This window comes from Vibrio splendidus 12E03 (genome assembly GCF_000272105.2).
In the GTDB taxonomy this organism is placed as follows: Bacteria; Pseudomonadota; Gammaproteobacteria; order Enterobacterales; family Vibrionaceae; genus Vibrio; species Vibrio splendidus_I.
In genome coordinates this window covers 1-48,600 of sequence record NZ_AJZD02000165.1, presented here as the reverse complement: position 1 = coordinate 48,600, position 48,600 = coordinate 1, and the positions used below count along the sequence as shown (strand labels likewise).

The 48,600-nt window shown below is 44.3% G+C and carries 40 protein-coding genes, 1 pseudogene and 1 riboswitch; of the genes and pseudogenes, 28 read left to right on the top strand and 13 right to left on the bottom strand.

Going from position 1 to position 48,600, the window contains the following annotated elements:
* The first annotated feature begins 539 nt into the window (after positions 1-539).
* From uvrB to luxU, 3 genes are all read left to right on the top strand, one after another.
* A complete protein-coding gene (gene uvrB / locus A142_RS11670; RefSeq protein ID WP_017062180.1) occupies positions 540-2,570 on the top strand; it encodes an excinuclease ABC subunit UvrB in 2,031 nt (676 codons plus the stop codon).
* A gap of 302 nt (positions 2,571-2,872) precedes the next feature.
* Positions 2,873-4,261 (top strand): quorum-sensing sigma-54 dependent transcriptional regulator LuxO, encoded by a 1,389-nt coding sequence (gene luxO, locus A142_RS11665; protein WP_004734031.1) that lies wholly within the window; start codon positions 2,873-2,875, stop codon positions 4,259-4,261.
* Positions 4,262-4,285: 24 nt separating this feature from the next.
* Positions 4,286-4,630 (top strand): quorum-sensing phosphorelay protein LuxU, encoded by a 345-nt coding sequence (gene luxU, locus A142_RS11660; RefSeq protein ID WP_017062179.1) that lies wholly within the window; start codon positions 4,286-4,288, stop codon positions 4,628-4,630.
* 75 nt (positions 4,631-4,705) lie between these two features.
* On the opposite strand, the gene A142_RS11655 is transcribed toward luxU, so the two are convergent.
* Positions 4,706-5,593, bottom strand: a complete 888-nt coding sequence (locus tag A142_RS11655) for a YvcK family protein (RefSeq protein WP_019823613.1) — start codon at positions 5,591-5,593, stop codon at positions 4,706-4,708.
* 194 nt (positions 5,594-5,787) lie between these two features.
* Positions 5,788-5,940, top strand: a riboswitch (molybdenum cofactor riboswitch).
* Between A142_RS11655 and moaA the strand changes: the two genes are divergently transcribed.
* From moaA to A142_RS11600, 11 genes are all read left to right on the top strand, one after another.
* Entirely contained in the window at positions 5,929-6,918 is a 990-nt protein-coding gene (gene moaA / locus A142_RS11650; protein WP_009848642.1) for a GTP 3',8-cyclase MoaA, read from the top strand. It overlaps the preceding riboswitch by 12 nt.
* A gap of 86 nt (positions 6,919-7,004) precedes the next feature.
* Complete coding sequence (gene moaB / locus A142_RS11645; RefSeq protein ID WP_010437177.1) at positions 7,005-7,517, top strand: molybdenum cofactor biosynthesis protein B; 513 nt, start codon at positions 7,005-7,007, stop codon at positions 7,515-7,517.
* Positions 7,518-7,529: 12 nt separating this feature from the next.
* Positions 7,530-8,009, top strand: a complete 480-nt coding sequence (gene moaC / locus A142_RS11640) for a cyclic pyranopterin monophosphate synthase MoaC (RefSeq protein ID WP_004734026.1) — start codon at positions 7,530-7,532, stop codon at positions 8,007-8,009.
* On the top strand, positions 8,006-8,251 hold the full coding sequence (gene moaD / locus A142_RS11635; RefSeq protein ID WP_019823606.1) for a molybdopterin synthase sulfur carrier subunit: 246 nt from the start codon (positions 8,006-8,008) through the stop codon (positions 8,249-8,251). The genes moaC and moaD overlap by 4 nt, the downstream gene beginning before the upstream one ends.
* 2 nt (positions 8,252-8,253) lie before the next feature.
* Complete coding sequence (gene moaE / locus A142_RS11630; RefSeq protein WP_019823604.1) at positions 8,254-8,709, top strand: molybdopterin synthase catalytic subunit MoaE; 456 nt, start codon at positions 8,254-8,256, stop codon at positions 8,707-8,709.
* A 632-nt stretch (positions 8,710-9,341) separates the two neighbouring features.
* A complete protein-coding gene (locus A142_RS11625) occupies positions 9,342-10,973 on the top strand; it encodes an ABC transporter substrate-binding protein (protein WP_019823602.1) in 1,632 nt (543 codons plus the stop codon).
* Positions 10,974-11,076: 103 nt separating this feature from the next.
* Positions 11,077-11,997: an oligopeptide ABC transporter permease OppB gene (gene oppB / locus A142_RS11620; protein ID WP_019823600.1), complete on the top strand. Its 921-nt coding sequence runs from the start codon at positions 11,077-11,079 to the stop codon at positions 11,995-11,997.
* A 15-nt stretch (positions 11,998-12,012) separates the two neighbouring features.
* Positions 12,013-12,915, top strand: coding sequence for an oligopeptide ABC transporter permease OppC (gene oppC / locus A142_RS11615; protein WP_019823598.1), 903 nt, complete (start codon positions 12,013-12,015; stop codon positions 12,913-12,915).
* A 42-nt stretch (positions 12,916-12,957) separates the two neighbouring features.
* Positions 12,958-13,929: an ABC transporter ATP-binding protein gene (locus A142_RS11610; protein WP_012603544.1), complete on the top strand. Its 972-nt coding sequence runs from the start codon at positions 12,958-12,960 to the stop codon at positions 13,927-13,929.
* Complete coding sequence (gene oppF / locus A142_RS11605) at positions 13,926-14,912, top strand: murein tripeptide/oligopeptide ABC transporter ATP binding protein OppF (protein ID WP_009848634.1); 987 nt, start codon at positions 13,926-13,928, stop codon at positions 14,910-14,912. Before A142_RS11610 ends, oppF begins: the two co-directional genes overlap by 4 nt.
* Before the next feature lie 206 nt (positions 14,913-15,118).
* Positions 15,119-16,057 carry a glutathione S-transferase family protein gene (locus A142_RS11600; RefSeq protein ID WP_019823593.1) on the top strand — a complete coding sequence of 313 codons (939 nt, stop codon included), beginning with the start codon at positions 15,119-15,121 and terminating at the stop codon, positions 16,055-16,057.
* Positions 16,058-16,140: 83 nt separating this feature from the next.
* Here the strand turns inward: A142_RS11600 and pta are convergent, their stop codons facing one another.
* Both pta and A142_RS11590 read right to left on the bottom strand, forming a co-directional pair.
* Positions 16,141-18,306, bottom strand: a complete 2,166-nt coding sequence (gene pta, locus A142_RS11595) for a phosphate acetyltransferase (protein ID WP_017632510.1) — start codon at positions 18,304-18,306, stop codon at positions 16,141-16,143.
* A gap of 147 nt (positions 18,307-18,453) precedes the next feature.
* On the bottom strand, positions 18,454-19,650 hold the full coding sequence (locus A142_RS11590) for an acetate kinase (protein WP_010437209.1): 1,197 nt from the start codon (positions 19,648-19,650) through the stop codon (positions 18,454-18,456).
* A gap of 341 nt (positions 19,651-19,991) precedes the next feature.
* Between A142_RS11590 and yfbV the strand changes: the two genes are divergently transcribed.
* The 3 genes from yfbV to A142_RS11575 all read left to right on the top strand — a co-directional run bounded on the left by yfbV (position 19,992) and on the right by A142_RS11575 (position 23,431).
* Positions 19,992-20,444 (top strand): terminus macrodomain insulation protein YfbV, encoded by a 453-nt coding sequence (gene yfbV / locus A142_RS11585; RefSeq protein ID WP_017099049.1) that lies wholly within the window; start codon positions 19,992-19,994, stop codon positions 20,442-20,444.
* 302 nt (positions 20,445-20,746) lie between these two features.
* Positions 20,747-21,712, top strand: a complete 966-nt coding sequence (locus A142_RS11580; protein ID WP_019823585.1) for an ABC transporter substrate-binding protein — start codon at positions 20,747-20,749, stop codon at positions 21,710-21,712.
* 252 nt (positions 21,713-21,964) lie between these two features.
* The gene (locus A142_RS11575; RefSeq protein ID WP_019823583.1) at positions 21,965-23,431 is read left to right on the top strand and encodes a GGDEF domain-containing protein; all 1,467 of its coding nucleotides are present in this window, start codon (positions 21,965-21,967) and stop codon (positions 23,429-23,431) included.
* 58 nt (positions 23,432-23,489) lie between these two features.
* On the opposite strand, the gene dusC is transcribed toward A142_RS11575, so the two are convergent.
* Together dusC and A142_RS11565 are read right to left on the bottom strand one after the other, a co-directional pair.
* Positions 23,490-24,446 (bottom strand): tRNA dihydrouridine(16) synthase DusC, encoded by a 957-nt coding sequence (gene dusC, locus A142_RS11570; RefSeq protein WP_019823581.1) that lies wholly within the window; start codon positions 24,444-24,446, stop codon positions 23,490-23,492.
* A gap of 71 nt (positions 24,447-24,517) precedes the next feature.
* A complete protein-coding gene (locus A142_RS11565; RefSeq protein ID WP_019823579.1) occupies positions 24,518-25,069 on the bottom strand; it encodes a prepilin-type N-terminal cleavage/methylation domain-containing protein in 552 nt (183 codons plus the stop codon).
* Between the two features lie 211 nt (positions 25,070-25,280).
* On the opposite strand from A142_RS11565, the gene A142_RS11560 reads away from it, so the two are divergent.
* Entirely contained in the window at positions 25,281-25,901 is a 621-nt protein-coding gene (locus A142_RS11560) for an SEC-C metal-binding domain-containing protein (protein ID WP_019823577.1), read from the top strand.
* A 127-nt stretch (positions 25,902-26,028) separates the two neighbouring features.
* Here the strand turns inward: A142_RS11560 and dsbB are convergent, their stop codons facing one another.
* Positions 26,029-26,538 (bottom strand): disulfide bond formation protein DsbB, encoded by a 510-nt coding sequence (dsbB, locus tag A142_RS11555; RefSeq protein ID WP_026084412.1) that lies wholly within the window; start codon positions 26,536-26,538, stop codon positions 26,029-26,031.
* A gap of 146 nt (positions 26,539-26,684) precedes the next feature.
* Positions 26,685-28,277, bottom strand: a complete 1,593-nt coding sequence (gene nhaB, locus A142_RS11550) for a Na(+)/H(+) antiporter NhaB (protein WP_019823574.1) — start codon at positions 28,275-28,277, stop codon at positions 26,685-26,687.
* Between the two features lie 640 nt (positions 28,278-28,917).
* Between nhaB and fadR the strand changes: the two genes are divergently transcribed.
* Positions 28,918-29,757 carry a fatty acid metabolism transcriptional regulator FadR gene (gene fadR / locus A142_RS11545; RefSeq protein ID WP_019823572.1) on the top strand — a complete coding sequence of 280 codons (840 nt, stop codon included), beginning with the start codon at positions 28,918-28,920 and terminating at the stop codon, positions 29,755-29,757.
* Between the two features lie 115 nt (positions 29,758-29,872).
* Here fadR and A142_RS11540 read toward each other — a convergent pair whose 3' ends face one another.
* Both A142_RS11540 and metG read right to left on the bottom strand, forming a co-directional pair.
* Positions 29,873-30,352 (bottom strand): DUF1456 family protein, encoded by a 480-nt coding sequence (locus A142_RS11540; RefSeq protein WP_010437231.1) that lies wholly within the window; start codon positions 30,350-30,352, stop codon positions 29,873-29,875.
* 220 nt (positions 30,353-30,572) lie between these two features.
* Positions 30,573-32,633: a methionine--tRNA ligase gene (gene metG, locus A142_RS11535; protein ID WP_017062160.1), complete on the bottom strand. Its 2,061-nt coding sequence runs from the start codon at positions 32,631-32,633 to the stop codon at positions 30,573-30,575.
* A gap of 156 nt (positions 32,634-32,789) precedes the next feature.
* On the opposite strand from metG, the gene apbC reads away from it, so the two are divergent.
* From apbC to A142_RS11520, 3 genes are all read left to right on the top strand, one after another.
* Complete coding sequence (gene apbC, locus A142_RS11530; protein ID WP_019823568.1) at positions 32,790-33,866, top strand: iron-sulfur cluster carrier protein ApbC; 1,077 nt, start codon at positions 32,790-32,792, stop codon at positions 33,864-33,866.
* Between the two features lie 258 nt (positions 33,867-34,124).
* Complete coding sequence (gene udk / locus A142_RS11525) at positions 34,125-34,766, top strand: uridine kinase (protein WP_004734002.1); 642 nt, start codon at positions 34,125-34,127, stop codon at positions 34,764-34,766.
* A gap of 106 nt (positions 34,767-34,872) precedes the next feature.
* Positions 34,873-36,999, top strand: coding sequence for an AsmA family protein (locus A142_RS11520; RefSeq protein ID WP_019823567.1), 2,127 nt, complete (start codon positions 34,873-34,875; stop codon positions 36,997-36,999).
* Between the two features lie 220 nt (positions 37,000-37,219).
* On the opposite strand, the gene cobO is transcribed toward A142_RS11520, so the two are convergent.
* Positions 37,220-37,825, bottom strand: a complete 606-nt coding sequence (cobO, locus tag A142_RS11515) for a cob(I)yrinic acid a,c-diamide adenosyltransferase (protein ID WP_029405544.1) — start codon at positions 37,823-37,825, stop codon at positions 37,220-37,222.
* Positions 37,826-37,909: 84 nt separating this feature from the next.
* Between cobO and A142_RS11510 the strand changes: the two are divergent.
* Positions 37,910-38,359, top strand: a pseudogene (locus A142_RS11510) (low molecular weight protein-tyrosine-phosphatase).
* Positions 38,360-38,472: 113 nt separating this feature from the next.
* Here A142_RS11510 and A142_RS11505 read toward each other — a convergent pair.
* Together A142_RS11505 and rne are read right to left on the bottom strand one after the other, a co-directional pair.
* The gene (locus A142_RS11505; protein WP_019823563.1) at positions 38,473-40,020 is read right to left on the bottom strand and encodes a SulP family inorganic anion transporter; all 1,548 of its coding nucleotides are present in this window, start codon (positions 40,018-40,020) and stop codon (positions 38,473-38,475) included.
* Between the two features lie 258 nt (positions 40,021-40,278).
* Positions 40,279-43,410: a ribonuclease E gene (gene rne / locus A142_RS11500; protein WP_019823561.1), complete on the bottom strand. Its 3,132-nt coding sequence runs from the start codon at positions 43,408-43,410 to the stop codon at positions 40,279-40,281.
* Between the two features lie 617 nt (positions 43,411-44,027).
* On the opposite strand from rne, the gene rluC reads away from it, so the two are divergent.
* Positions 44,028-44,972: a 23S rRNA pseudouridine(955/2504/2580) synthase RluC gene (gene rluC, locus A142_RS11495; RefSeq protein ID WP_017054981.1), complete on the top strand. Its 945-nt coding sequence runs from the start codon at positions 44,028-44,030 to the stop codon at positions 44,970-44,972.
* Between the two features lie 272 nt (positions 44,973-45,244).
* Here rluC and A142_RS11490 read toward each other — a convergent pair whose 3' ends face one another.
* Entirely contained in the window at positions 45,245-45,826 is a 582-nt protein-coding gene (locus A142_RS11490; protein WP_017062154.1) for a Maf family protein, read from the bottom strand.
* A 149-nt stretch (positions 45,827-45,975) separates the two neighbouring features.
* On the opposite strand from A142_RS11490, the gene yceD reads away from it, so the two are divergent.
* The 4 genes from yceD to A142_RS11470 form a co-directional block, all read left to right on the top strand.
* A complete protein-coding gene (gene yceD, locus A142_RS11485; RefSeq protein WP_017062153.1) occupies positions 45,976-46,503 on the top strand; it encodes a 23S rRNA accumulation protein YceD in 528 nt (175 codons plus the stop codon).
* A 35-nt stretch (positions 46,504-46,538) separates the two neighbouring features.
* Complete coding sequence (gene rpmF, locus A142_RS11480) at positions 46,539-46,709, top strand: 50S ribosomal protein L32 (protein WP_004737376.1); 171 nt, start codon at positions 46,539-46,541, stop codon at positions 46,707-46,709.
* Positions 46,710-46,718: 9 nt separating this feature from the next.
* Positions 46,719-47,744 carry a phosphate acyltransferase PlsX gene (gene plsX / locus A142_RS11475; protein WP_019823556.1) on the top strand — a complete coding sequence of 342 codons (1,026 nt, stop codon included), beginning with the start codon at positions 46,719-46,721 and terminating at the stop codon, positions 47,742-47,744.
* A 5-nt stretch (positions 47,745-47,749) separates the two neighbouring features.
* Positions 47,750-48,600: beta-ketoacyl-ACP synthase III (locus tag A142_RS11470; RefSeq protein ID WP_019823554.1), on the top strand; the 851-nt coding region annotated here is incomplete at its 3' end.

The window sequence follows — 48,600 nt, the reverse complement described above, 5'->3', positions numbered from 1 at the left end:
CCGCCGTTCTACCAACTGAACTAAAGGGGAGTTGCTTGTTAGCGACGCGAATTCTAATAATTGTCCGGATTTCTGTCAATAAAAAATATCAGAAAAAAGTAAGATAAAAAACTTTACTTTCTTGAACGCCTTATAGAATTTAGCTTTGCTTTAGTTATCCACCAAAATTGTGGATAAGTTTGTGTGTGAAACTTTAACAACAATAATTGGGATAAATCGAAAAATGTAAAAATCTTATCTAACGTAATGTATTTAAAAGATTTATAGCAAAAAATCGCAATTGTATAACTTTTGTAGATTATAAAGCGAACAGTAAAACAAGCGGTATTTTTAGGTTTTTTGGGGAAAAGTGGTGGATTAAAATTCGAGTAATTTAGCTGGGGAAACTTTGCAGGGGCACGGATAATACCAAGTTCTAAAAATAAAAGCTATAACTGATCTCTGATCTTAAGATGCATTTCTCTAGATAATTGTTGCAACGACACTCCTCCTAGAGTGACAATGACCTGATTAAAAAAACAGTATGGAAATGGCGACCTATGAGTAAACTCTTTGACTTGGTATCGGACTACAGCCCGTCCGGTGACCAGCCGACAGCGATAACCAAATTACTAGACGGATTAGATTCTGGTTTGGCACATCAAACTCTACTAGGGGTAACGGGCTCAGGTAAAACCTTTACACTTGCCAACGTTATTTCCCAATCTCAAAGACCAGCGATTCTGTTAGCGCCTAACAAGACACTGGCGGCTCAACTTTACGGTGAGATGAAATCTTTCTTTCCAAACAATGCCGTTGAGTATTTCGTTTCTTACTACGATTACTACCAACCTGAAGCCTACGTTCCAACCACGGACACGTTCATCGAGAAAGATGCGTCTGTGAACGCTCATATCGAACAAATGAGGCTTTCGGCAACCAAAGCCTTATTAGAACGAAAAGACGCCATCATTGTGGCTTCTGTGTCGGCTATCTACGGTCTGGGTGATCCTAAGTCTTATTTGAAGATGATGCTTCATTTGAGTCGTGGCGAGGTGATGGATCAGCGTGATATTTTGCGCCGCTTGGCTGAGCTGCAATATTCAAGAAACGATGTCGCCTTTGAACGTGGTCAGTTCCGTGTTCGTGGTGAGGTGATTGATATCTTTCCCGCTGAATCTGACCAAGATGCGGTTCGAATTGAAATGTTCGATGACGAAGTGGACTGCATTAGTATTTTTGATCCTCTGACTGGTGCGGTGAAACAAAGAGACTTACCGCGTTTTACAGTTTATCCAAAAACTCACTATGTAACGCCAAGAGAAAAAATCCTTGAGGCGATTGAGAATATCAAGGACGAACTGCGCGATCGTGCTCAATACTTAAAAGACAACAATAAGCTTTTGGAAGAGCAGCGTATCTCTCAAAGAACTCAGTTTGATATTGAGATGATGACTGAGCTTGGCTTCTGTTCCGGTATCGAAAACTATTCACGATACTTGAGCGGCCGTGCGGAAGGGGAAGCGCCGCCAACGTTATTTGACTACCTGCCTGATGATGGTTTGCTGATCATCGATGAGTCACACGTGACTGTGCCGCAAATTGGTGCGATGTATAAAGGTGACCGTTCTCGTAAAGAAACCTTGGTCGAGTTTGGTTTTAGACTGCCTTCTGCATTGGATAACCGCCCAATGAAGTTTGAAGAATTTGAGTCTATAGCCCCACAAACGATTTTTGTGTCGGCAACACCAGGTAATTACGAGATTGAAAAATCAGATGGCGAGATTGCTGATCAAGTGGTACGTCCTACTGGTCTGTTAGACCCAATCATCGAAGTAAGACCTGTCGCGACGCAGGTGGATGACTTGCTGTCTGAAATCAGAATCCGTTCAGTGAAAGAAGAGCGTGTTTTGGTTACCACGTTGACCAAGAGAATGGCAGAAGACTTAACCGAGTACCTAAGTGAGCACGGCGTTAAAGTGCGTTACTTGCACTCGGATATCGATACCGTTGAGCGTGTAGAGATCATCCGAGACCTACGTTTGGGCGAGTTCGACGTGTTAGTGGGCATTAACTTACTTCGTGAAGGTTTGGATATGCCTGAAGTGTCGCTGGTGGCGATTCTTGATGCAGACAAAGAGGGCTTCTTACGTTCTGAGCGTTCTCTGATCCAAACCATTGGTCGTGCTGCTCGTAACTTGGAAGGTCGAGCAATCCTTTATGGTGATTCGATTACTAAGTCGATGAGAAAAGCGATTGATGAAACCGATCGTCGTCGTGAGAAACAGCAAGCCTACAACGAAGAGCAAGGTATCACGCCGCAAGCGTTGAAACGCAATATTAAAGACATTATGGAACTGGGTGATCTAACCAAGTCGAAGCAGCAGCGCCAATCGAAGCAAGTTCCTTTATCTAAGGTAGCTGAGCCTTCTGAAAGCTATGCCGTACTTACGCCGCAACAGCTTGATAAAGAGATCAGTAAGCTAGAAGCTGCGATGTATCAGCATGCTCAGAATCTGGAATTTGAATTGGCGGCACAGAAGCGTGATGAAATTGAGCAGCTAAGAAAGCAGTTTATTACCAACAGCTAATCTCACTTTTCGCTCGAGAAGTGATCCCTCTCAGCACAAGAATTGAGAGTGTTTCAGACAAAAAAACAGCCAGTAGTAAATGTTCTACTGGCTTACGTTTGTGAACACTCGGTCCACTAACAACGTCAGTTGGCTAGGTGACCCGAAGGTCATTTATACCGTTGCATCGTTCGTGCCAGATAGATAAAACATTGATTGTTTGAAGTAAGTAAAAAAACACACTACAAATATTGTGGCTAATTTGCATAATGCAAAGCGGAATGCGACTATAATAAGAAATGCAAATTATAAATGGCTAGGATATGCAATCAAAAACGCTAGATAACAAATCGAAGTATTTGTTGATGGTAGAGGATACCGCTTCGGTAGCAGCTTTATATCGCTCGTATCTTACACCGCTCGAAATTGATATCAACATTGTTGGCACTGGCCGCGATGCAATCGAGAGTTTGAATCATCGAATCCCAGACCTTATTTTATTAGATCTACGTCTGCCTGATATGACGGGTATGGACGTGCTATTTGCTGTAAAACAAAAGTACCCTGAAGTTCCGGTTATCTTCATGACGGCTCACGGCTCTATCGATACCGCCGTAGAAGCGATGCGTCATGGTTCTCAAGATTTCCTTATTAAACCGTGTGAAGCCGACCGACTCCGTATTACGGTGAACAACGCGATCCGCAAAGCCACCAAGCTTAAAAATAGCTCGGAACACCCGGGAAACCAAAATTACCAAGGCTTTATCGGCAGTAGCCAAACCATGCAGCAGGTTTACCGAACGATTGATTCTGCTGCATCGAGTAAGGCAAGCATTTTCATTACTGGTGAAAGTGGTACCGGTAAAGAGGTATGTGCAGAAGCCATTCATGCGGCGAGTAAGCGTGGCGATAAGCCTTTCATCGCGATTAACTGTGCCGCTATCCCTAAAGATCTGATTGAAAGTGAATTGTTTGGTCACGTTAAAGGTGCCTTTACCGGTGCGGCGACCGATCGCCAAGGTGCTGCTGAGCTTGCTGATGGTGGAACACTGTTTCTTGATGAACTGTGCGAAATGGACTTAGAGCTGCAAACCAAGCTGCTGCGCTTTATCCAAACCGGTACTTTCCAAAAAGTCGGCTCTTCGAAGATGAAGAGTGTCGACGTTCGTTTTGTGTGTGCGACCAACCGTGACCCTTGGAAAGAAGTACAAGAAGGTCGCTTTAGAGAAGATTTATACTATCGTTTATACGTGATTCCACTGCACTTGCCGCCATTGCGCGAGCGTGGTGAAGATGTCATCGAGATTGCGTATTCTCTGCTAGGCTATATGTCGGTCGAGGAGGGGAAGGCGTTTGTACGTTTTGCTCAGGAAGTACTTGACCGCTTTAATCAATATGAGTGGCCGGGTAATGTTCGTCAGCTACAAAACGTGTTGCGAAACGTGGTGGTATTGAATAACGGCAAAGAGATTACTCTCAACATGCTTCCACCACCGTTGAACCAACCGATTGAAAACAGTCTGCGATTGAAAGAGAAGCAGAATGAAGACATCACGGTAAAAGATATTTTCCCATTGTGGATCACTGAGAAAACGGCTATCGAGCAGGCCATTAAAGCGTGTGATGGCAACATCCCTCGTGCGGCAGGTTTCTTAGATGTCAGTCCATCGACGATATACCGTAAGTTGCAAACGTGGAATGCGAAGCAGTAATCAACAAACAATAAGAAAATAATAATGACGAAAGTATTAAATCAGCAAAAAGTTGATGAGCTTGCCGGCGAAATAGGCCAAGAGAATGTCCCGGTTTTACTGGAAATCTTTTTAGGTGAGTTGAAAGGCTACTACGAACACCTCGAGATAAATAAAGAGTCGGATACCTCTAAGTACTTGGCTGATATCAGTCATGCACTTAAGAGCAGCGCAGCAAGCTTTGGTGCGGATTCTTTGTGTAGTTTTGCGATTAGCTTAGACGCAAAAGTGAAGCAAGCGTTGCCTGTAACCGAGATTGATTTTCAAGATATGCAAGACCTCCTGTTATCGACGTACACTGAATATCAGCAGTTGATGACGGACCTCTAAAACGGCGAGTTATTACAGACAACAAAAAAGGAGCATGATGCTCCTTTTTTGTTGTCTGTCGCTTGAACCTATGGCTTAAGCCAACTGAGCTTCAATGGCTTGTTGAAGCTTGACACGGTCGTGTCGCCAATCTCGGTTTGCTGATGCAAGATCTGTGGTCACACAATTCCATTGCCCTTCTAATTCAGGGTGTGGTTCATTGCCCAACACTATGTCTATCTTCCTTGCCTTACAGGTACGTTCACACCACTCCAATTGCTCTTGAAGCGTCATTTTCCCTGCAGGGCCGTGCTCTGGTGAAAGGTTTTCAACGAAGATAACTTTTGCCTTGGTGTTTTCAGCTATGGCTTTCCCAATCTCTGGAAGGAGAAGAGGAGGCATCACACTGGTTAAAAAGCTTCCAGGGCCAAGGACAATGCAGTCTGCTTGCTCAACGGCAGCAACGGCTTCTTTGGTTGCTGGCACTTCTGGAGACAAGTCCATCATGCGCAGCTTTTCCGTCATGTCATCAACGTTGGTTTCGCCGGTTACCCAGCGGCCTTCCATTGATAGAGCGGTGAGGTCTGAAGGATGCTCTGTCATTGGGACGATATTGACATCGACCTTGAGCATATTTCGAATCAGGTTAATCGCTTCCAATGGGCGAACGGAAAGGTTGTCTAACGCCGTCAGCATTAGGTTACCTAAGTTATGACCGTCTAGCTCACCTTGGCCGCGAAAGCGGTATTCGAACATCATCGAACTGATTGAAGGTTCTGTAATTAATTGGTTGATACAGTTACGTGTATCTCCCCATGCGATGCCACCTTGGCAATCTCGAATACGTCCGGTGGAACCGCCGTTATCTGTCGTTGCAACAATGCCAGTTGCGTTGTTACCAAAGTCTTTTAATGCAGCTAACATGCGACCTAAGCCATGGCCACCGCCGATTGCTACGACTTTCTTTGAAGAGTAAATATTCATTTATTGTTCTTGTTAGGTTATTACCAACTATAATTTAGGTTAAATGCTTCTCGCTATATACTCAACAAGAGTTATTTTGAGCGTTTGATACGTTTTTTTTGCCGATGTGACCCGTTTTTTACCATCAGAGCTAGATTCACGTACAAATATTAAGTATTTTATTACTCAGCTACTGCGCGTGTGAATATAACGCTCAGTTGCCATAACTCCGAGCTCTCGCATGCTAAGTCGCACAGTGGTATTTGCTGTACCGATACGCATCAAGAGCCAGTGACATGTTGTCACAAGGGCTTAATTGGAAATGATTATGCCTCCCGTGTTTGGAAAGGTGTTCCGTGGCGCAACAATTCGAAGATAGATTCCATCGCAAGTTTTATTACTTGCGCTTGTCGGTTACAGACGTCTGTAACTTTAAATGTACTTACTGCTTGCCAGATGGTTATAAACCGTCAGGGCAAAAAAACTCGTCTTTTTTAAGTGTTCCCGAGATCAAACGCGTTGTTAAAGCGTTTGCAGATTGTGGTACCTCAAAGATCCGCATTACAGGCGGAGAGCCGAGTCTGCGTAAAGACTTTCCTGAAATCATACATACCGTTGCTTCTACTCCAGGCATCGAAAAAGTGGCCACCACAACGAATGGCTACCGCATGGAGAAACAAGTAGGACAATGGCGTGATGCTGGTTTAACCCATATAAACGTGAGCGTGGATAGTTTAGATTCGCGCATGTTCCATCAGATCACTGGTGAGAATAAGTTTACTGAGGTTATGCGAGGCATTGATAAAGCGTTTGAGGTTGGCTTTGAACAAGTCAAAGTCAACGTCGTATTAATGAAAGACCTTAACAGTCAGGAATTACCAGCCTTCCTTAATTGGATCAAAGACAAACCCATTCAATTACGTTTTATCGAGCTGATGAAAACCGGCGAGATGGACGAGTTGTTCGATAAACATCATGTGTCTGGCGTTGCGATTCGCAACCAGCTTATTGCTAATGGTTGGCTGCTAAAAGTCAAAGCCGTTAACGATGGTCCGGCGCAAGTGTTTGTCCACCCAGACTACAAGGGTGAAATTGGTTTGATCATGCCTTACGAGAAAGACTTCTGTGAGAGTTGTAACCGACTGCGCGTTTCTGCGACCGGTAAACTTCACCTATGTCTGTTTGGCGACCACGGTGTTGAACTGAGAGATCTGATTCAAGAAGATCAACAAGAGCAAGAGCTCATTGATCGAATTCAGGCTCAGCTTCAAACCAAGTCCGTTAGCCACTTCTTACACGATGGCAACAGCGGCATGACTCCAAACTTGGCGTCAATCGGCGGTTAACCCGCTATATACTCTAAAGCATTTTATCGCTCAGCTTCTTTAGGCTGGGCGAATCAGTCTAATGAAAAATTTATATAGGTGAACAAATGGGTCACGCAGAAAGCAAATTTCAAGCAGCAAACATCGCAGTACTAACCGTTTCAGATACTCGTACAGAAGAAAATGACACGTCAGGTGGTTACCTAGCTGAGCATGCTAAAGAAGCAGGCCACAACGTGGTTGATAAGCAAATCGTTATCGATGACATGTACAAGATCCGTGCGATCGTATCTCAGTGGATTGCTGATGACAGCGTTCAAGCGATCATGATCACGGGCGGTACGGGTTTTACATCTCGTGACAGCACGCCTGAAGCACTTAAGCCACTGTTCGACAAAGAAGTAGAAGGCTTTGGTGAACTTTTCCGCCAAGTGTCTTACGAAGAGATTGGTACATCGACGATTCAATCTCGTGCGATTGCGGGTTTTGCTAACCACACAGTAATCTTTGCGATGCCAGGCTCTACAGGCGCTTGCCGTACAGGTTGGACTAAGATCATCAAGCAACAGATGGATGCTAGCCACCGCCCTTGTAACTTCATGCCACATCTTTCTGTATAAGGTGGTTTGAGTATGAGCCAATTTACACACATTAACGCGTCTGGCGAAGCAAACATGGTCGATGTATCGGCTAAAGCTGAGACAGTACGTGAAGCGAGAGCAGAAGCTTTCGTTCAAATGTCGGCAGAAACGCTAGAGTTGATTGTTTCTGGTAGCCACCATAAAGGTGATGTTTTCGCAACGGCACGCATTGCGGGTATCCAAGCGGCGAAGAAGACGTGGGATCTGATTCCACTGTGTCATCCTCTACTACTGACGAAAGTAGAAGTGCAACTTGAAGCGATCGAGTCTGAAAACAAGGTACGTATCGAGTCGGTATGTAAGCTTGCGGGTAAGACAGGCGTAGAAATGGAAGCGCTAACGGCTGCTTCTGTTGCTGCACTGACGATTTACGATATGTGTAAAGCTGTTCAGAAAGACATTGTTATCGAGAACGTACGTCTGTTAGAGAAGACGGGTGGTAAATCAGGACACTTTAAGGTGGAATCATGATTACTGTACTTTTCTTTGCTCAAACTCGTGAACTTGTCGGTGTTGATAGCCTAGAAGTCGACGCGCAATTCAGCACTATCGAAGCGATTCGCAGCCACCTTGTAACACAAGAAGGCAAATGGGATATCGCATTGGAAGAGGGCAAGCTTCTGGCTGCGCTTAACCAATCAATCGTACCTTTGACGACTGAAGTGAAAGACGGCGATGAAGTCGCTTTCTTCCCACCAGTGACAGGAGGCTAAGCATGGATCCAAGAGTATTAGTAACAGCAGAGGATTTCTCTGTAGGCGACGAATACGACTACTTGGCTCAAGGTACAGCTGCCGGAGCGATTGTGACGTTCGTTGGTAAAGTTCGCGACATGAACCTTGGCGACAACGTGATTGGTTTGTCTCTGGAGTACTATCCTGGCATGACAGAGAAATCACTGAGCGAGATCTGTGATCAAGCTGAAGCGCGCTGGCCTATTCAGAAGATGCGAGTGATTCACCGCGTGGGTGACCTAGATATCGGTGACCAGATTGTTTACGTTGGTGTCTCCAGTGCACACCGCGGTGCGGCCTTTGAAGCCTGTGAGTTTGTGATGGACTTCCTGAAAACCAAAGCGCCGTTTTGGAAGAAGGAACGTACCACTGAAGAAACTCGTTGGGTTGACTCTCGAGATTCAGATGCGAAAGCTGCAGAGCGTTGGGTAAAATAACCACCAAAGGTTACTTACCTTCAGAACGAATATTAAAAGCCGACTATTAAAGTCGGTTTTTTTGTGCGTGCTACAAAGCTATTTATAAATAAGCGGTGTATTAATAAATGGTTAATCATTCAACTTGCATATAAATTCGGTGCGTGATTTTGTCTGTCTTGGTGCATTTCTAAATCTGTTTTGGTGCAGTGCATTATGCTGTTTTGTATAAAGTGATAATCCTCACAAATAGTGGAGTCTATTTAGGGGATATGTGATGTGCAATTAGATTTCATGTGGCATTAATGTTAATTTGCTGACCGTGTTCTAGCATAAGATGCTAAAAAAAAGTATCAATACAGATACATCAACACTAAAGGCTGTTTTTTAATTAATCCCTATGTGTAACTCACTATTCATTAGGTTTTTATTAGAGATTTACACTATTTCCTTAAGTAATTCGGAGAATTATCCGATTTTTTGCGACTTGTTTATGGCAAATTACTTCAATGGTTGATAGTGTGTGCCTCAATCTTTGTAAGGTTTTAGATTTTTATGCTTAAAATTTGAGCTAAATAAATCTAAATCACTGCCGTTCAGTGAACCAAGCAAAGAAGTCATGGATGCAATACGAAAAACTTGGAGTTTATTAAATGTACAAGAATAAAATCACTCAGGCCCTTCTTCTAGGTGCTGGTTTGGCAGTGGCTGCCACTTCTACTCTTTCTATCGCTGCTGAAGTCCCAGCAGGCACTGAACTGGCAAAAGTTCAGGAACTGGTTCGTGGTAACGGTACTGAAGTAGCAACACTCGACCCTCACAAATCTCAAGGTGTACCAGAATCTCACGTAATTCGTGACCTTTTAGAAGGTTTAGTGAACCAAGATGGCGACGGCAATACTATCCCAGGAGTAGCTGAAAGCTGGGAAACGACGGACAACAAAACATTCACTTTCCACCTGCGCAAAGACGCTAAATGGTCTAACGGCGACCCTGTAACGGCAAATGACTTTGTTTACAGCTTCCAACGTGCGGTTGATCCTTTAACTGCTTCTCCATACGCTTGGTATATGGAATATACCAAGATGGCGAATGCGAAAGACATCGTCGCGGGTAAGAAAGACAAGAGTGAACTAGGCGTTAAAGCTTTAGATGACTACACGTTAGAAGTGACTTTAGATACAGCGGTCCCATATTTCGTAATGATGATGGGTCACACAACAGTGAAGCCAGTACATAAAGCAACTGTTGAAAAATTCGGTGACCAGTGGACTAAGCCTGAAAACTTTGTTGGTAATGGTGCATTTGTTCCAAATCAATGGGTAGTTAACGAGCGTCTTGAACTAGTACGCAACGAAAATTACTGGGATAACGAACATACAGTTCTTAACAAAGTAACATTCCTACCAATTGAGAACCAAGTTGCGGAAATGAACCGCTTCCTCTCTGGCGAACTAGATTTCACATACGAAGTCCCTAACGAGCACTTCCGTCGCTTACAGAAAGAATACCCGGAAGATGTGAACATTAAAGGTAACCTGTGTACTTATTACTACCAATTTAATGCACAGAAAGCACCTTTCGACGACGTACGTGTTCGTAAAGCAATGTCTTACGCGATGGACCGTGACATCGTTACGAAAGCGATTCTTGGTCAAGGCCAAAAACCAGCTTACTTCTTGACTCCTGAAATTACTGCTGGTTTTGACCCGGTAACTCCAGAGTATGGTCAACTTTCTCAAAAAGAGCGTATTGCTGAAGCGAAGCGTCTTCTTGAAGAAGCTGGCTACACGAAGAGCAACCCGCTTGAATTCAATCTGCTTTACAACACATCTGAGAACCACAAGAAGCTTGCTGTAGCAATTGCATCAATGTGGAAGAAAGAGCTTGGTATTAACGCGAAACTCGAAAACCAAGAGTGGAAATCATACCTAGACAGTAAAGATACTGGTAACTTTGACGTAGCTCGTGCAGGTTGGTGTGGTGACTACAATGAAGCATCTTCATTCCTAACATTGATGGTTAGCCAGAATACAACTGCTGGTCAGCACTACAAGAGCGCTGATTATGACAAGGTTATCGAAAAAGCACTAAGCTCTACTTCAGAAGAAGAGCGTACGAAGCTATACATCGATGCAGAAAAATTGCTAGCTAAAGACATGCCAATTGCTCCAGTCTACCAGTACGTTACAACACGTCTTGTATCACCTCAGCTAGGTGGTTACCCAGAAGGTAACGCCGAAGATAAGATTTATTCAAAAGATCTTTATATCAAAGCAAAATAACCTCCTATAAAAATAAAATATAACTAACTTAGACCTGTGTGCGAGAAATCGCACACAGTGTCTATTTAATTTTTAATTGTCACAGACTGAAAAGAGTGAGTTTATGCTTAAATTCATTATGAAAAGGATATTCGAAGCGATTCCAACCATGTTGGTGTTGATCACTATATCTTTCTTTCTCATGCGTTTCGCTCCGGGTAACCCGTTTTCGAGCGAACGCCCCTTACCGCCAGAAGTTATGGCTAACATCGAAGCTAAATACGGCTTAGATAAACCTGTTTTTGAACAATACACCACGTATTTGACAAATATCTTACAAGGTGACTTCGGTCCATCATTCAAATATCAAGATTACACCGTAAATGAGCTGATCGCAGTCGCACTTCCAGTATCTGCGAAGGTAGGTTTTATTGCCTTTATCTTTACCCTGATTATGGGAGTATCGGTCGGGACGATTGCCGCCTTGAAGCACAACACCTGGATCGACTACACCATAATGTCGACCGCCATGCTCGGGGTAGTAATGCCTTCCTTCGTGTTGGCTCCGGCGCTTATTTACCTATTCTCTCTGCACTGGAACATATTCCCAGCAGGTGGTTGGCACGGCGGTACTTATATGTACATCGTCCTGCCTGTTATCGCGATGTCTCTTCTTTACGTAGCCACATTTGCTCGTATTACGCGCGGTAGTATGATTGAAACGCTAAACAGTAACTTTATCCGAACTGCACGTGCAAAAGGTCTAAGTTACCGTTACATCGTTCTAAAACATGCACTGAAGCCAGCACTGCTGCCTGTCGTTTCTTATATGGGTCCTGCGTTTGTAGGTATCATTACAGGTTCTGTTGTTGTTGAAACCATCTTCGGCTTACCTGGTATCGGCAAGCTGTTTGTCAACGCTGCGTTTAACCGTGACTACTCGCTAGTAATGGGTGTAACCATCTTGATTGGTTTCCTATTCATCTTGTTCAACGCAATCGTTGATATTTTGCTAGCGCTGATTGACCCGAAAATTCGCTACTAACAGGGACGCATGGTTATGTTGAAGAAAAAAGAAAATTTAGAAGCGATCGAAAAGTTCTCTGAGAGCTTAGAAATTGAAGGTCGCAGTTTGTGGCAGGATGCCCGCATTCGTTTTATGCGAAACAAAGCGGCAATGGTCAGCCTGTTTATTCTTACGCTTATGGTACTGGCTGTTATCTTCTTACCGATGCTGGCTCAGTACACTTATGATGATACTGACTGGTACGCAATGCATGCAGCGCCAAGTGCGGACCACTGGTTTGGCACTGATAGCTTAGGCCGTGATTTGTACGTTCGTACGCTTATTGGTGGCCGTATCTCACTGATGGTTGGTGTTATGGGTGCATTCGTAGCGGTACTGATTGGTACGCTTTACGGTGCCGCTTCCGGCTTCATCGGTGGTCGTACTGACCGAGTGATGATGCGTATCCTAGAGATCTTGTACGCGGTTCCATTCATGTTCCTAGTAATCGTTCTAGTAACATTCTTTGGTCGTAACATCATTCTAATCTTCGTTGCGATTGGTGCGATTGCTTGGCTAGATATGGCGCGTATTGTACGTGGTCAAACGCTGAGCTTACGTAGTAAAGAGTTCATTGAAGCTGCTCACGTATGTGGTGTAAGCAAATGGAAGATTATTACACGTCACATCGTTCCAAACGTACTGGGTATCGTAGCGGTTTACTCTACGCTGCTTATTCCGAGCATGATCCTTACAGAATCATTCTTATCTTTCCTTGGTCTTGGTGTTCAAGAGCCTATGACAAGCTGGGGCGCATTGCTTCAAGAAGGTTCGCAAACAATGGAAGTTGCAATCTGGCAATTGACATTCCCTGCGGCATTCATGGTAGTTACGCTGTTCTGCTTTAACTACGTAGGTGATGGTCTGCGCGACGCGCTTGATCCAAAAGACAGATAACGAAATAGCAATTAAAAGCTATAAAAGATTAAGGAAGCAATAATGAGCTTATTAGATGTCAAAGATCTGCGCGTCGAATTTACCACGCAAGATGGTATCGTAACCGCAGTAAACGACCTGAACTTCTCACTCAATCAAGGCGAAACGCTGGGTATTGTTGGTGAGTCGGGTTCGGGTAAATCTCAAACGGTATTTGCACTGATGGGACTGCTGGCTAAGAACGGCATCATCTCAGGCAGTGCAAAGTTTGAAGGCAATGAAATCCTCAACCTGCCTGAAAAAGCACTGAACAAGGTTCGTGCTGAACAGATCGCGATGATCTTCCAAGATCCAATGACCTCACTGAACCCTTACATGAAAGTAAGTGATCAGTTGATGGAAGTGCTTATGCTGCATAAAGGCATGGGTAAAGCAGAAGCGTTTGAAGAATCAGTACGCATGCTTGAAGCGGTGAAAATCCCTGAAGCACGCAAGCGTATCACTATGTACCCGCACGAGTTTTCGGGCGGTATGCGTCAGCGTGTGATGATCGCAATGGCACTGCTGTGTCGTCCTAAATTGCTTATCGCTGATGAACCAACAACGGCACTGGATGTAACCATTCAAGCGCAAATCATGGAATTGCTGAACGAACTTAAAGATGAGTTCAATACGGCAATCATCATGATCACCCACGATTTGGGTGTGGTTGCTGGCTCATGTGACAAAGTACTTGTGATGTACGCGGGTCGTACAATGGAATACGGCACGGTTGATGAAATCTTCTACGAGCCAAGCCATCCATATGCGGAAGGCCTGCTTAAAGCGATTCCTCGTTTGGATACCGAAGGTGAAATTCTACCGACGATTCCAGGTAACCCACCTAACTTACTTCGCCTACCAACAGGTTGTCCTTACCAAGACCGTTGTCACCGTGTAATGGACCGTTGTAAGCAAGAAGCACCGATTTTGCAGCCATTTGCTAAAGACCGTCAGCGTGCTTGTTTTTCTGATTGGGAGACTTGGACAAAATGAGTAAAGAATTACTATTAGATATTAAAGACCTGAAAGTTCACTTTAGCATTGCAGCTAAGTCTGCTTGGCCTTGGGCAAAACCATCAAACCTTAAAGCGGTTGATGGTGTGGATGTTCACCTTTACGAAGGAGAAACCCTGGGTGTAGTGGGTGAGTCTGGTTGTGGTAAGTCGACTTTTGCCCGTGCGATTATCGGCTTGGTTGAAGCGACTGAAGGGCAAGTGATGTGGTTAGGTCAAGATCTAACTAAGATGCAGGAAGTGAAACGTCGTGAGACTCGTAAAGAGATTCAGATGATCTTCCAAGACCCGCTAGCATCGCTTAACCCACGTATGTCAGTAGGCGATATCATTGCTGAGCCTCTAGAGACTTTCTTCCCTGAACTTTCTAAACAAGAAGTAAAGGACAGAGTTAAAGAGATGATGGCAAAGGTTGGTCTACTACCAAACGTAATCAACCGTTACCCACATGAATTCTCTGGTGGTCAGTGTCAGCGTATTGGTATTGCACGTGCGCTTATCTTGAAACCTAAGATGATCATCTGTGATGAACCTGTTTCTGCACTGGATGTATCTATCCAAGCTCAAGTAGTTAACCTTCTGAAAGAGCTACAGAAAGAACTTGGTTTGTCTTTGGTATTCATCGCGCACGACTTGTCAGTGGTTAAACACATCTCTGACCGTGTCTTGGTGATGTACCTAGGTAACGCGGTAGAGCTTGGTGAATCAGATGCCTTATTCTCTGACCCTAAGCACCCGTACACCAAAGCGTTGATGTCTGCAGTTCCGATTCCAGACCCTCGTCTAGAGCGCAACAAAACGATTCAGATGTTGGAAGGCGATTTACCTTCACCAATCAATCCACCATCAGGTTGTGTGTTCCGTACGCGTTGCCCACAAGCAACAGAGGCGTGTGCGCAAACTAAGCCAACGATTCAAGGCGATGACGTTCACGCAGTATCTTGCTTGCACGTACAAGTCTAGAGCCTATTTAAAACGGTTCAGCCTGTGACAGGCTTAAGCGCGACTCGTTATTAGAGTCGCGCTTTTTTTATCTCAGGTTTAAGTGTATTGATTGCCGCTCAACAAGCTTCATCAAAATATTCGAACAACTAAGCCAACTTCTTCTAGTTTTGAAAAAGTTGGCTTTTTTTATACTAAAGAAAAGTTAGCATCACAGAGGTTTGGATATGGGCAAGTTAGTTGAAGGTGTTTGGCACGATGTGTGGTACGACACTAAAGAAAGCGGTGGTAAGTTCGTTCGTGAAGATGCGGGCTTTCGCAACTGGGTTGAAAATAAAGCCGGAGCGCAATTTGAGCCAGAAAGTGGTCGTTACCACTTATACGTTTCGTTAGCTTGTCCGTGGGCGCATCGCACGCTGATTTTCCGTGAACTGAAAGACCTAACCGATCACATTGATGTGACGGTGGTTTGCCCTGATATGATGAGTGAAGGTTGGCAAATGGGCTTGCCTGAGCCTCTATTCGGTCACACTCGCATGCACCAAATCTACACCCAAGCCAAACCGGACTATTCAGGTCGAGTCACGGTTCCTGTTTTATGGGATAAGAAAACCAACACCATCGTGAGCAACGAGTCGTCTGAAATCATCCGCATGTTTAACTCAGAATTTAATGAGTTAACAGGCAACACCGATGATTACTACCCATGGGAGCTAGCGAGCAAGATTGATGATTGGAACGACTACATCTATCCGAACATCAATAACGGCGTTTATCGTACCGGCTTTGCGACCACACAAGAGGCTTATGAAGAAGCGTATGACGCGTTATTTGAAGCGTTAGACAAAGTGGACGCCCATCTTGGCGAACACCGTTATCTGGCGGGTAACGAGATTACAGAAGCGGATTGGCGGTTGTTTACGACCTTGGTTCGATTCGATGCAGTGTATGTGGGTCACTTCAAGTGTAACAAGCAACGAATAGCGGACTACGCAAATATTCAGGGCTACCTAAAAGAGCTGTACCAGATCGAAGGCATCAAAGAGACGACCGATTTTTACCATATCAAGCGCCACTACTATTACAGCCATACGGGCATCAACCCAACCCAGGTTGTCCCTAAAGGACCCGCGCTAGATTTAGAATCGCCACATGGCCGAGGCTAGGCTCATCAGTTAATTCTCTTACTCCAGACATAAAAAAAACCCTAGATAAATATCTAGGGTTTTTGCTTTCTACTAAAGAAAAATTAGTTAATTACTTTTTCTTCAGCTTGAGCGGCTTGGTCTGCTTGGATAGCCGTTAGAGCTACTGTGTAAACGATGTCGTCTACTAGAGCGCCACGAGACAAGTCATTTACTGGCTTGCGCATACCTTGAAGCATTGGACCGATAGATACTAGATCTGCTGAACGTTGTACCGCTTTGTAAGTCGTGTTACCAGTGTTTAGGTCTGGGAATACGAATACAGTCGCTTTACCTGCTACTGGAGAGTTTGGTGCTTTAGAAGCAGCAACGTTTTCCATGATAGCCGCGTCGTACTGTAGAGGGCCGTCGATCACTAGATCTGGACGTTTCTCTTGAGCAATCTTAGTTGCTTCACGTACTTTATCTACGTCTGCACCCTTACCAGATTCACCAGTAGAGTAAGAGATCATAGCAACGCGTGGGTCGATACCGAATGCCGCCGCAGAATCTGCAGATTGGATAGCAATTTCAGCAAGCTGTTCAGCTGTTGGATCTGGGTTGATCGCACAGTCACCGTATACAAGAACTTGATCAGGCAGAAGCATGAAGAAGATTGAAGATACGATAGAAGCATCAGGAGCAGTCTTGATGATCTGGAACGGAGGAACGATTGTGTTCGCTGTTGTGTGAACAGCACCAGAAACCAGGCCGTCAACTTCGCCAGCTTCAAGCATCATAGTACCTAGGAATACTGAATCTTCTAGCTTCTCACGAGCAACAACTTCAGTCATACCTTTAGCGCCACGAAGTTCTACTAGACGAGCTACGTAGTTTTCGCGAACTGATGCAGAATCGATGATCTCAACGCCAGCGCCAAGCTCAACACCTTGCTGTGCAGCAACGCGACGGATTTCTTCAGGGTTACCTAGAAGTACACAAGTCGCGATACCGCGCTCAGCACAGATAGCCGCAGCTTTAACTGTACGTGGCTCATCACCTTCAGGAAGAACGATGCGCTTAGCCGCTTTACGAGCGAATTCAGTTAGTTGGTAACGGAATGCTGGTGGGCTTAGACGACGGATGCCTTGAGTGCCTTCAGATAGAGAATCAATCCAAGGGCCATCAATGTGGCTTGCAACGTGATCGTTAACGAACTCGATACGCTCTTTATCGTCTGCAGGAACTTCTAGGTTGAAGCTCTGTAGGTTTAGAGACGTCTGCCAAGTGTTACCTTGAGCCTTGAAGATCGGTAGACCTGAAGCGAATGCTGGTGCACAAAGGTTAGCAATGCTTTCTGGGATGTCGTAACCGCCAGTAAGTAGGATTGCGCCAATCTCAACACCGTTTTTCGCAGCAAGAGCCGCAGCAACGATAACGTCAGGACGGTCTGCAGAGGTTACTAGCAGTGAACCTGGTTTAAAGTGCTCAATCATGTGCGGTAGAGAACGTGCACAGAAAGTGATGCTCTTAATACGACGAGTCGCGATTTCACCTTCGTTGATGATTTCAGCGTTAAGGTGCTTAGCCATATCAACCGCACGAGTTGCGATTAGGTCGATGCTCCATGGCACACAGCCAAGAACACGGATAGGGCTAGAGTTGAAGATTTGCATTACTTCAAGATTCGCTTGCTGAGCTGTATCTGCATCGTCGAAGATTTCAGATAGGTCAGGGCGAGTACGGCCAGCTTCATCAACAGGAGCGTTAAGCTTGTTAATTATTACGCCTTTGATGTTCTTGTTCTTAGTACCGCCGAAGTTAGAACATGCTACTTCGATACGCTCTTTAAGTTGCGTAGGGTTGTCAGTACCAGGAGTCGCAACGAATACGATCTCCGCGCCAAGTGTCTTCGCGATTTCCGCGTTTACTTGGTTAGCAAATGGGTGCTTACGAGTAGGTACTAGACCTTCGATTAGCGTTACTTCTGCGTCTTTGTTGATCTTGTTGTATTGTTCAACAACAGACTCAAGAAGTACGTCCATTTTTTCGCTACCGATCAAAGCTTCAGCTTTAGTCATTGCGATTGGCTCACCAATCTTAATGTCGCTGTTTACGCTGATAATAGTAGACGTTAGATCGGGTTGATCACCACCGCTGCGAGGTTGAGCGATTGGCTTGTAGAAAGAAACACTTACGCCCTTACGCTCCATAGCGCGAAGAACACCCATGCTAACACTAGTAAGACCAACACCAGCGCTTGTAGGGATAAGCATAATAGTACGTGACATTGACGAACACCTTTGACTATTGGAAATAAAAAAAGCTCAACTGCTATTCCCACCGATATTTAAATTGGGGTAGGAATAGAAGTTGAGCCCCATTTTCTTGATATGAAAAACTGACTAGCTTCGAGTGAAGCTAGTCAGGTAAATCAATTAAAGACCTGCTAGTTTCGCAGTGTCTTCAGCAATTACTAGCTCTTCGTTAGTAGAGATAACCATTGCTGGGATACGGCTGTTAGCTGTAGTGATAGTACCTTCGCCGCCGAAACGAGCTTTAAGGTTAGCTTCACCGTCAACTTCGATGCCGAAGATACCTAGGCGGTTAAGAACCATTTCACGGATTGGGCCAGAGTTCTCGCCGATGCCGCCAGTGAAAGTGATTGCGTCTAGACGACCTTCTAGAGTTGCAGTGTAACCAGCAACATACTTAGCTAGACGGTGACAGAACACGTCCATTGCACGAGTTGCTTCTTCTTTCTCACCGTAGTTGTCTTCAACGAAACGACAGTCAGAAGTTACTTCAGTTAGACCAGCAAGACCAGACTCTTTAGTCAGCATGTTGTTGATTTCTTCAACAGAGTAACCAAGAGCGTCGTGTAGGTGGAAGATGATCGCAGGATCTAGGTCACCACAACGAGTACCCATTACAAGACCTTCAAGAGGAGTAAGACCCATAGAAGTATCTACAGATTGACCGTTCTTGATAGCACATACAGAAGCGCCGTTACCTAGGTGACAGTTGATGATGTTAACTTCTTCAACTGGCTTGTTTAGTAGGCCTGCAACTTCACGAGTGATGAATAGGTGAGAAGTACCGTGCATGCCGTAACGACGGATGCCGTGCTCTTTGTACAGGTTGTACGGTAGAGCGTATAGGTAAGACTCAGAAGGCATTGTTTGGTGGAACGCAGTGTCAAATACAGCAACGTTTTTAAGGCCTGGGAAGTTCTGTTGAGCCGCTTCGATACCGATAAGGTGAGCTGGGTTGTGAAGAGGTGCGAAAGTCGCAGCGTCTTGAATACCCTTAAGAACTTCATCAGTGATAAGTGCAGAAGAAGTGAACTGCTCGCCACCGTGTACGATACGGTGACCGATAGCGCCAAGGTTAGCTTTAAGCTCAGGCTTAGAAGCAAGAATAGTTTCTACCATGAAAGATAGTGCTTCTACGTGAGCTGCGCCCGCGCCTAGTTGTGCTTCATGCTTGCCATCAAGTTTCCACTTCATACGAGCTTCTGGAAGACCTAGACACTCAGCAAGACCAGTTAGGTGCTCTGCACCTGTTTCTGCATCAACAACAGCGAATTTAAGAGAAGAACTACCACAGTTTAAAACTAAAACTAGCTTAGACATTAATGACTACCTGTTTATTTTTCTGATCGAAATCAGTTAAGGATGAAAATTAATCTCAAGAATAGTCGAAGCACATAGGCTTGCGTACTAACCTTGGTCAAAAAAACGTTAATTTCCGTATAAAGTGAAAGCGCTCTTTATCAAAAAGAGGCTTGTGCATTCCTTGCAGAAGTCTTCTCAAAGTTGCTTAAATTGTAAATAAGGGCAACAATGAGATTGAGGTCTGCAAATAATAGCGATATTGTGCAAATATAACAAAAAAATTTGAAAGAATATTATTTTTCGTCAAATTTTTGTGTTTTTAGTTGATGATTTCAACTTTTTTTTAATGGGAGACTCATATGAGCAATAGAGTTGGTTTAGCTAGTAGTTTAAAAGATGGCCAAAAGTACATGGATCTCTGGCCCGTCCGAAAAGAGTTAAACGCGATCTTCCCAGAACAACGCATTATTAAAGCGACCCGTTTTGGCGTGAAAGTGATGCCTGCGATTGCCGCTATCAGTGTTCTTACACAAATGGTCTTTAATAATTACCAAGCGATGCCACAGGCTGTGGTTATGGCTTTGTTTGCGATCAGCTTGCCGCTTCAAGGTATGTGGTGGTTGGGCAATCGCTCAAATACACAACTTCCGCCGGCGCTAGTATCGTGGTACCGCGAACTGCATGAAAAGATCACTGAAACGGGTTTTGCGTTAGAGCCTATGAAGTCGCGCCCTCGCTATAAAGAATTGGCAATCATTTTAAATCGCGCCTTTCGTCAGTTAGATAAATCCTCAATGGAGCGTTGGTTCTAAAGAATCCCAGCTCTCCCTCTTGTCTGAGAACAACTATTCATCTTCTATAGCTTGTTCTCAGATTTGCTCCTCTCTTTGTTACCTCGCTTACTTTCCGTTTAGCTTACCTGTCTTTATTCACTTGGTTTCTTACCTTCCTCCGAAGTCAATATAACCTTTCTCACATAACTCGAGCCTTGTTGTATTTTTGTTAAATATTACTTCAAGTTATCAATGGTTACTGGTAATAATGTCAATAGTGATTTTGATGTTGTTCTCTTTGAGCGAGTAATGACGGGTAGAGCTTGATTCAGGGAGCGATAATGAGTTCTGTAAGAAAGGTATTGGCAGCGGTTTTAAGTTGCTTGATGTTGCTATGGACTGGCAATGTAATGGCAAACGTTGCCAAAGTGTCGGTTTCACAAGTTGTTGACCATCCCGATCTGAATGCGACACGTCTAGGGCTCCTTGAAGGATTGAAAGCCAAGGGTTATGACCCCGGTAAGAACTTAGAGTTTTCTTATGAAATGGCGAATGGTAACCCGGCTCAGGCAGCCAAGATTGCCAGAGAGCTCGTCAGTGAAAATCCCCATGTATTGGTAGGCATCGCAACACCGACCTCACAAGCCTTAGTATCGGCGACTCGCTCGATACCGATTGTGTTCACCGCGGTTACCGATCCTATCGGCGCTAGGCTGGTTAAACAGCTAGAAAAGCCGGGCCGCAATGTCACGGGTCTTTCTGATCTCTCTCCAATCGTTCAACATGTCTCTTTGATCAAAGAGCTTCTTCCTAAGGCAAGTTCAATCGGTGTGGTTTATAACCCTGCGGAAGCGAATGCCGTTGCGTTAGTTGGGTTATTGAGAAAGGCAACTCGAGATTTCGGTTATACACTTCACACCGAAAAAGCGCTGACTGTTGACGATGTCGAAGAAAAAGCAGAATCCATTGCTAAGAAGTCTGATGTTATCTATGCCTTGACCGATAACACGGTTGCAAGCGGCATGGAGGGGTTGATAGACGCTGCAAACCAAGCTGGTACACCTGTGGTTGCAGGAGCAACGTCTTATGTCGGGAAGGGAGCGATTGCTGGTTTAGGTCTAGATTATTATGATGTTGGGATTCAGACCGCGGATTATGTCGCAGCCATTCTGGAAGGACAGAAGCCCGGGAAGTTGAGTGTCAAAACTGCGCAGAGTTCTCAGCTGGTGGTTAACCTAGATGCTGCACGTGAGCTTGGCGTGACAGTGCCTCAGTCTGTGATTGAGCGTGCGGTCATTAGCCGGTGAATTGAGTTTGGTGTTAGGTGAGCTAATAGGCCATAAGTCATATTATTAACAGCATTGAAATGGGCTCAGATAACGGAACTAACCTGCTCTATATGTTGGTGCTTCTCTATTTTATTCATTTGTAAGCGGTTATTTGACCGTTAGGTGTGTCGTTAATATCAATTTACATTATTTTACGTCGAGCGAATTGCCGATTAATGTAATAATATTAATGGGGTAAATGAAAATAGCTGAGCGCTAAGAGCACATTATATGAAAGTAAATAGGCACTTTAGCCTTACCTTTGTCTTCGGCTTTCCTGCAGTGATCGCCGCGATGCTACTCGGCTTAATCGGAAAGAACCATTTTGATTCGGTGGAAAAAGACATCGAGAGCGAATTTCATCGTATCGAAGAGGTATTCAAAAGAACCACAAAAGTGGTCACCGCTCTAGATTACAGCTTCTCCAACTACTACAAATCCGGAAACCCTCTCTTTCTCGATCACAACAAACAAGTTGTGGATGGGCTTTGCCAAATCTGGCCTATTGATGTGTTACTCCTAGCGGATGGTAAAACTTCAGACATTCCTTCTGTCGATATCGACTATATGCTGGTCGGCCAAGAATCCCTTTGTTCCGAAACCAGTGACAGCTACAAGAGCGCTTCAGAAAAGATAGCTCTAGCTCCTATTCTTTCGTTTTTATCTCAGCTTGATGAATACCACGACGGCGTGCATTTTATTGATACGAGTGGCTATGTGATCTCTTCGCCGGAAGATTTTGCCAAAGGGCTGAGTAAAGAGCTGCTCTCGACTATAAAGAGTCGCCCTTACTGGCAGAAAACGGCCAACAACCCTGACAAACTCACGCTCTCTGGCCCTGGCTATCGTTTTGATTCCCTTGACCGCATGTTCAGTATGACCATCCCTGTGTTCCATAAAGGCGTTCACCAAGGGATGCTGTCGGTGGATATTAATGCTGGTAGGTTGCTTGAGAACTCTAATGAGCATCTGGCTGGTCGGATCGATATTATCGATACCACTCGCTCTGCGCCGATTGATAGCGCGGCTTTCTATCATCAGATTAATCTAGAAGGTGTCGCATCCCATCATGCCATGTATTACGAATTGGATATTGCCAAAGAGATTGAGCACTTTTTCGTGTATGATAAAGACAGCCTTATCGTTGCTATCATTGTCTATCTTTTCTCTGTAACGATCTTTTTCTACGTCAATTCGACTATTGAACGGGGTTACTTCAAAGAGCTCGCTGCGAAAGACCCTATGACGGGACTGTTAAACCGACGTGGTTTAGAAGCGTTTTGGCGAAGCGTCGATCACGATCAGTTGTTTGCCTTAACGGTATTTGATATCGATGATTTCAAGTTAATCAATGATACTTATGGCCATGACAAAGGTGATGATGTGATTCGTTATATGTCGCGCCAGATCAGTAACAGTGTTCGAAGCAGTGATGTAGCCGCTAGGTTTGGTGGCGAAGAGTTTGTCGTTTACATGAAAGGTGATGACCGTGAAACTCTGATGAGAACATTAGAGCGCGTGAAAAACGCAATCAGTGCTAAATCAGTCGATATTGTTCCGAATGGATTCACAGTGTCTGGCGGTGTCTGCATTGTAGAAACAGAACAAAGTAAGCTCAACTTTGAAGAGATATTTAAATATGCCGATGAAAAGCTTTACGTGGCTAAGACCACGGGTAAAGACCGTCTCGAATTTTAACCACGTTATTTAATCGGCGTATTGTTAGAAGTAGAGAACAGCCAGCTTGTTCGAAGATTTAAACAGGTTGGCAGTACTGCTCTTGATAACGTTTAATCTGCTCGACAATCGGAGCCGCTTTTTTATAGGTTCTGATCTCACGAAATAGCTCTTCAGCTTCCGGGTATTCTTTGCGTAGATACACAAACCACTGTTTTACGCGGTTCGGATAATACAGACCTTTATCACCCTCAATTTCAAACTCAGAGTAACGCAGCAGCAGGGCAATCACTTGTTGCCAAGGCATTGGCTGGTGGTTGTGTTTAACGACGTTACCAAGGTTTGGAACATTGAATGCACCACGACATACCATTAATGAATCAATGCCTGTGGTTTTGATACAATCTTGACCATCTTGGTAATTCCAGATCTCACCATTTGCAATCAACGGCAGAGAGGTTTTCAGACGGATTTGATTGATGTAATCCCATTTGATTTCACTGGCCTTGTAACCACCGGTTTTGGTTCTAGCATGCACAGTCAGTTCGTCGGCTTTTGCTTGTTCAATAGCATCGACAATCTCAAAGCACTCATCTGGGTGCTCCCAACCTAAGCGAATCTTCGCGGAAACAGGGATATGTGCAGGCACGGCTTCTCGAGTTGCTTTGACTACTTGGTAGATAAGCTCTGGTTCTTTCAACAGAGACGCACCACCGTTACTTTTGTTTACCGCTTTTGCTGGGCAACCAAAGTTAAGGTCGATACCTTTCGCACCAAGGCTTGCAGCTTGGATAGCGTTCTCTGCCATCCATTTGGGGTGTTGTCCAAGCAGTTGAACGTGAACAGGAACACCAGCCATGGTTTGTGAGCCTTGGTGGAGCTCTGGACACAAGCGGTGGAATACATGCGGTGGCAGTAATTGATCCGTAACGCGGACAAATTCAGTGACACAGAGATCGTAATCATTGATCTCTGTGAGAATTTCACGCATTAGGTGGTCTAGAACGCCCTCCATCGGGCCAAGTATTACTCGCATGCTGATCTACCGAAACATCTCTGTCCTGAAATTAAGAGGCGTGATTGTACGAGGTGTTCGTTAGATTGTCACTAAGGAGCGGTATTTGCCATTTCACGCGTCACTCTTACCTCACCTGTAATCGGTGAGTAATAAAGAATAGGCAAGCGTTCGGACGGGGTAAAACTTGAAGTGTAGTAGTAATAACACTCCGGCGTACCCGTGTACCAACTTACAATGGCTTCGTCGGAAGGCAGAATAAAGCCAGTATCATTTTGAGAGCGAGCAACTAAATCGGAATTAATCAAAGAGTTCCAAAGTGCAACGCATTGGTCACCATTGACTTGTGGCGGATTTGTTGGTTGTTCTCGAACCGAAATAGGAAAGCCAGTAAGTGATGGGTACACGTCGCCTTCGCCGTAATCTACCACTTGATCAAAATTTGGCTCTCCATCGACAAGCCATTGAGAATGGTACATCTCAATGCTGTTTCTAAACGCAGCAAATGCGCCTTGTGCTAATGCTTCATGAGCGTCCCGTTGAACACCAAGAAACCTAGGTGCAGCGGTCACTGCCAATATTCCTAGAATAACAATCACAACGACAAGTTCGAGTAATGTAAAACCTTGGGATTTTGATTTCATGTTGACCACGCCTAAATGTAACTAAATGTTTATGGAAGCGTTTTACACCCAAGGTTCTGATTATCAAAGCGAAATAAGTGAAATATCGCCAATATTTGAATGGCAATGGTTTGCGTATCGTTATCGGTTAGAAAACAGAGGGAAGTGGTTGGCGACAACTTAGCAGGGATAACGTTATAATATCGAAAATGCCCCAATATCCAGAGCTTTCATGACATATCAATTATTAAGCCTACCAGAATCTATTTCAGACATTACGCCGCAGTTTATCGAAGGTGCAATCCTTGCGTCTAACTTAGCGACAAAGCCACTCGATCCTGAAGAATGGATTGCTATCGTAGCTCCTGAAGCGGGCAAAGAGCTTGTAACATTAGTGACAGAACAGATTAACCGACAGCACAACCTAATTCAGCGAAGTGAATACTTACTGACTGATGTGTTTGCAGAAGGTGACTTCAATGAGCAGTTCGCAGATTTTGCGGAAGGTTTTATGATGGTTTGGCCGACAGTGGAAGAGCAGTGGCAAAGCATTACGGTTGCGGACGGTACTCTGCGCATGCTGCAAGCTCTGTTGACGACATTAATGTTAGCGATTGATGAAGAGCAAACTCAACAACAAATGGTTGCGGCTGGGCTTCAAAACCCACCATCGCTTGCCGATTTAGTGGGTCAGGTCGATCTGATGATCTCAGAAGTGGCAATGGCAGCTGATGAGGCGATGCTAGGTAATAAATCGCAGAGCGTGAATCCATTTAAAGATATCGGCCGCAACGATGCTTGCCCATGTGAAAGTGGTAAAAAGTTCAAGCAGTGCTGTGGTAAAAACAGCTAATCGCAGTTTGTTGATGAACATTACTTGAGTCAGTAGCAGACTCTCTTTATGTGTTCAAAAGCTTAAGTCATAAAAAAGTCGACCTCATGGTCGACTTTTTTGTTGTCTCAATTTTAGCGGCTTACTGTTAGTCGTTTTTCGACTTCACAAATTGAGAAATAACCACAATACCGAAAGCAACCAAGTTACCTGCAAAGATAATGACTAGCCACTGAGGCATAGAAAGATCGAAGAACTGCCACACAACCTTACTGCAATCACCGTAAGCTTCAAACATCCAAGGTGCCCATTGGTTTAAAGGTGCCCAGCTAGGGAAGGTCACGAATAAGTCACAGGTTGCGAAAGGAGACGGATTGAACTGGTAATCGACGTGCTCTAAAGCAAGCATCAAACCTTTGTATGCGCCAAATCCCCAACCAGCAAGGCCTAACCAACGTGATATTGGGTTATTCGGGGCAATAGCACCAATCATGGCAGCAACACCGATAGCGAGCATAGCAACGCGCTCATAGATACACATCACGCAAGGACCAAGCATCATCACGTGTTGGAAGAAGAGAGCGCACGCTTCAAAAAAGACAATAAAAGCCAGCAGTAAAAGCCAAGATAAACGTCCCTTAGAGAAGTCTTTGATCATTGCTAAAAAGTTCACGAATTAAATCCTGTCTATAAAATAAAAAAGCCCTGATTACTCAGAGCTTTTTATCTTGGATAAGTTTCCTAATCAACTAATATTTTTGATTAGCTAGTTATACTTAATGTGGTTTGCGACACAGTGTTAGCTTAATGACCGCCAGAGATAACTGGAGCAACAGTTTCACCAGTGCGCTGAATGATCCAACCTGCATCATAGAACCAGGCTGTCATCGGTTCTACGAAGAACACGATACCAGCAAGGCCAACCAGTGCTAACACGATGGTGTATGGCAGAGCCATGATAACCATGCGGCCGTAAGACAATCGAATTAACGGAGCAAGTGCTGATGTTAATAGGAATAGGAATGCAGCCTGGCCGTTTGGCGTAGCAACAGAAGGTAAGTTAGTACCAGTGTTGATAGCAACAGCAAGTAGGTCGAACTGATCACGAGTGATGATGCCTTCAACCAGTGCAGTTTTCACTTCGTTAATGTAAACCGTACCGACGAACACGTTATCTGAAACCATCGATAAAATACCGTTGGCAATATAGAAGAGTGCGAGCTGTGCGCCTTTATCTTCAACGTGAAGTACTGCATCGATCACTGGCTTAAATAGAGCTTGGTCGATGATTACCGCAACGACAGCGAAAAAGACGGCAAGAAGTGCAGTAAATGGTAGCGCTTCTTCAAAGGCTTTACCCATCGAGTGCTCTTCAATTACACCAGTAAATGCCGTTGCCAATATGATCACTGAAAGGCCAATCAAACCCACTTCAGCGACGTGAAGCGCAAGGCCAACAATCAGCCAAACTGCGATTGCACTCTGAACCCATAATTTTGCTACGTCTTGCTTGGTGCGGTTTGCACGTTCTTTGTTGTCGAACTCAACTAAGATTTGGCGAACATTCATTGGTAGCTCAGCACCGTAACCAAACACTTTGAATTTCTCGACAAGTGCACAAGTTAAAATACCGCAGAAGAAAACAGGCAGTGTTACCGGCAGCATACGGATGATAAATTCACCGAACTCCCAGCCCGCTTGTTTAGCAATTACCAAGTTCTGTGGTTCACCTACCATGGTCATTACACCACCCAGTGCTGTACCCACACCTGCGTGCATAAGCAGTGAACGTAGGAAAGCACGGTAGTTTTCTAGGTCATCACGAGTTAGCTCTGAGATCTCTTCATCATGAGTATGATCGTGCGCAGACGTTGTGCCCTTGCCTGATGCAACCTTGTGGTAGATAGAGTAGAAGCCGACCGCAACGCTAATAACTACGGCGATTACTGTTAGTGCATCTAGGAATGCTGATAAGAAAGCGGCAGCAACACAGAAGGCAACAGAGAGTAAAATTTTAGATTGGATGCCAAGCAAGATCTTCGTGAAAATGAACAAAAGCAGTTCTTTCATGAAGTAGATGCCAGCAACCATGAATACGAGCAAGAGTAATACAGGAAGGTTTGCTTGCAGCTCGTGATAAACCATTTCTGGTTTGGTCATGCCAATGGCGACTGCTTGAATAGCTAATAGACCACCCGGTTGAAGTGGGTAGCATTTGAGAGCCATAGCTAGAGTGAAAATAAACTCAACCACCAATAGCCAGCCCGCAACAAATGGGTCAACTAGGAAGAAAACAAACGGGTTGATGATTAAAAAGGAAATGATGGCAAGTTTATACCAATCAGGAGCTTTACCAAGGAAGTTCTTGATAAAAGCGTTTCCGAGAGACATCGGCATGTTAATACTCTTTTATGTTGATTATGAATAGACAAGCAATACAACATTTTGAGAATCGAGCTATAGAAATTGTTAAAAACTATAACTAACAGTGACTTAGAAAAACTACATTCCATGTAATGTTCTGTGGTCTTGCCAAGTCACTCCCTTAGAAACTCAAGCACTGCTTATTTTTGAGCGCAACTCTACTCTTAGATAACATTTAGTCAACAGGAAAAGCCCTGTAGCACTAAAAATACCTCTTTTTTGTTGAGAAACGCGATCAAAGTAGCGCAAGCATACCACTTAAAATGTGATAAAAACCGACTAGAATCAATATTTCAGCGAAATGATTGAAATTTACAGAATAAAGACGGTTTATATATGATTATTACAACTTAATGTTGCAATTTAATGGCTTTAAAATTATGACCAATCTCATTGATTTTAAAGAAAATTTGTTGTGTTAATGATTTGTTGAAATAGTGATTTATAGTCGCTTGCTTTCTAAACCTAAGGTGCAAACGTGTGCTGAACTTTAGAGTTTTAACTCTACTTGTGTTTTGAGTGAGTAAAATTTTTGAGGGTGTTTCCGCTAGGTGTTAACTAGTGGTATGATGAGTAAATTAGAACAGAATAATTAAATTGGATTGAAGTGTAGATGGTCATTAAGGCGAAGAGCCCGGCAGGATTTGCAGAAAAGTATATCATTGAAAGTATTTGGAATGGCCGTTTCCCTCCAGGTTCTATCTTGCCAGCAGAGCGTGAGCTTTCTGAGCTAATTGGCGTTACACGTACTACGCTTCGTGAAGTACTTCAACGTCTTGCTCGTGATGGTTGGTTGACAATCCAACACGGCAAACCAACCAAAGTTAATCAGTTTATGGAGACATCAGGTCTTCATATCCTTGATACGCTAATGACGTTGGACGTTGATAACGCAAGCAAGATGGTAGAAGACTTACTTGCTGCCCGTACTAATATCAGCCCGATCTTTATGCGTTATGCATTCAAAGCAAACAAAGAAGCTTCAGAGCGTACTATTAGTAACGTGATTGAATCTTGTGAAGCGTTACTTGCGGCACCTACATGGGATGAGTTCTTAGAATCATCGCCATACGCAGACAAGATTAAGCAAGCTGTAAAAGAAGATTCTGAGAAAGATGAAGCGAAACGTCAAACGATCTTAATCGCGAAGACTTTCAACTTCTACGATTACATGCTTTTCCAACGTTTAGCATTCCATTCAGGCAACCAAATTTACGGCCTGATCTTCAACGGTGTACGTAAACTGTATGACCGTATCGGTAGCTACTACTTCTCTAACCCAGAAGCACGACGTTTAGCGATGGACTTCTATAAAGAGTTGTTCGTTATCTGTGAGAGCGGCCAACGTGAAAACTTGCCATTGGTGATCCGTAATTACGGTATCGCAAGTGCGCAGGTTTGGAACGAAATGAAAACAACGTTGCCAACGAACTTCACTGAAGACGATAGCTAATCTTTTGGGCTAACTAAATAGCGTTAAACAAAGAACAAAAAAGCGGCGAGATAATACAATTATCTCGCCGCTTTTTATTTATTAAGAATCTGGCTAGTTTATTAGTAGGTTGTTTTTAACCGGCAAACTCTTCTGAGTCAGGGCGGTTAGTAAACTGAACGCCATTTAGGAAGTCGCAAAGCAGTTGGTCTTCACACACTTTGTAGTTTTTGTTTTCTGGCTTGCGGAAGTAAGCGCCGATTTCGTACTTGCTCAAGCTAATGCCAACCACTTCTAGCACGTCCAAAACATCTTCTGCTTTCATGTTTAATGCGATACGAAGCTTCATGAAGATCATGTTGTTCGTCAGTGCAACTTCAGGTTTAGGTTGCTCGCCTTCTTTTTTGCCACGCTTAAGGTTGATGAAACCATTTAGGAATACCGCTAACTCTTTATCTTTCATCTTAGAGCATGACTTGTCGTTGTCGTCTTTTAGCCAGTTTATCACTTGGTCATGAGCAACGGTCACATCAGCTTGTTCGATAGCTTTGATGATTTGTGCATTTTTAAGGTTTAGTGCGTGTTGAATACGACGCAAGATTTCGTTGTTAGTCACTGGGAATTCCTAAAAAGGGTTTTAGAGTAAAGAGGTGCTGGTTTCGCCTATTTTTGTCGACGAACCAATTTCTACTCTACATAGCATAGTTGACGGCGACTCTAACAGAGAACGCTAATTTTCGGTAGATATAAAAAATCCCCAATGCTGATTCACTCTTTCAAGTCAAAATGCATTAGGGATTTAGTGATGAGTGCTTGTTATCTGACAGGAGCCAGAATTACATTACACGCATACCTGGTTGAGCACCTTCGTGTGGCTCAAGGATCCATAGGTCGCTGCCGCCAGGGCCCGCTGCTAGGATCATGCCTTCAGACATACCAAACTTCATCTTACGAGGTTTTAGGTTGGCTACCATTACAGTTAGCTTGCCTTCTAGCTCTTCAGGTTTGTATGCTGATTTGATACCAGAGAATACTTGGCGAGTCTCACCACCGATGTCCAGTTGGAACTTCAGTAGTTTGTTCGCTTTTGGTACTTCTTCACAAGAGATGATACGAGCAATACGCATGTCTACTGCAGCAAAGGCATCGAACTCAATCTCGTCTGCGATTGGCTCTTTGTCTAGCTCAGTTTGGCTTGCTTGTTCTTTTTCAGCTTCTGCTTTTTCTTTCGCCGCTGCTTCAGCGGCTGCATCTTCTTTAGAAGACTCAACCATTGCTTCCACTTTCTTAGGGTCAATACGGTTGAATAGCGCTTTGAACTTAGTGATCTCGTGATCAGTTAGCGGAGTAGCAATCGCTTCCCACGTTAGCTCTTCGTTTAGGAAAGCTTCAGTGCGAGCTGCAAGCTCTGGCATCACTGGTTTCAGGTAAGCCATCAGCACGCGGAATAGGTTAATACCTACAGAAGAAACTTGTTGAAGCTCAGCTTCTTTGCCTTCTTCTTTTGCAAGAACCCAAGGTGCTTTTTCGTCGATGTACTGGTTAGCTTTATCCGCTAGTGCAGTGATTTCACGGATAGCACGGCTGAATTCACGAGTTTCGTATAGCTCACCGATACGCTCAGCAGCAGCAACGAATTCGTTGTATAGCTCAGGCTCTGCAAATTCAGCAGCTAGCTTGCCTTCAAAACGCTTAGTAATGAAGCCTGCGTTACGAGAAGCTAGGTTAACAATCTTGTTTACTACGTCAGCGTTTACACGTTGAGTGAAGTCTTCAAGGTTAAGATCTAAGTCATCGATGCGACTGTTTAGTTTCGCAGCGTAGTAGTAACGTAGACACTCAGGGTCTAGGTGGTTTAGGTACGTGCTTGCTTTGATGAATGTGCCTTTCGACTTAGACATCTTCGCACCGTTCACTGTTACGTAGCCGTGTACGAATACGTTGTTTGGCTTACGGAAACCTGCGCCGTCTAGCATTGCTGGCCAGAATAGGCTGTGGAAGTAAACAATGTCTTTACCGATGAAGTGGTAAAGCTCAGTTGTGCTGTCTTTCTTCCAGTATTCATCGAAGTTTAGATCGTCACGTTTGTCACATAGGTTCTTGAAAGAAGCCATGTAGCCAACAGGTGCGTCTAGCCATACGTAGAAGAACTTGTCTTTTTCGCCTGGGATTTCAAAGCCGAAGTAAGGTGCATCACGTGAGATATCCCACTGTTGCAGACCAGACTCAAACCATTCCTGCATTTTGTTTGCAGTTTCATTCTGTAGAGAGCCAGAGCGAGTCCACTCTTTAAGCATGCTTTCGAACTGAGGTAGGTCGAAGAAGAAGTGCTCAGAGTCTTTCATTACTGGAGTTGCGCCAGAAACCGCTGATTTAGGGTTAATTAGCTCAGTTGGGCTGTATGTCTCACCACAGTTATCACAGTTATCACCATACTGGTCTTCTGACTTACACTTAGGGCAAGTACCTTTTACGAAGCGGTCTGGTAGGAACATCTCTTTCTCAGGATCGAAAAGCTGAGAAATAGTACGGCTAGAAATGAAGCCGTTCTTTTTAAGTTCTAGGTAGATGTGAGAAGCCAGTTCACGGTTCTCTTCGCTGTGTGTGCTGTGGTAGTTATCAAAGCTGATATCAAAGCCAGCGAAGTCTTTTTGGTGCTCTTCACTAACAGCAGCGATCATCTCTTCTGGCGTGATACCCATCTGTTGAGCTTTAAGCATAATTGGCGTGCCGTGAGCATCGTCAGCACAGATGAAGTTTACAGTGTTGCCACGTAGACGCTGGTATCGAACCCAGATATCAGCTTGGATATGCTCAAGCATATGGCCAAGGTGAATAGAGCCGTTAGCGTACGGAAGCGCACAAGTTACCAAAAGTTGTCTTGGATCAGTTGCCATACTTAATAATTCGCTTTTTTGATAGGTATAAATTTGAGAGGTAATACTACTTTATAACGTGTGATACGCCAAGGTATCAGACAAAGGATTCCCCTAGTTTTTTAGGGGTTCAGTCTTCATCTCGTGGGTGATAGCATAAATAAAAAAGGAGCCCCAATGCGTAACTTTACTTCTAAGCAAGATTTCTGTTCATGGTTGAATGAGTTCGAGTCACCAATCCTCACCCCAGAGTGGGCGCGGCACCAAAATATTGTATCGGTTGATCCTCGTGGGTCATTTGTAATTACCTTGCCTTTTGCAGCTAATCAGCTAGCGGTTGAATTGGAACAGTGGATCAACTCCCAGATTGAACAACAGCTTGTCAGCACTTTTCAGTTTGAAGTAAAAGTGAAGCCGTCTGCGCTAGAAACTACAGTCGCAACACCATTGAAAGGCGTTAAGAACATTATCGCCGTGACGTCGGCAAAGGGTGGGGTGGGTAAATCGACAACTTCGGTAAACCTTGCGCTTGCGTTATCTAAGTCAGGTTCAAAAGTGGGCTTGTTGGATGCGGATATCTATGGTCCATCTGTGCCTATGATGCTCGGTCAACTGGATGCAAAGCCAGAAGTACAGAACAACAAATGGATGATGCCAATCGAGGCGCATGGCATTTTCACTCATTCTATTGGCTATCTTGTGTCGAAAGATGATGCTGCAATCTGGCGTGGCCCAATGGCAGCGAAGGCTTTAGGTCAGCTTGTTAACGAAACCGTATGGCCTGATTTAGATTACCTTGTTATCGACATGCCACCGGGCACAGGTGATATTCAGCTCACACTTTCACAGCAAATCCCAGTAACGGGCGCGGTAGTCGTGACGACACCTCAAGACTTGGCTTTAGCCGATGCACGTAAAGGTGTGGCGATGTTCGATAAAGTGAGCGTGCCAGTTGCAGGCCTAGTGGAAAACATGAGCTACCATATTTGTAGTCACTGTGGCGAAAAAGAGCATATCTTCGGTGCTGGTGGTGCAGAAGCCATGTCGGAAGAGTTCTTCCTCGATATTTTGGCGCAAATTCCACTGCATATTGATGTACGAGAAGACATCGACGCGGGTTGCCCAACGGTTATACGTCGCCCGGACAGCGAACACACTCGTCTTTACCTAGAATTGGCTGAAAATGTGGCTGCGAAAATGTTCTGGACGGGAAAAGCGAGACCGGAAGCGATCAACTTTTCTATGGTTGATTAGAGTAGATAAGTCTTAAGGCCGTATAAATAATGTTTGGGTGAGATAAATAGCTTTTGTATTTGGCTAAAGAGCTGTTGGGTTTGTGCAAATAGTTGTACGCCAGTTATTCGAAAGCAAACGATTGTATTCATTAAATGCATTGATATCATCAATTTGACTGCAATTAGCTAAAATGGCGACTAGAATCTATGTGCTTTAGCCCCTATAATCAGGCGGTTTATCTCTTCCCACCACCAAACCATATCGGGTGCAAAATTAATGTCTGATAATAATCAATGTGTCATCGTAGGTATCGCTGGCGCTTCAGCTTCAGGAAAAAGTCTGATTGCTAGTACAATTTATAATGAATTGCGCGAAAAAGTAGGCGACCATCAAATTGGTGTTATCACGGAAGATTGCTATTACAGCGACCAAAGCCACTTGAGTATGGAAGAGCGTGTTAAAACTAACTACGATCACCCAAATGCACTAGATCATGATCTTTTATGTGAACATCTACAGCAGCTAATGAGTGGCAACGCCGTAGAAGTTCCTGAATACAGCTACACAGAGCACACACGTACTTCTGAAACGACTACACTTACTCCAAAGAAAGTGATCATTTTAGAGGGTATTCTGCTTCTAACAGACCCGCGTCTTCGTAAACTAATGCACGCAAGTGTGTTTATGGATACACCATTAGACATCTGTCTATTACGCCGTGTTAAGCGTGATGTAGAAGAGCGTGGTCGTACAATGGACACTGTACTCAAGCAATACCAAGAAACAGTACGTCCAATGTTCATGCAGTTTATCGAGCCTTCAAAACAACATGCAGACATCATCGTTCCTCGTGGTGGTAAAAACCGTATTGCGATTGATGTGTTAAAAGCGCACATTGCGAAGTTGTTGAAGTCTTAATCGAATAAAATTTTGCCTAAGTGACTCACTTAGCTTTATTTTTTACCGAATCAGTGGCACTTTTATAGTGCCACTTTCTTTTGGAATCTAAGCAAGGAATATGCGGATGAAGAAACTACTCATTTTCATAGCTGTACCAGTGTTTGTTGTCGTTGCAGCAATTCTGGCACTAGTGCTGTTAGTGAATCCCAACCAATTTAAGCCATTAATTGTCGAACAAGCCCAAAAACACACAGGCCTAGAGCTTGTGATCGAGGGTGATATCAGCTGGCAATTCTTCCCATCCATTGGCTTTGAACTTGGTCAAACTGAATTACGTAATCCTGAAGGGTTCACCCAACCAAACCTATTCAAGGTTGATACCGTTGGCGTTGATGTTTCGGTTACTCCGCTATTTAGTAACCAACTAGAGATCGGCAACATTACTCTAGATGGTGCAGAATTCTATTTAGAAACGCTTAAAGATGGTCGCAAGAACATTGATGCACTAACGCAAGCGTCAGCGCCTCAAGAATCTGAGCCTGCAGCAGATACAAGTTCTGAATCAGCGCCTGCCCCTCAAGAGCAAACTACCACAGACGCATCGGGTTGGACGATCAACCTTGCAGGCGTAACTGTATCAAACGCATTGTTTGAAATGGACGACAAGCAAGCGGGTTCATTCACTAAGCTATACGATGTGTCTTTGAATCTTTCTGAGTTTGCTGTTGATACATGGACAACCGCGACATTTGCGGCTTCTGGTGAGAACAATCAACAGAAGTTCTCTGCACAAGGCAGTGCAGAATTCAAATTAGCTGAAGGCTTCGCAAGTTACGCACTTCGTAATATCGACTTAAACGCTAAGTTCAATGATCCAGCGACGTCGATTGAGTCAGCAAAAATTGGCTTGAATACGTTTGAGTTCGATAAGGTAAACCAACTGACTTACGCTGTAATCGGTAATGCAGCGGGCCTTGACCTTGATCTTAAAGGTGGCGGTGAACTTACTGTTGATAGCGCGATTTCAAAAGTAACGCTGTACAAGTTAACGTTAGACTCAACATTCAAAGGCGACACGCTTCCTCAGTCTCCAATGAAAGTCGACATGCTGTCTGACTTAAGCTTCGATCTTAACAAGAGCCACCTGAGCTTTGTGTTAGAGAAGCTACAAGCTAACGCTATTGCATTAGACGGTAAAGCAGACGTAACCCTATCTGAAATACCAAAGGTTCGTTTCTCGCTTCATAGCTCGAATATTGATTTGGACGAGTTCTTAGGCTTAGGCAAGACAACAGAAACCGCGAGCACAGCGCCTTCTGGTTCTGCTGGTGGCTCAACGTCAAACTCAGGTAGCTCTGCTCCTGCTAAAGAAGTGGAACCTGATCTGTCGGCTCTGAAAACGTTAGACGTGAAAGGTGACATTACGATTGATAAGTTCAAGGCGAACAACGCGAAAATGCAGAATGTTAAAACGGCATTTTCGGTTAACCGTGGTATCGCAGAGCTAACTTCATTCACATCGAATCTTTACCAAGGCTCTATTTCAGCTACGGCTAAGCTAGATGCTCGTAAAACACCGGCGACTTACACGGCTAAGAAGAAAATTAAAGGCGTGAAAGTACAACCGTTACTGGTTGATGTTGCAGAGAACGATATGCTGGAAGGTACCGGTAATATTGATGTCAACGTGAAAGGTAAGAGTCTAACTCCGACGGGTATCAAGAAAAACCTAGTCGGTACTATCGCGATTAACTTTGAAGATGGTGCAGTTAACGGCATCAACGTAGCTCAACTGATTCGAGAAAACTACTCTAAGATCAAGGGCGAGAAAGTTGAAAGCACAAATGAAGCTCAAAAAACGGACTTCAGTGCAATGAAAGCGACACTGAAAGTGGACAAAGGTTGGGTTTCAACGAACGACTTATCTGCACAGTCGCCACTGTTACGTGTGACAGGCCAAGGTAAAGCGAACTTCATTAATGAGACTGTAGACTTCCTTGTTCGTACATCGATTGTGGGTTCACTTGAAGGTCAGGGCGGTAAGAGCATCGATGATCTGAAAGATGTGACTATCCCAATTAAGGTAACCGGCCAATGGGCTGACCCGAAATTTGCACTTGTTTTTGATGATGTATTGAAACAGAAAGCACAGAAAGAAATTGACCGTGGTGTGAACAAGCTAACGGATAAGATCAAAGACGAGAAAACCAAAGAAGCGGTAGATGGTTTATTGAAAGGTTTCTTTAACTAAACGTTTCTAACTCGTATATAAAAGAAGCGCCATTCCTGTTTTAGGAGTGGCGCTTTTGTTTGGGTACTTATAATACTTTAGAGAGATTCCCTATGACACTCGTTCCTTGCTCTAGGGAATGACGACAGGTGCTCGTCCATTATTTAGGCGAGTAACACTGAATCTTCGTCATCCTCGAGAGGGAGAATGACCGGGTCGGGGGATCTCTGGTTGAGTCCGATTACCAATCCACGCCTTGAAGCACTTTTACACCAGATTCGAAAGCGTGTTTAACGTTACGAACTTCAGACACGGTGTCTGCCATTTCAGTTAGTGTGCGGTGTGCACCACGGCCAGTAATGATCACGGACTGCATTTTCGGACGGTTGTTTAGAGCTTCTACCACTTCATCCAGTTCAATGTAACCGTAACTCACCATGTAAGTCAGCTCATCAAACAGAATCACATCAATCGACTCATCGGATAGCATACGCTGACACTCTTTCCACACGCGCTGTGCGGCTTCTATATCTTGAGCTTTGTTTTGAGTTTCCCAAGTAAAGCCGGTGCCCATTACTTGGAACTCTACGTCGAGCTTTTGGAGAACGTTCTTTTCACCGTTGTCCCAAGTCCCTTTAACAAACTGAGCGACGGCACATTTCTTACCATGACCGACTGCACGTGTAATCGTACCAAAACCGGATGTTGATTTACCTTTACCGTTACCCGTGATGACCAACAATAGGCCTTTTACTTCTTGTGCTGCAGCGACACGAGCATCGACTTGTTCTTTTACTTTTTGTTGTCTTGCTTTGTGGCGTTGTTCTTTGTTGTCTTCAGTCGACATAACAAATCCTTTTAAGTTGTGATTAGGCCTATCATAGCCTAACTTAACGATAGCAAAAACCATCGGAAGAACAGGTGATTAGGGATGAAAAAGATACTCGTAGTTTGTATGGGGAATATTTGCCGTTCGCCAACAGGTGAAGCGGTGCTAAGGAAGAAAGCCCAACAGTTGGATATTGACGTTGTGGTCGACTCTGCGGGGACGATTGGTTTTCATCAAGGCAACCCGCCAGACTCGCGTTCGAAATCTGCAGGAGAGAAGCGAGGTTACAGCTTTAAGGGGATTACTTCTCGTAAAGTGGTTGATAATGACTTCGAAGAATTTGACCTGATACTCGCGGCCGATAGGGCGAATCTAGATGACTTAATGAGCCAGTGTCCCGCTCATCTCCAATACAAGCTTGCGTTATTTTTAAGCTTTGGAGAGTCACAATATTAAGAGATCCCCGATCCGTATTATGGTGAGGGAAATGGCTTTGAATTGGTGTTGGATTTAATCGAAGAGTCTAGCGAAGCGATATTGCGTTCAATGTAGTGTGGAAGGAATGTTCGTCGTTTTGTGATCAGCGTAAGGGCAGACCGATAGGTATAAAAAAGCCGACATTGAATGTCGGCCTTTCTAAATCTAACTTAAAGTTACAGCTAAGATTACTTAGACATTACTTTGTAGATTGGGTCTTCTGCAACGTTCGCTTCAACTAAGCTACCCGCTTTGTGCAGCATAGCAACACAGTCTTGGCTTAGGTGGCGAAGGTGAAGTGTTTTACCTAGCGCCGCGTAACGGTCAGCAATCGTGTCGATCGCTTCAATAGCAGAGTGGTCAGTCACGCGTGAGTTTGCGAAATCAACGATTACATCTTGTGGATCGTTGTATGCGTCAAACAACTCTAGGAAGTTAGCCGTTGAACCAAAGAAGATTGGGCCGTTAACTTTGTACTCTTTTGAGCCTTCAGCGTTTACAGACGTGTCTGCGTAGATGTGTTTAGCATGTTGCCAAGCGAACATTAGCGCTGAAGCTACAACACCAACACCTACTGCTACAGCAAGGTCAGTCAGTACGGTTACCACGGTAACAAGAACGATAACGAAGAAGTCTTGCTTAGGAACGCGACGCGCAAGCTTGAAGGTTGCCCATTCAAATGTGCCGATAACAACCATGAACATTACGCCCACAAGTGCTGCTAGAGGAATCATTTCAATCAGTGCAGAACCGAACAGGATGAACATCAGTAGTGCAACTGCGGCTACGATACCTGAAAGACGACCACGACCACCTGAGTTTACGTTGATCATCGATTGACCGATCATCGCACAACCACCCATCGCGCCGAATACAGAACACGTTACGTTAGCCATACCTTGACCAACACATTCACGGTTAGATTGACCACGAGTGTTTGTCATTTCGTCTAGTACTGTCAGTGTCAGCAGAGATTCAATCAGGCCGATAGCCGCAAGGATAATTGCGTAAGGCAGGATGATCTGTAGTGTCTCTAAAGAAAACGGAACAGCAGGAATTGAGAATGTTGGTAGAGAGCCCGCTAGCGTAGCTGCTTCGTCACCAGACATTGTACGTAGGAAGTCGACAACAGTGCGAGTTTCAAGGTCAAGACCCACAACCAAAGCCGTTACTGTAACAATAGCAACTAATGAAGATGGTACTGCTGTTGTTAGTTTAGGTAGGAAGTGGATGATAGCCATTGTAAGGGCTACTAGACCTAGCATTAGTGTCATTTGACCGCTTGGTAACCAAGTCAACGCACCTGTTACGTCTGGCGCTTTAAATTGACCAAGTTGAGCTAGGAAGATAACAATTGCCAAACCGTTCACGAAACCAATCATTACTGGGTGTGGAACGATACGGATAAATTTACCTAGTTTAAATACACCCGCTGCAATTTGCAGAAGGCCAGCCAGCATAACGGCTGCGAATAGGTATTGAACACCATGGGTTGCCACTAGGCTCACCATTACAACGGCCATTGCGCCAGTTGCACCAGAAATCATACCTGGACGGCCGCCAAAGACAGAAGTGATTAAACCTACGATGAATGCTGCGTAAAGACCAACCATTGGGTCAACGCCAGCAACAAAGGCGAATGCTACAGCTTCAGGTACCAGAGCTAGGGCTACTGTAAGACCTGAAAGCACATCATTCTTTACAGAGTGCTTTGAAAATTGTGGGAATTCGAACATGTTTGCTCAGCTATGCTTAAGATGGATTTACCGACACGGGTGTATTGCGTAGCCAAACAGTGATGGAAAAGAGCGGCAATAGCGAAGTGTCGAAAAGATAAGTGCGCGAATGCTACCCAAAAATGTGATTAAGTTCAAGGTTGAACCTAACTTTGAGTAATATATCTGTTAATTTTTATTCGATTAGTAGATATGAAAAAGGCTGCTTTAATAAGCAGCCTTTGATTCTATTTACTTGCGATTATCTATCAGTAATCGCTAGTAGTTTGGCTTAGTCATCGCCGCGCCAGCTTTGTTCGACGCTGCCTGACTGCCTGCACCTTTCGATACAAAACGTTCAGTGCGGAACGGAGCTGCAATCACTTCAATCTCTTTGATCTCTTGAGGACCAGGAGCTTTAGTCATTGGTGAGCCAGCTTGCTTCTTAGCAACTGCTGCCTTTGGTGCCGCTTTAGGAGCTTCTGTTTTTACAACAGGTGCTTCTTCAACTTTAGGCGCTTCAGCTTCAACAACTGGTGTTGCTTCTGCTTGCACAGCTTCTGCTACAACAGGCGCTTCAACTTTCGTCGCGTCTGCAATCACTGGAGTTTCAACTTTCGCAGTTTCAACGACCACTGGTGCTTCTTCAACTACAGCAGGAGTCTCAGCTACTTGAGCTTCAACAGCTGCTTCTTCGCGACGGATAATCACTTTGCCCATAGCTAGTTCAGGACATGCGAAGCCGCCTGCCATCACTACATTGCTTTGAGGTGCCGTCTCTAGAGCAACATTCTGCTCTTGAACAGATGTTTGAGCTTCAGCTGCTACTTGAACTTCAGCCACTTCAGGTTTTGCCTGCTTGTGGTGAGGTTTTGGAATGAAGCGAGGCATCACTTTACCCATAGCCATCTCTGGAGAAGCTACACCACCTTTACGTAGGCGGAATGGGTTAGGGCGACGATCACGACCGCGACGACGACGTTGACCACTTGCACGTAGGTGACGTGGAGAACGACGGTTACGACGTTGTTTCGGCTCTTCCTGTTCAGTTTGCTCTGCATTCGCTTGAGTTGCTTCTACTTGTTCCGCAACTTTTTGCTCTTGAGCTACTGACTGTTCTTTTGAAACAGATAGTTCTTTAGCTGAAACTTGTTCTTTTGAAGCATTATCTTCAGCTTGAGCTTGCTGGTCTTTAACACGAACTTGCTTGTTCAGTTTACGACGCTGACGACGCTCTTTAATCTTAGCTGCTTTCGCTTCAGGTTTAGCCTTAGGCGCTTCCGGTTTACCAGCTTGTGCTTCTGCCGCTAGCTGCAGACCTTCTTCTGCTAATTTAGATGGTGCTTGCTCTTCGCGTTGCTTCTGCTCATCACGTGGCTTGTTGCGACGGTCTTGCTTAGGCTTGCGAGGCTGACGAGTTTGCTGTGGAGCTGCTTCTTTTTGCTCTTCAGGCTTCTCATCACGAGCTGGCTTACGACGGCGTTTGTTGTCACGGTTTTCGTTACGATTGTCACCACGTTCACCACGGTCGTTACGCTGTTCGCCACGCTCACCACGTTGGTTACGACGACGGTTATCGTTACGATCACGGCGTTGACGGTTGCCGTTGTTGCGATTGTTTTTAGGTTTCTCTTCTTCTTTCTTCTCTTCTTTTTTCTCTTCTTGAGTTGAAGAGCCAAATAAGAAGCTACCGATAGCTTTGAAGAAACGACCAATTAGGCCTGGTTCTTGAGTCGCTGCTGGTTCAGCTTTCTTCTCTTCTACAGCTTTAGGTGCTGGAGCAGGAGTTGGTGCTGATTGAGCAGGAGCTGCGAAGCCTTTCAGAGCAGGTTCTTCGATCTTCTTAGGACGAATAGTCTGTTCAGCAGGCTCTTTGCTTTCCGCTTCTTTTAGAGCTTCTAGCTTGTTAGGCAGCAAGTAAGACAGTAGATCGAACTCTTCACCTTCACGAACACGGATAACCTCAAAGTGCGGTGTTTCCATGTCTGAGTTAGGAACAACAGTGATCTTAACTTCTTGGTTTTTCTCGATGTGGTTTACTGAGCGACGTTTTTCGTTCAGAAGGTAAGAAGCGATTGGAACAGGCACAACAGCAAGTACTTGTGCTGTGTTGTCTTTTAGAGCTTCTTCTTCAATCAAACGTAGAACAGAAAGTGCTAGAGATTCGTTATCACGAACAACACCAGTACCTGTACAACGAGGACAAATGTGGTGGCTTGCTTCTGCTAGTGATGGGCTCAAACGTTGACGAGACATCTCTAGAAGGCCAAAGCGAGAAATACGACCAATCTGAACACGTGCGCGATCTAAACGAACGGCATCACGTAGACGGCTTTCTACTTCGCGTTGGTGGCGAACCGGAGTCATATCGATAAAGTCGATTACAACAAGACCACCTAGGTCTCGCAGACGTAATTGACGTGCAATTTCATCGGCAGCTTCTAGGTTAGTGTTAAGTGCTGTTTCTTCAATATCGCCACCCTTTGTTGCACGAGCCGAGTTGATATCGATAGAAGTCAGTGCTTCTGTTGGGTCGATTACGATAGAACCACCAGATGGAAGACGAACTTCACGTTGGAAAGCAGATTCGATCTGGCTTTCAATCTGGTAATGGCTGAATAGTGGCACTTCACCATCGTATTTCTTAACGCGATTCATGAAATCTGGGCGTATTAATTGAATGTGCGCTTGAGCACGTTCAAAAATAGTATTGCTGTCGATTAGAATCTCGCCAATATCACGACGTAGATAGTCACGAATTGCGCGAACAATAACGTTACTCTCTTGGTGAATTAGGAAAGGAGCTGCATTTGAATCAGAAGCTTGCTTGATAGCGCCCCAATGGTTCAATAGAACATTCAGGTCCCACTCTAGCTCTTCTGCGCTTTTGCCAACACCCGCTGTACGCACGATTAAGCCCATACCTTGAGGAAGTTCAAGAGTGCTTAATGCTGCTTTCAGTTGAGTGCGTTCATCACCTTCGATACGACGAGAAATACCGCCAGCACGAGGGTTATTAGGCATAAGAACTAAGTAACTACCAGCCAAAGAGATGAAAGTTGTCAGTGCAGCACCTTTGCTACCACGTTCTTCTTTCTCTACTTGTACGATTACTTCTTGACCTTCTTTTAGCACTTCTTTAATGCTAGGACGGCCTTGGTATGTATAACCTTCAGGGAAGTATTCGCGGGCAATTTCTTTAAGAGGGAGGAAACCGTGACGTTCTGCGCCGTAATCAACGAATGCCGCTTCTAGGCTTGGTTCAATACGGGTAATACGTCCTTTGTAGATATTCGCTTTCTTTGACTCGTGACCTGGACTTTCGATATCTAGATCGAACAGTCGCTGGCCATCAACCAAAGCGACACGCAACTCTTCTTTTTGAGTTGCGTTAATTAACATTCTTTTCATTTAGAAATTCTCATTGTCTTTTCTTATTTTCATCATTGTTCTTATCGCTTTATTTCGTTTCTCATGGTGCCAGATCCCATGGCTTTATCGGTGCAGCCTCCCGGCTGGAGAGGGATGCTCTGGGGCACGTCAGTCATCATAGGGAGTTAGCCTATGATCCGCGATGTGGCGGTGAATACTCAACATGAGCGTACGTGAGTAGAGCGATAAGGAACTCAGTTGACCGTGTCTTACGCCGATTGCAGCACTGTCTAATCTGAGTTATCTACTCATTTACTTGCTTATGAATGGTTAGCTGTTTAAATAATAGTCAAACCACTGATAGCAGCTGTGAACTATAGCAGCGGTCGGTAAACACAGCAATCTGCTTTGTCGGAATGCTGTAAAAAAAACAGTTTTTGTTTGGGTTTTGATAGCTCTAACTCACTGTCTATAAATAATTTATCAATTGATATTTTAATTTGCAGGAATCTTGGTGCTTTTTTGTTCGAAGAATCAAAGAAATATAGAACTTCACGAGCATTTGAGGATAGATCGGCAGGGATTAAGGATAAATAAGTTCGGAATAGAGCTAAGAAAATCTCAATTATCAAAAGTGACAGTGATACAATAGCCCAATGAGCGAAATTAGAACCCAAGTCCAATTCGTCGACATTGACGAAGATATGGCTGGTCAGCGTATTGATAACTTCTTACGCAACCAATTAAAAAACATCCCGAAAAGCATGATTTACCGAATCGTGCGTAAAGGCGAGGTCCGCGTAAATAAAAAACGCATTAAGGCTGAATACAAACTAAAAGCTGGCGATTTAGTTCGTATCCCTCCGGTTACTATTGAAGAGAAAACAGAAGAGAACGTGCCGAGCACGAAACTCAACAAGGTTTCAGAATTAGAACAGTGCATCATTTATGAAGATGATCACATGCTAATTCTTAACAAACCGTCTGGCACTGCTGTTCATGGTGGTAGCGGATTAAAGTTTGGCGCGATTGAAGCATTACGTGCTCTTCGCCCTGATGCTCGTTTTCTTGAATTAGTGCACCGTATCGATAGAGATACGTCTGGCATTTTGCTTGTTGCTAAGAAGCGCTCGGCGCTAAGACACCTTCAAGCACAGTTCCGTGAAAAAACGGTTCAAAAATACTACTTCGCTTTAGTTATGGGCGAATGGAAGAACAGCTGCAAAGTCGTCAACGCACCTTTGTTGAAAAATGAAGTGAACAGCATTGTTCGAGTTAACCCGAATGGTAAAGCTTCTGAAACCCGTTTTAAGGTTTTAGAAAAATTCCAAGAGGCGACGTTGATTCAAGCTAGCCCAATTACAGGCCGTACACACCAAATTCGTGTGCACGCTCAGTATACTGGTCACCCAATAGCTTGGGATGATCGCTACGGTGATCGTCGTTTTGACGCTTACACGGGCAAGGTTGGTCTTGATCGTCTGTTCCTACATGCCGCAAACATCAAGTTCACACACCCAGGTAGTGAAGAGAAAATGGATATCTCGGCGCCAATGGAAAGAAGGCTAGAGAAAGCCCTAACTGGTTTACGTAAGCTTTAAGAAGATACGAGATACGAGATACGAGATACGATATTTTTCGTGAATTGAGTATCAGACGCATCAAATGGAAAAGGTTGACGAATATCGTCAACCTTTTTTGTTTTTATCTATTGTAGAAGATCCCCAAGTCGCTCGTTCCTCGCTCTTGAGGATGACGACTTTTTAAAATCACGCTCTATATCATTAGTTGGTTAGATAAAATTGCGTGTTCCGCCATTCCCTAGACTGACGAAGGAAGGAGTAGGGAATCTCTAACAAAGAGAGCGTATCCGTTATAGTACACCCATTCCTTGCGCTTCTAACATATCGACTAGATCGATTAACGGTAAGCCGATCAAAGTATTTGGGTCTTTCCCTTCCATCTGTTTAAACAACGCGATGCCTAACCCTTCACACATAAAGCTACCTGCGCAGTAATAAGGTTGCTCTTTCTCAACATAACTCATGATCTGTTGCTTAGTTAAATCGCGGAAATGCACTACAAAGGTGTCGAGACGCGTGTCAGCTTCATTGGTTTCGTTGTTCCAAACCGAAAGCCCAGTATAAAAAGTAATGCTCTTGCCGCTTTGACGAGATAGCTGCTCGATCGCTTTTTCTCGAGTGTGAGGCTTACCAATGATCTCTCCATCAATTACGCAAACCTGATCAGAACCAATGACTAAGCTAGGTTGCTCCACAACACAAGACTTAGCTTTGGTCTCAGCAAGGCGCATCACCAACTGTTGTGGTGTCTCTTCTGGAAGCGGCGTTTCATCGCAGTCTGGCTTGGCTGTAATGAAGCTTAACTGTAGTTTTTTGAGGATCTCTTGCCTAAATGGTGATGTAGAGGCTAAAACTAGTTGGTAATTTCTCATTTTAATTTACAATTCAAGGAAGCATTTATCTCAGGATAACGTAACTTGTCCTGCTATTCATAATGCTCTGAATAGGAAAGGCAGGAAAGTACATTTTTTTTGCCATTTCCTTTGACTAAACACGATTTGGAAGATAAGATTCGCGCCCTATGCAAAAGGAAAAAATACCGCGTACAGTTGATCCGGCAAGAACGGCTCAAAAACGACTCGATATGGATGGTATCATTCAGGTCAGTCTTTTGAAGCGTTTAACTGAAGCAACTGAAGGCGTAAAACGTGACGCGCAAGTCTCAATGTCATTTGGGCTTGATGAACAACGATTAGTCGTTATCTCTGGTAAAGCTAACGTCGAAGTCGATTTAGAGTGTCAACGTTGTAATGAGGTTTTCGCACATGAGTGCGATGTCCAATTTACTTATACTCCTGTTTACAGTGAGAAAAGTGAAGAGGAAGCACCGGAAGAGTACGATTTGGTAGATCTGAACGAGTACGGTGAGTTAGACCTGATTCAATTAGTTGAAGACGAGTTCATCCTTGGATTGCCACAAATAGCAATGCACGACGATGCGAAATGTAGCGTTAACTCAAATAACTTGGTGTTTGGTGAACTTCCTGAAGAAATTGAGGAAGACAAAAAGCCGAATCCATTTGATGTTTTAAAAAGCTTAAAGAAGTAATTGCTTCTTTAAGAATTTACATAGGAGTAGGGTCAATGGCCGTACAAAAGAGCAAGAAATCACGTTCAATGCGTGGCATGCGTCGTTCACACGATGCGCTAACTACAGCTGCACTTTCTGTAGACGCAACTTCAGGTGAAACTCACCTACGTCACAACGTGACTGCCGAAGGTTTCTACCGCGGCAAAAAGGTTATCAACAAGTAAGGTTGACCTTTGCAAAATCTAACCGTTGCGCTTGATGCAATGGGCGGGGACTTCGGTCCTCGTGTAACAGTGCCTGCCGCCGTGCAGGCACTGTCGTATTTCCCAGAGCTAAAAGTCATTCTAATAGGTGATCGAAACGCGATCACATCTCAATTATCTTCATTAGGTCGAATGCCTGATTCTCGTTTGAGTATCCAGCATTGTGATCGAGTCATTTCCAATTCTGAAAAACCTTCACTAGCCTTACGTAATAGTCAGGGTAGCTCTATGCGTACCGCTATCGATCTGGTTGCCGAATCACAGGCTGATGCTTGTGTGAGTGGTGGTAACACTGGCGCACTGATGGCTTTATCCCGTTTCAGACTCAAGCTTCTTCCCGGTATTGATAGGCCTGCATTGGTTTCAGCTTTGCCTACTGCATCCGGAAATCGCACATGGATGCTTGATTTAGGGGCGAACGTTTCTAGTGACGCAGATTCACTCTTTCAGTTTGCTGTCATGGGCAGTGCATTAGCAGAACAACATTTAGGTCGCGCACCACGTGTCGCTATCTTGAATATCGGTGCAGAAGAAATTAAAGGCAATGACCTTGTAAAACGATGCGCTGAAATGTTGTCTAATACTCAGTCTGTGAACTTCATAGGCTATATTGAAGGTAATCAATTACTTCAAGATGCTGCTGATGTCGTCGTATGTGATGGTTTTGTGGGCAATGTCTGCTTAAAAACGTGCGAAGGTACGGCTCAGCTCTTTATTGATAAGCTAAAAACGCGCATGATGGCTTCAACAATAAAGGGTTGGATCGCCAGAATGTTGTTTTCTGAGCTATTTACTGAATTAAAAACCTTGAACCCCGACCAGTATAACGGCGCAAGTTTGTTAGGATTGCGCGGCATTGTCATTAAAAGTCATGGAAGTGCTGATGTGTCTGCAGTCGTCAACGCGATTGGTGAAGCAGTACACGAGGTCAAACGACAAGTCCCCAGCCGCATTAGCGATCGTTTGGAAGCGGTTTTACTCGAGAGGCATTATTAGTCTTCATGTATAGCAAAATTTTAGGTACTGGCAGCTACTTGCCATCTCAGGTGCGTACTAACGCAGACTTAGAGAAAATGGTAGAGACTAGCGATGAGTGGATCGTTGCTAGAACAGGTATTAAAGAGCGTCGTATTTCAGCGGAAAATGAAACTGTTGCTGATATGGCGTTTTACGCTGCTGAAAATGCCATTGAAATGGCAGGTATCGACAAAGATGAGATTGATTTAATCATCGTTGCGACAACCAGCAGTAGCCACACATTCCCGTCTTCGGCATGTCAGGTACAAGGTAAGCTTGGTATTAAAGGCTGCCCTGCATTTGATTTGGCTGCGGCGTGTTCTGGTTTTGTTTACGCACTGTCTGTTGCTGATCAACACATTAAGACTGGCATGTGTAAGAACGTTTTGGTAATTGGTGCTGATGCACTGTCAAAAACCTGTGATCCGACTGACCGCTCTACTATCATTCTATTTGGTGATGCAGCAGGTGCGGTGGTTGTAGGCGCAAGCGAAGAGCCAGGTATTTTGTCTACTCATATTTACTCTGATGGTAAATACGGGGAGCTACTAAGCTTAGAAGTACCAGAGCGTGGCGGTGATGCTGATAAATGGCTGCACATGGCGGGCAACGAAGTATTTAAAGTGGCAGTAACTCAGCTTTCTAAACTAGTTAAAGACACATTAGCGGCGAACAATATGGATAAGTCAGAGCTTGATTGGTTAGTTCCACACCAAGCAAACTACCGTATTATCTCGGCAACGGCTAAAAAGCTGACGATGTCGCTTGATCAAGTAGTCATAACTCTTGATAAGCACGGCAATACGTCAGCCGCTACCGTACCAACGGCTCTAGA

Coding starts and splice junctions, on each gene's coding strand:
- oppC (WP_019823598.1), top strand. CDS start 12,013: ATGTTGAAGAAAAAAGAAAATTTAGAAGCGATCGAAAAGTTCTCTGAG.
- A142_RS11505 (WP_019823563.1), bottom strand. CDS start 40,020: ATGTTCGAATTCCCACAATTTTCAAAGCACTCTGTAAAGAATGATGTG.
- nhaB (WP_019823574.1), bottom strand. CDS start 28,277: ATGCCGATGTCTCTCGGAAACGCTTTTATCAAGAACTTCCTTGGTAAA.
- A142_RS11490 (WP_017062154.1), bottom strand. CDS start 45,826: ATGAGAAATTACCAACTAGTTTTAGCCTCTACATCACCATTTAGGCAA.
- moaD (WP_019823606.1), top strand. CDS start 8,006: ATGATTACTGTACTTTTCTTTGCTCAAACTCGTGAACTTGTCGGTGTT.
- rne (WP_019823561.1), bottom strand. CDS start 43,410: ATGAAAAGAATGTTAATTAACGCAACTCAAAAAGAAGAGTTGCGTGTC.
- A142_RS11560 (WP_019823577.1), top strand. CDS start 25,281: ATGACATATCAATTATTAAGCCTACCAGAATCTATTTCAGACATTACG.
- dusC (WP_019823581.1), bottom strand. CDS start 24,446: ATGCGAGTAATACTTGGCCCGATGGAGGGCGTTCTAGACCACCTAATG.
- A142_RS11575 (WP_019823583.1), top strand. CDS start 21,965: ATGAAAGTAAATAGGCACTTTAGCCTTACCTTTGTCTTCGGCTTTCCT.
- pta (WP_017632510.1), bottom strand. CDS start 18,306: ATGTCACGTACTATTATGCTTATCCCTACAAGCGCTGGTGTTGGTCTT.
- A142_RS11600 (WP_019823593.1), top strand. CDS start 15,119: ATGGGCAAGTTAGTTGAAGGTGTTTGGCACGATGTGTGGTACGACACT.
- A142_RS11580 (WP_019823585.1), top strand. CDS start 20,747: ATGAGTTCTGTAAGAAAGGTATTGGCAGCGGTTTTAAGTTGCTTGATG.
- A142_RS11655 (WP_019823613.1), bottom strand. CDS start 5,593: ATGAATATTTACTCTTCAAAGAAAGTCGTAGCAATCGGCGGTGGCCAT.
- A142_RS11565 (WP_019823579.1), bottom strand. CDS start 25,069: ATGAAATCAAAATCCCAAGGTTTTACATTACTCGAACTTGTCGTTGTG.
- yceD (WP_017062153.1), top strand. CDS start 45,976: ATGCAAAAGGAAAAAATACCGCGTACAGTTGATCCGGCAAGAACGGCT.
- uvrB (WP_017062180.1), top strand. CDS start 540: ATGAGTAAACTCTTTGACTTGGTATCGGACTACAGCCCGTCCGGTGAC.
- A142_RS11590 (WP_010437209.1), bottom strand. CDS start 19,650: ATGTCTAAGCTAGTTTTAGTTTTAAACTGTGGTAGTTCTTCTCTTAAA.
- A142_RS11625 (WP_019823602.1), top strand. CDS start 9,342: ATGTACAAGAATAAAATCACTCAGGCCCTTCTTCTAGGTGCTGGTTTG.
- moaB (WP_010437177.1), top strand. CDS start 7,005: ATGGGTCACGCAGAAAGCAAATTTCAAGCAGCAAACATCGCAGTACTA.
- luxU (WP_017062179.1), top strand. CDS start 4,286: ATGACGAAAGTATTAAATCAGCAAAAAGTTGATGAGCTTGCCGGCGAA.
- moaE (WP_019823604.1), top strand. CDS start 8,254: ATGGATCCAAGAGTATTAGTAACAGCAGAGGATTTCTCTGTAGGCGAC.
- luxO (WP_004734031.1), top strand. CDS start 2,873: ATGCAATCAAAAACGCTAGATAACAAATCGAAGTATTTGTTGATGGTA.
- apbC (WP_019823568.1), top strand. CDS start 32,790: ATGCGTAACTTTACTTCTAAGCAAGATTTCTGTTCATGGTTGAATGAG.
- A142_RS11520 (WP_019823567.1), top strand. CDS start 34,873: ATGAAGAAACTACTCATTTTCATAGCTGTACCAGTGTTTGTTGTCGTT.
- oppF (WP_009848634.1), top strand. CDS start 13,926: ATGAGTAAAGAATTACTATTAGATATTAAAGACCTGAAAGTTCACTTT.
- moaC (WP_004734026.1), top strand. CDS start 7,530: ATGAGCCAATTTACACACATTAACGCGTCTGGCGAAGCAAACATGGTC.
- dsbB (WP_026084412.1), bottom strand. CDS start 26,538: ATGATCAAAGACTTCTCTAAGGGACGTTTATCTTGGCTTTTACTGCTG.
- rpmF (WP_004737376.1), top strand. CDS start 46,539: ATGGCCGTACAAAAGAGCAAGAAATCACGTTCAATGCGTGGCATGCGT.
- yfbV (WP_017099049.1), top strand. CDS start 19,992: ATGAGCAATAGAGTTGGTTTAGCTAGTAGTTTAAAAGATGGCCAAAAG.
- udk (WP_004734002.1), top strand. CDS start 34,125: ATGTCTGATAATAATCAATGTGTCATCGTAGGTATCGCTGGCGCTTCA.
- metG (WP_017062160.1), bottom strand. CDS start 32,633: ATGGCAACTGATCCAAGACAACTTTTGGTAACTTGTGCGCTTCCGTAC.
- A142_RS11610 (WP_012603544.1), top strand. CDS start 12,958: ATGAGCTTATTAGATGTCAAAGATCTGCGCGTCGAATTTACCACGCAA.
- rluC (WP_017054981.1), top strand. CDS start 44,028: ATGAGCGAAATTAGAACCCAAGTCCAATTCGTCGACATTGACGAAGAT.
- fadR (WP_019823572.1), top strand. CDS start 28,918: ATGGTCATTAAGGCGAAGAGCCCGGCAGGATTTGCAGAAAAGTATATC.
- cobO (WP_029405544.1), bottom strand. CDS start 37,825: ATGTCGACTGAAGACAACAAAGAACAACGCCACAAAGCAAGACAACAA.
- oppB (WP_019823600.1), top strand. CDS start 11,077: ATGCTTAAATTCATTATGAAAAGGATATTCGAAGCGATTCCAACCATG.